Source organism: Massilia sp. ST3, from assembly GCF_018119405.1.
GTDB lineage: Bacteria > Pseudomonadota > Gammaproteobacteria > Burkholderiales > Burkholderiaceae_D > Telluria.
The window spans coordinates 1-55147 of record NZ_JAGPWC010000007.1 but is presented as its reverse complement, the minus strand read 5'-3'; the positions used below and the strand labels follow the sequence as shown (position 1 = coordinate 55147).

General features: G+C 65.4%; 52 protein-coding genes and 1 pseudogene (1 of these 53 cut by a window edge). 18 read left to right on the top strand and 35 right to left on the bottom strand.

Annotation, left to right across the window (positions count from 1 at the left end; translation table 11 throughout):
- From KBW98_RS03985 to KBW98_RS03975, 3 genes are all read left to right on the top strand, one after another.
- On the top strand, nucleotides 1–532 hold the 3' portion of the coding sequence (locus tag KBW98_RS03985) for a rhomboid family intramembrane serine protease (protein ID WP_211518838.1). Its footprint begins 524 nt before the window's first position; only the last 532 of its 1056 coding nucleotides appear in the window; its start codon lies off the left edge, out of view; its stop codon occupies nucleotides 530–532.
- Between the two features lie 463 nt (nucleotides 533–995).
- A complete protein-coding gene (gene mutS / locus KBW98_RS03980; RefSeq protein WP_211518837.1) occupies nucleotides 996–3653 on the top strand; it encodes a DNA mismatch repair protein MutS in 2658 nt (885 codons plus the stop codon).
- Nucleotides 3653–4627 (top strand): hypothetical protein, encoded by a 975-nt coding sequence (locus KBW98_RS03975; RefSeq protein ID WP_211518836.1) that lies wholly within the window; start codon nucleotides 3653–3655, stop codon nucleotides 4625–4627. Before mutS ends, KBW98_RS03975 begins: the two co-directional genes overlap by 1 nt.
- 212 nt (nucleotides 4628–4839) lie before the next feature.
- Here KBW98_RS03975 and KBW98_RS03970 read toward each other — a convergent pair whose 3' ends face one another.
- Nucleotides 4840–5382, bottom strand: a complete 543-nt coding sequence (locus tag KBW98_RS03970) for a peptidylprolyl isomerase (protein WP_211518835.1) — start codon at nucleotides 5380–5382, stop codon at nucleotides 4840–4842.
- Nucleotides 5383–5460: 78 nt separating this feature from the next.
- Between KBW98_RS03970 and KBW98_RS03965 the strand changes: the two genes are divergently transcribed.
- The 3 genes from KBW98_RS03965 to KBW98_RS24180 all read left to right on the top strand — a co-directional run bounded on the left by KBW98_RS03965 (nucleotide 5461) and on the right by KBW98_RS24180 (nucleotide 7624).
- Nucleotides 5461–6582: a cupin domain-containing protein gene (locus tag KBW98_RS03965; RefSeq protein WP_211518834.1), complete on the top strand. Its 1122-nt coding sequence runs from the start codon at nucleotides 5461–5463 to the stop codon at nucleotides 6580–6582.
- A gap of 20 nt (nucleotides 6583–6602) precedes the next feature.
- On the top strand, nucleotides 6603–7082 hold the full coding sequence (locus tag KBW98_RS03960) for a hypothetical protein (RefSeq protein WP_211518833.1): 480 nt from the start codon (nucleotides 6603–6605) through the stop codon (nucleotides 7080–7082).
- Between the two features lie 266 nt (nucleotides 7083–7348).
- Complete coding sequence (locus KBW98_RS24180; protein WP_373888898.1) at nucleotides 7349–7624, top strand: hypothetical protein; 276 nt, start codon at nucleotides 7349–7351, stop codon at nucleotides 7622–7624.
- 269 nt (nucleotides 7625–7893) lie between these two features.
- Here the strand turns inward: KBW98_RS24180 and bamC are convergent, their stop codons facing one another.
- From bamC to KBW98_RS03910, 9 genes are all read right to left on the bottom strand, one after another.
- Nucleotides 7894–9048: an outer membrane protein assembly factor BamC gene (gene bamC, locus KBW98_RS03950; protein WP_211518831.1), complete on the bottom strand. Its 1155-nt coding sequence runs from the start codon at nucleotides 9046–9048 to the stop codon at nucleotides 7894–7896.
- 42 nt (nucleotides 9049–9090) lie between these two features.
- Entirely contained in the window at nucleotides 9091–9975 is an 885-nt protein-coding gene (gene dapA / locus KBW98_RS03945) for a 4-hydroxy-tetrahydrodipicolinate synthase (protein ID WP_211518830.1), read from the bottom strand.
- Nucleotides 9976–10029: 54 nt separating this feature from the next.
- Nucleotides 10030–10620, bottom strand: a complete 591-nt coding sequence (locus KBW98_RS03940; RefSeq protein ID WP_211518829.1) for a bifunctional 2-polyprenyl-6-hydroxyphenol methylase/3-demethylubiquinol 3-O-methyltransferase UbiG — start codon at nucleotides 10618–10620, stop codon at nucleotides 10030–10032.
- Entirely contained in the window at nucleotides 10617–11819 is a 1203-nt protein-coding gene (locus KBW98_RS03935) for a tryptophan--tRNA ligase (RefSeq protein ID WP_211518828.1), read from the bottom strand. The genes KBW98_RS03940 and KBW98_RS03935 overlap by 4 nt, the downstream gene beginning before the upstream one ends.
- Nucleotide 11820: 1 nt before the next feature.
- Nucleotides 11821–12477 carry a site-2 protease family protein gene (locus tag KBW98_RS03930; protein WP_211518827.1) on the bottom strand — a complete coding sequence of 219 codons (657 nt, stop codon included), beginning with the start codon at nucleotides 12475–12477 and terminating at the stop codon, nucleotides 11821–11823.
- A gap of 52 nt (nucleotides 12478–12529) precedes the next feature.
- Complete coding sequence (locus KBW98_RS03925) at nucleotides 12530–13153, bottom strand: L-threonylcarbamoyladenylate synthase (RefSeq protein ID WP_211518826.1); 624 nt, start codon at nucleotides 13151–13153, stop codon at nucleotides 12530–12532.
- Nucleotides 13154–13173: 20 nt separating this feature from the next.
- Complete coding sequence (htpX, locus tag KBW98_RS03920; protein WP_211518825.1) at nucleotides 13174–14049, bottom strand: protease HtpX; 876 nt, start codon at nucleotides 14047–14049, stop codon at nucleotides 13174–13176.
- 87 nt (nucleotides 14050–14136) lie between these two features.
- Entirely contained in the window at nucleotides 14137–15255 is a 1119-nt protein-coding gene (locus KBW98_RS03915; RefSeq protein ID WP_211518824.1) for a PHB depolymerase family esterase, read from the bottom strand.
- A 10-nt stretch (nucleotides 15256–15265) separates the two neighbouring features.
- Nucleotides 15266–15682, bottom strand: coding sequence for a CopG family transcriptional regulator (locus tag KBW98_RS03910; RefSeq protein WP_211518823.1), 417 nt, complete (start codon nucleotides 15680–15682; stop codon nucleotides 15266–15268).
- A 144-nt stretch (nucleotides 15683–15826) separates the two neighbouring features.
- Here KBW98_RS03910 and KBW98_RS03905 point away from each other — a divergent pair, with 144 nt between their 5' ends.
- A complete protein-coding gene (locus KBW98_RS03905; RefSeq protein ID WP_211518822.1) occupies nucleotides 15827–17083 on the top strand; it encodes a sodium:proton antiporter in 1257 nt (418 codons plus the stop codon).
- Between the two features lie 70 nt (nucleotides 17084–17153).
- On the opposite strand, the gene KBW98_RS03900 is transcribed toward KBW98_RS03905, so the two are convergent.
- The 5 genes from KBW98_RS03900 to KBW98_RS03880 all read right to left on the bottom strand — a co-directional run bounded on the left by KBW98_RS03900 (nucleotide 17154) and on the right by KBW98_RS03880 (nucleotide 20858).
- Nucleotides 17154–17363: a cold-shock protein gene (locus KBW98_RS03900; RefSeq protein ID WP_211518821.1), complete on the bottom strand. Its 210-nt coding sequence runs from the start codon at nucleotides 17361–17363 to the stop codon at nucleotides 17154–17156.
- Between the two features lie 238 nt (nucleotides 17364–17601).
- A complete protein-coding gene (locus KBW98_RS03895) occupies nucleotides 17602–18435 on the bottom strand; it encodes a 3',5'-nucleoside bisphosphate phosphatase (RefSeq protein WP_211518820.1) in 834 nt (277 codons plus the stop codon).
- 67 nt (nucleotides 18436–18502) lie between these two features.
- Nucleotides 18503–19051 carry a FlgO family outer membrane protein gene (locus tag KBW98_RS03890; RefSeq protein ID WP_211518819.1) on the bottom strand — a complete coding sequence of 183 codons (549 nt, stop codon included), beginning with the start codon at nucleotides 19049–19051 and terminating at the stop codon, nucleotides 18503–18505.
- A gap of 8 nt (nucleotides 19052–19059) precedes the next feature.
- Entirely contained in the window at nucleotides 19060–19731 is a 672-nt protein-coding gene (locus tag KBW98_RS03885) for a hypothetical protein (protein ID WP_211518818.1), read from the bottom strand.
- Nucleotides 19732–19970: 239 nt separating this feature from the next.
- Nucleotides 19971–20858 (bottom strand): alpha/beta fold hydrolase, encoded by an 888-nt coding sequence (locus tag KBW98_RS03880; protein ID WP_211518817.1) that lies wholly within the window; start codon nucleotides 20856–20858, stop codon nucleotides 19971–19973.
- 147 nt (nucleotides 20859–21005) lie between these two features.
- Between KBW98_RS03880 and KBW98_RS03875 the strand changes: the two genes are divergently transcribed.
- From KBW98_RS03875 to KBW98_RS03860, 4 genes are all read left to right on the top strand, one after another.
- Nucleotides 21006–21530, top strand: a complete 525-nt coding sequence (locus KBW98_RS03875) for a gamma carbonic anhydrase family protein (protein ID WP_211518816.1) — start codon at nucleotides 21006–21008, stop codon at nucleotides 21528–21530.
- A gap of 3 nt (nucleotides 21531–21533) precedes the next feature.
- Complete coding sequence (gene hslO, locus KBW98_RS03870) at nucleotides 21534–22490, top strand: Hsp33 family molecular chaperone HslO (protein ID WP_211518815.1); 957 nt, start codon at nucleotides 21534–21536, stop codon at nucleotides 22488–22490.
- A gap of 13 nt (nucleotides 22491–22503) precedes the next feature.
- Complete coding sequence (locus tag KBW98_RS03865; RefSeq protein WP_211518814.1) at nucleotides 22504–22935, top strand: thioesterase family protein; 432 nt, start codon at nucleotides 22504–22506, stop codon at nucleotides 22933–22935.
- 292 nt (nucleotides 22936–23227) lie between these two features.
- Nucleotides 23228–23734 (top strand): Dps family protein, encoded by a 507-nt coding sequence (locus KBW98_RS03860; RefSeq protein WP_211518813.1) that lies wholly within the window; start codon nucleotides 23228–23230, stop codon nucleotides 23732–23734.
- Between the two features lie 94 nt (nucleotides 23735–23828).
- On the opposite strand, the gene KBW98_RS03855 is transcribed toward KBW98_RS03860, so the two are convergent.
- The 5 genes from KBW98_RS03855 to KBW98_RS03835 form a co-directional block, all read right to left on the bottom strand.
- Nucleotides 23829–24116, bottom strand: a complete 288-nt coding sequence (locus KBW98_RS03855; RefSeq protein ID WP_211518812.1) for a hypothetical protein — start codon at nucleotides 24114–24116, stop codon at nucleotides 23829–23831.
- Between the two features lie 17 nt (nucleotides 24117–24133).
- Nucleotides 24134–24481 (bottom strand): cell division protein FtsB, encoded by a 348-nt coding sequence (gene ftsB / locus KBW98_RS03850; RefSeq protein ID WP_211518811.1) that lies wholly within the window; start codon nucleotides 24479–24481, stop codon nucleotides 24134–24136.
- Between the two features lie 66 nt (nucleotides 24482–24547).
- Nucleotides 24548–25834 carry a phosphopyruvate hydratase gene (eno, locus tag KBW98_RS03845; protein WP_211518810.1) on the bottom strand — a complete coding sequence of 429 codons (1287 nt, stop codon included), beginning with the start codon at nucleotides 25832–25834 and terminating at the stop codon, nucleotides 24548–24550.
- Nucleotides 25835–25908: 74 nt separating this feature from the next.
- Nucleotides 25909–26763, bottom strand: a complete 855-nt coding sequence (gene kdsA, locus KBW98_RS03840) for a 3-deoxy-8-phosphooctulonate synthase (RefSeq protein ID WP_211518809.1) — start codon at nucleotides 26761–26763, stop codon at nucleotides 25909–25911.
- A complete protein-coding gene (locus KBW98_RS03835) occupies nucleotides 26760–28442 on the bottom strand; it encodes a CTP synthase (RefSeq protein ID WP_211518808.1) in 1683 nt (560 codons plus the stop codon). Before KBW98_RS03835 ends, kdsA begins: the two co-directional genes overlap by 4 nt.
- A gap of 218 nt (nucleotides 28443–28660) precedes the next feature.
- On the opposite strand from KBW98_RS03835, the pseudogene KBW98_RS24175 reads away from it, so the two are divergent.
- The 3 genes and pseudogenes from KBW98_RS24175 (at nucleotide 28661) to KBW98_RS03815 (ending at nucleotide 32742) form a co-directional block, all read left to right on the top strand.
- A pseudogene (locus KBW98_RS24175) lies at nucleotides 28661–29837 on the top strand (YjgN family protein).
- 7 nt (nucleotides 29838–29844) lie between these two features.
- Nucleotides 29845–30873, top strand: coding sequence for a M48 family metallopeptidase (locus KBW98_RS03820; RefSeq protein WP_211518806.1), 1029 nt, complete (start codon nucleotides 29845–29847; stop codon nucleotides 30871–30873).
- 159 nt (nucleotides 30874–31032) lie between these two features.
- A complete protein-coding gene (locus KBW98_RS03815) occupies nucleotides 31033–32742 on the top strand; it encodes a methyl-accepting chemotaxis protein (RefSeq protein WP_211518805.1) in 1710 nt (569 codons plus the stop codon).
- 209 nt (nucleotides 32743–32951) lie between these two features.
- Here KBW98_RS03815 and KBW98_RS03810 read toward each other — a convergent pair whose 3' ends face one another.
- The 5 genes from KBW98_RS03810 to KBW98_RS03790 form a co-directional block, all read right to left on the bottom strand.
- The gene (locus tag KBW98_RS03810) at nucleotides 32952–33827 is read right to left on the bottom strand and encodes a ParB/RepB/Spo0J family partition protein (protein WP_211518804.1); all 876 of its coding nucleotides are present in this window, start codon (nucleotides 33825–33827) and stop codon (nucleotides 32952–32954) included.
- Between the two features lie 20 nt (nucleotides 33828–33847).
- The gene (locus KBW98_RS03805) at nucleotides 33848–34618 is read right to left on the bottom strand and encodes a ParA family protein (RefSeq protein WP_211518803.1); all 771 of its coding nucleotides are present in this window, start codon (nucleotides 34616–34618) and stop codon (nucleotides 33848–33850) included.
- Between the two features lie 121 nt (nucleotides 34619–34739).
- Nucleotides 34740–35387 carry a 16S rRNA (guanine(527)-N(7))-methyltransferase RsmG gene (gene rsmG / locus KBW98_RS03800; protein ID WP_211518802.1) on the bottom strand — a complete coding sequence of 216 codons (648 nt, stop codon included), beginning with the start codon at nucleotides 35385–35387 and terminating at the stop codon, nucleotides 34740–34742.
- The gene (gene mnmG, locus KBW98_RS03795; RefSeq protein WP_211518801.1) at nucleotides 35384–37315 is read right to left on the bottom strand and encodes a tRNA uridine-5-carboxymethylaminomethyl(34) synthesis enzyme MnmG; all 1932 of its coding nucleotides are present in this window, start codon (nucleotides 37313–37315) and stop codon (nucleotides 35384–35386) included. Before mnmG ends, rsmG begins: the two co-directional genes overlap by 4 nt.
- A gap of 194 nt (nucleotides 37316–37509) precedes the next feature.
- Nucleotides 37510–38280 carry a TSUP family transporter gene (locus KBW98_RS03790; RefSeq protein ID WP_211518800.1) on the bottom strand — a complete coding sequence of 257 codons (771 nt, stop codon included), beginning with the start codon at nucleotides 38278–38280 and terminating at the stop codon, nucleotides 37510–37512.
- Between the two features lie 117 nt (nucleotides 38281–38397).
- On the opposite strand from KBW98_RS03790, the gene KBW98_RS03785 reads away from it, so the two are divergent.
- A complete protein-coding gene (locus KBW98_RS03785) occupies nucleotides 38398–39555 on the top strand; it encodes an iron-containing alcohol dehydrogenase (protein WP_211518799.1) in 1158 nt (385 codons plus the stop codon).
- On the opposite strand, the gene KBW98_RS03780 is transcribed toward KBW98_RS03785, so the two are convergent.
- The 8 genes from KBW98_RS03780 to KBW98_RS03745 form a co-directional block, all read right to left on the bottom strand.
- A complete protein-coding gene (locus KBW98_RS03780; RefSeq protein ID WP_211518798.1) occupies nucleotides 39550–40377 on the bottom strand; it encodes an alpha/beta fold hydrolase in 828 nt (275 codons plus the stop codon). The two genes, KBW98_RS03785 and KBW98_RS03780, sit on opposite strands and share 6 nt — an antisense overlap.
- 35 nt (nucleotides 40378–40412) lie before the next feature.
- Nucleotides 40413–41390: a branched-chain amino acid ABC transporter permease gene (locus KBW98_RS03775; protein WP_211518797.1), complete on the bottom strand. Its 978-nt coding sequence runs from the start codon at nucleotides 41388–41390 to the stop codon at nucleotides 40413–40415.
- 1 nt (nucleotide 41391) lies between these two features.
- Entirely contained in the window at nucleotides 41392–42276 is an 885-nt protein-coding gene (locus KBW98_RS03770; RefSeq protein WP_211518796.1) for a branched-chain amino acid ABC transporter permease, read from the bottom strand.
- 105 nt (nucleotides 42277–42381) lie between these two features.
- Entirely contained in the window at nucleotides 42382–43590 is a 1209-nt protein-coding gene (locus tag KBW98_RS03765) for an ABC transporter substrate-binding protein (RefSeq protein WP_211518795.1), read from the bottom strand.
- Between the two features lie 26 nt (nucleotides 43591–43616).
- The gene (locus KBW98_RS03760; RefSeq protein WP_211518794.1) at nucleotides 43617–44324 is read right to left on the bottom strand and encodes an ABC transporter ATP-binding protein; all 708 of its coding nucleotides are present in this window, start codon (nucleotides 44322–44324) and stop codon (nucleotides 43617–43619) included.
- Nucleotides 44321–45094: an ABC transporter ATP-binding protein gene (locus KBW98_RS03755; RefSeq protein WP_211518793.1), complete on the bottom strand. Its 774-nt coding sequence runs from the start codon at nucleotides 45092–45094 to the stop codon at nucleotides 44321–44323. The genes KBW98_RS03760 and KBW98_RS03755 overlap by 4 nt, the downstream gene beginning before the upstream one ends.
- A 182-nt stretch (nucleotides 45095–45276) precedes the next feature.
- Nucleotides 45277–46911: a GMC family oxidoreductase gene (locus tag KBW98_RS03750; protein WP_211518792.1), complete on the bottom strand. Its 1635-nt coding sequence runs from the start codon at nucleotides 46909–46911 to the stop codon at nucleotides 45277–45279.
- Between the two features lie 144 nt (nucleotides 46912–47055).
- Nucleotides 47056–47382, bottom strand: coding sequence for a hypothetical protein (locus KBW98_RS03745; RefSeq protein ID WP_211518791.1), 327 nt, complete (start codon nucleotides 47380–47382; stop codon nucleotides 47056–47058).
- Between the two features lie 779 nt (nucleotides 47383–48161).
- Between KBW98_RS03745 and aac(6') the strand changes: the two genes are divergently transcribed.
- Together aac(6') and KBW98_RS03735 are read left to right on the top strand one after the other, a co-directional pair.
- Complete coding sequence (gene aac(6'), locus KBW98_RS03740) at nucleotides 48162–48638, top strand: aminoglycoside 6'-N-acetyltransferase (RefSeq protein ID WP_211518790.1); 477 nt, start codon at nucleotides 48162–48164, stop codon at nucleotides 48636–48638.
- Nucleotides 48629–49423 carry a 5'-methylthioadenosine/adenosylhomocysteine nucleosidase gene (locus KBW98_RS03735; RefSeq protein ID WP_211518789.1) on the top strand — a complete coding sequence of 265 codons (795 nt, stop codon included), beginning with the start codon at nucleotides 48629–48631 and terminating at the stop codon, nucleotides 49421–49423. The genes aac(6') and KBW98_RS03735 overlap by 10 nt, the downstream gene beginning before the upstream one ends.
- Here KBW98_RS03735 and ald read toward each other — a convergent pair.
- Both ald and putA read right to left on the bottom strand, forming a co-directional pair.
- Entirely contained in the window at nucleotides 49393–50508 is a 1116-nt protein-coding gene (ald, locus tag KBW98_RS03730; RefSeq protein ID WP_211518788.1) for an alanine dehydrogenase, read from the bottom strand. The two genes, KBW98_RS03735 and ald, sit on opposite strands and share 31 nt — an antisense overlap.
- A gap of 203 nt (nucleotides 50509–50711) precedes the next feature.
- Entirely contained in the window at nucleotides 50712–54365 is a 3654-nt protein-coding gene (gene putA, locus KBW98_RS03725) for a trifunctional transcriptional regulator/proline dehydrogenase/L-glutamate gamma-semialdehyde dehydrogenase (RefSeq protein WP_211518787.1), read from the bottom strand.
- A gap of 213 nt (nucleotides 54366–54578) precedes the next feature.
- On the opposite strand from putA, the gene KBW98_RS03720 reads away from it, so the two are divergent.
- On the top strand, nucleotides 54579–55034 hold the full coding sequence (locus KBW98_RS03720) for an Lrp/AsnC ligand binding domain-containing protein (protein ID WP_211518786.1): 456 nt from the start codon (nucleotides 54579–54581) through the stop codon (nucleotides 55032–55034).
- The last annotated feature ends 113 nt before the right edge of the window (nucleotides 55035–55147 follow it).

Below are 55147 nucleotides of genomic sequence, written 5' to 3'. Positions count from 1 at the left end.
GGAGCCCCTTTTGTACGAGTACGGCCTGGTATTCTCCCGGGCTTCCGATGGCGAGTACTGGCGTTTTATCAGCGGGCCGATGCTGCATTCTGGATGGGCACATTGGGTGGGTAATTTTATCGCACTTTTCATTGCCGGGGCCGTCGCCAGCGCCATCGGCCGACGTACGCTGGTTTTTCATTTCTTTGCATACGTTATTGTATCCGCGCTCGCCGTGAGCGCACTTCCAGACAGCGTTAGACCGGATGCTTTCTTAGGGCTTTCTGGGGGAATTTTTGGACTATTCGGATGGATCGGCGGAGTTTCGCTCAGGACCCCCGAAGATTTTCCAGAACGATTCGCACTATTCGCCATTTCCTTCTCCATTTTGTCCGTCATATTAAGTATTCTGCTTAGTGCGAACAGTAGCAATACGGCACATCTGGTTGGACTGGGAACAGGTTTGGTAGTGGGGCTGACAAAATCAGGGCTGAATTCTCATTTTACTGCCTGGAAATTGATGGACCGGCCCGCCCCATTGAGGAAACGCTGAGCAAGCAGGCCGGCTGCCAAGTTGCATGGACGGCCTTGCATACCATCCATCGTCGATTGCCCGCGACGCTCCAGAAAAGCACTCGTGATCCCGCCCGTTCGGGCACTTCGATCATCAAGATCGAGAGTTTCTCGTCCTTTGACGATACGAGGATGGAGTGTGCAAGCCTTGCCGGCCACTTTTCTCCATTGCCAATGCCATCCGCAGAATCGGTCACGAAAAAGGCGGCCGGCGAGACCTCGCCGGCCGCACACAAACCGGAGCGATACCCCGTGGTATCGCGGGGATTTGCAACGCCGCTTCGCGCATTTCCTCGCGGCCGAGGCGGCCGCCATGAATAAATCAATGCTTCCCTAGTGTCACACGGAAACCAGCATAGGTTTTTTGCAGCATGCGGCCGAGTCGAACGCGGTAAAATGGCAAGCCTTGGCCACACCCGCCCCGCCGTACCGAATTCGACAACATGAACGCCCCCACTGAGATCAACGCAGCCGCCCTCAAGCACAGCGCGACCGAAAAACACACCCCGATGATGCAGCAATACCTGCGCATCAAGGCCGACTACCCGACCATGCTGGTGTTCTACCGCATGGGCGATTTCTACGAACTGTTCTTCGAGGACGCCGAGAAAGCGGCGCGGGTCCTGGGCATCACTCTCACCGCGCGCGGCGCCTCTGGCGGCAATCCGATCAAGATGGCCGGCGTGCCCTTCCATTCGCTGGACGGCTACCTGGCCAAGCTGGTCAAGCTGGGCGAATCCTGCGCGATCTGCGAGCAGATCGGCGACCCGGCCCTGAGCAAGGGCCCGGTCGAGCGCAAGGTGGTGCGCGTGGTCACGCCCGGCACCCTGACCGATTCCGACCTGCTGCCCGAAAAAGCCGAGCGTCCGCTGCTGGCCCTCTACCTGTTCAAGGAGCGCAAGACCGTCACCGCCGGCCTGGCCTGGCTGTCGCTGGCCAGCGGCGCGCTGCGCCTGATGGAATTCTCGGGCGAGCAGCGCACCGTCGAGCAGCGCCTGGCGCACGAGCTGGAGCGCATCGCGCCGGCCGAGATCCTGCGCGCCGACGGCGCGGAACTGTTCGACGAGCCGCCGGTGTGCCACACCCAGCGCGTGCCGGAGTGGCACTTCGACGTGGTCAAGGGCCACCAGGCCCTGCTCGAGCAGCTGGGCGTCGCCACCCTTACCGGCTTCGGCGCGGACGGCCTGGGCGCCGCCTTCGGCGCGGCCGGCGCGCTGCTGCGCTATGCGCTGTCGACCCAGGGCCGCGGCCTGCAGCACGTGCGCAGCCTGACCTGTGAGCAGGAAAACGAATACATCGGCCTGGATGCCGCCACCCGCCGCAACCTGGAGCTGACCGAGACCATCCGCGGCCAGGAGTCGCCGACCCTGTTCTCGCTGCTCGACGGCTGCCGCACCGCGATGGGATCGCGCCTGCTGCGCCACTGGCTGCACCATGCGCGCCGCGACCAGGGCGTGGCCCGTACGCGCCACCAGGCCATCGAATCGCTGGCCCAGGCCGACGCCTGCGGCGGCCTGTCCGCCACCCTGGCCCAGGTGCCGGACATCGAACGCATCACCACGCGCATCGCCCTGCTGTCGGCGCGCCCGCGCGACCTGGCCAGCCTGCGCGACGGCCTGCAGCAGCTGCCGGCCTTGCGCCAGCAGGTGGCGCGCTGCTTCATCCCCGGCGACTCCTGCCTGCTGCGCGAGATCCACGATGATCTCGCCACGCCCGAGGCCTGCCTCGACCTGGTGATGCGCGCCATCATGGAAGAACCCGCGGCGATGGTGCGTGACGGCGGCGTGTTCGCACGCGGCTTCGACGCCGAGCTGGACGAGCTGCGCGCGCTGTCCGAGAACGCCGGCCAGTTCCTGGTCGACCTCGAAACGCGCGAGCGCGCCCGCACCGGCATCGCCAACCTGCGCGTCGAGTACAACAAGGTGCACGGCTTCTACATCGAGGTCACCAACGGCCAGGCCGACAAGGTGCCCGACGACTACCGCCGCCGCCAGACCCTCAAGAACTGCGAACGCTACATCACGCCGGAACTCAAGGCCTTCGAGGACAAGGCCTTGTCGGCCCAGGACCGCGCGCTGGCGCGCGAGAAGCTGCTGTACGACCAGCTTCTGAACGACCTGGCCCCGCACATCGGCTGCCTGCAGACCATCGCGCGCGGCCTGGCCCAGATCGACACCCTCGTGGCGCTCGCCAGCCATGCGCTGCGCAACAACTGGTGCGCGCCGCAGCTGGTGAGCGAGCCTTGCCTGACCATCGTCGAAGGCCGCCACCCGGTGGTGGAGAACCAGATCGAGCGCTTCATCGCCAACGACTGCCGCCTGTCGAACGACCGCCGCCTGCTGCTGATCACCGGCCCGAACATGGGCGGTAAATCGACCTTCATGCGCCAGGTGGCCCTGATCACCCTGCTCGCCTACGTCGGCAGCTACGTGCCGGCGACCAGTGCGACCATCGGCCCGATCGACCGCATCTTCACCCGCATCGGCGCCAGCGACGACCTGGCCAACGGCCGCTCGACCTTCATGGTGGAGATGACCGAATCGGCCGCCATCCTCAACGGCGCCACCGAGCATTCGCTGGTGCTGATGGACGAAGTCGGCCGCGGCACCTCGACCTTCGACGGCCTGGCCCTGGCCTGGGCCATCGCGCGCCACCTGATCGAATCGAGCCGCAGCTTCACCCTGTTCGCGACCCACTACTTCGAGCTGACCCAGCTGCCCGAGACCCACTCGAGCGCGGTCAACGTGCACCTGTCGGCGGTGGAGCACAAGGACAGCATCGTGTTCCTGCACGCGGTGCAGGAAGGCCCGGCCTCGCAAAGCTACGGGCTGCAGGTGGCCCAGCTGGCGGGCGTGCCGCCCGCCGTGATCAAGGCCGCGCGCAAGCACCTGGCGCGCCTCGAGGCCCAGGCGCTGGACACCACGCCCCAGCTCGACCTGTTTGCGGCCCCAGGCGAGGATGTCGAAGACAGCGCGCCCGACACGCTCGCGCCGCCGGCCGACGACGGCTTGCGCGATGCGCTGGCGGCGATCGATCCGGATGCGCTGACCCCGCGCGAAGCGCTCGAACGCCTCTACGAGCTCAAGCGCCTCGCCGCCTGATGCCGATACCCCGCCTGTCGATCCTTCTCTCCTCCCTGCTCGCCGCGCTGCTGCTCGCAGCGCCGGCAGCGGCGCGCGAGAAGAAGAATGCAAAGGACGAGACGGCGCACGAATTCGCCTTCGTCGGCAACAGCGCGGCCAAACTGACCGGAGACCAAGGCGAAGACCGCCTCAAGCGCGCGCTGAAGGAGACCTCGGAAAAGTCGCTGGACTTCGTGGTCCTCACCGGCATCAAGGGCGACAAGGAAAGCTGCGGCGACCGCCTGTACCAGAAGCGGCGCGACCTGATCGAGGGCGCGCGGCGTCCGGTGATCGTCTCATTGGCCGGCAGCGACTGGACCGGCTGCCGCAACTCGCTTGGGCGCACCAATGCCATCGAACGCCTGAACCGGCTGCGCGAACTGCTCTACGGCGAGGCCACTTCGCTGGGCGAGGACAAGCTGCCCGTTTCGCGCCTGTCCACCAGCCCGCGCTTCCGCAGCTATGCGGAGAACGCGCATTGGCAGGTGGGCAAGGTGGTGTACGCCACCATCAACCTCCCCGCCGGCAACAACCACTTCCTGCCCGCGGCGGGGCGCAACAGCGAATACGAAGACCGCATGGTGGCCAACCGCTTCTGGCTGAACCGCCTGTTCGCGATCGCGCGCAACGAGAAGGCGGAAGCCCTGGTGCTGTTCGCCGAGGGCGACGCCAGGCCGCTGCTGCAAGAAGAAGCCAAGGGATTGCGCGGGCTGCTGCGCCGCGAGCCGGCGGTGCAGGACGGGTTCGCCGAGACGCGGCGCCAGATCCAGGCGCGGGCGGGCAAGTTCAAGGGCAAGGTGCTGCTGGTCGACAGCGGCGCGCTCAAGGGCAAGCAGCCGGTGATCGAATGGCGGGGGAACCTGGGGCAGCTTTCGGTTGGGGAGAAGGCTGTGGAGGTGAAGGTGTCGTCGAAGGACGGGGCGGTGTTCAGTGTGGGTGACGCGAAGCGGTAGTCGTTGAGGCTCGCGGCTGCTCAAGCAAACTTGGGTCCCCGCCTTCGCGGGGATGACGGTCTTGGGGCGGGTGGCCTGAAGCAAACGTAAGCTTGAGGCCCGCGCCCTAAAAACGTCATCCCCGCGCAGGCGGGGACCCAAGTTCGTATCTAACCGTTAGCGTGAACCGCAGCCCGTCCCCGTGAACGGAACAAGCCGCAATTCACCAAGCATCACTGCAGCGGCTGGCTACGGAAGTGATCGCCCTCTTCGCTGTCTTCCATCTCTTCATGGCCGTGGTGATGGCCATGCGGGCCATGCACGTGGCCGTGCTGCACTTCTTCCGCGGTCGCGGCGCGCACGTCGACCACCGACAGCTCGAAACGCAGCGCCATGCCGGCCAGCGGGTGGTTGCCGTCCAGGACGACCTTGTCTTCGGCGATCTCGGTCACGGTGAAGATGGTCGGCTCTTCGTCGGCGCCTTCGGCCATGCCTTCGAACTGCATGCCGACTTCGATCGGCTCCGGCAGGCGGTTGCGCTCTTCGACTTTCACCAGCGCGGGATCATAGTCGCCAAATGCGTCTTCCGGTTCCACCTGGATCGTGGACGAATAGCCCGCTTCCTTGCCGTCGAGCTCTTCTTCGATCTTCGGCAGGGTATTTTCATAGCCGCCGTGCAGGTAGACCATCGGCTGCGAACCTTCTTCGATCAGGTTGTTCTGCGCGTCCGACAGTTTGTAGTTCACCGTCACGACCGTATCCTTGGCAATCTTCATCGCACATCCTTTCGTTGTAAGGTGCGGATTATACCCCTAGCCGCGGATACCGCCCCGCTCCGATGGTTATAATGGCGCATGAAAAAATTACAGCTTCTTGGGGATATTACTCCCGCTCAGTTCTTGCGCGATTACTGGCACAAGAAACCCCTCCTCATCCGCCAGGCCATCCCTGGTTTCAAGCCTTTGCTCAAGTTCGACAAGCTGGCCGAGCTGGCTCGCCTCAACCATGTCGAGTCGCGCCTGGTCACCCAGCGCGGCGGCCAGTGGGACATGCAGCATGGCCCGCTGGCCGAGCTGCCGGACCGCGGCGAAGCCGGCTGGACCATGCTGGTCCAGGGCGCCAACCTCTACGACGAGCGCGCCGACGAACTGCTGCGCCAGTTCCGCTTCGTGCCGGATGCCCGCCTGGACGACCTGATGATCAGCTACGCCAGCGACGGCGGCGGCGTCGGTCCCCACTTCGATTCCTACGACGTGTTCCTGCTGCAGGCCCAGGGCAAGCGCCGCTGGCGCATCGGCGCCCAACAGGACCTGAGCCTGGTCGAAGGCCTGCCGCTCAAGATCCTGGCCAACTTCGAGCCGGAAGAGGAATTCGTGCTGGAGCCGGGCGACATGCTCTACCTGCCGCCGCACTACGCCCATGACGGCGTGGCCGAGGGCGAATGCATGACCTATTCGATCGGCTTCCGCTCGCCTTCCTTCCAGGAACTGGGCGAGGCCTTCCTGCAGTTCATGGCCGACTCGATCGACCTGCCCGGCCGCTATGCCGATCCGGGACTGCAGCCGGCCAAGAACCCGGCCGAGATCCCGCGCGAGATGCTGGCCAGCGTCACCGAGGAGCTCAATAAAGTGCGCTGGGACGAGGAAGACGTGACCATCTTCCTGGGCGAATACATGTCCGAGCCCAAGCACAACGTGTTCTTCACCGGCCCGGCCAAGCCGCTGGTCGTGGGCCGCTTCATGGAAGCGGCGGCCAAGCGTGGCGTGAAACTGTCGAGCAAGAGCCTGATGCTCTACCGCGGCAAGCACGTCTTCATCAACGGCGAATCCTTCGCCGTCGGCCGCGCCGACAAGGCGGTGCTGGACGCGCTGGCCAACGAACGCCGCCTGAGCGGCGCCCAGTTCGAGGGCGCCACCGACGACGTGCTGGAAGCCCTGTACACCTGGTACCAGGACGGCTGGCTCGAACTCGGCTGAGTGGCCGGCCAGGGAGCACCATGGACGAACCGCTCACCTTCCGCTTCGACACCCGCCGCGAGTGCGAGGCGCAGTTCCGCGCCTGCCTGGCGGCGTCGAGCACGCTGCTGGAGCTGTTCGATCCGGATTTCGACGTCTTTCCCTTGGGCGCGCCGGACGTGGACGCCACCCTGCGCGCCTTCCTGGCGGACGGCGGCCGGCTGCGCCTGGCGCTGCACGATCCTGCCCACATCGAGCGCCACTACCCGCGCTTCCTGCGCCTGCTGCGCGACTACGGCCACCTGTGCGAATGCCGCCAGACTCCACGCGGCCTGCGCGTGCTGACGGATTCCTTCTGCATCGGGGACGGCAGGCACGTGGTGCGGCGCTTCCACAGTGATCACCTGCGCGGCGAAGCGGTCTTCCATTCGGAGGAGGCCTGTGACGTGCCGGAGCACCGTTTCGCTGCCATTTGGGAAGAATCCCGGGTCGTACTGCAGCCGAGCATCACCGGCCTATAGACCAGAAAATTGCTTAAAAAACAGCGATTTCGCCCGCGGTTGCATCTTGTAACAATATGAAGCTTAACTCTTCATAAAATACTTTCACTGCGGCATGAGTTCGCTATTGCGATTCAGTAAATTTGGCTATAATATCAGGTCAGGAAGGTTCCGTTGCCTATATGGCAGTATTGCTATTTTTGAAGCACGAGAATTCCGCCGAGCAATAATTACCGGTAATTATTATTCGCAACAAGCAGTACTACTTTTAGAAATTAAGGAAAATCATGAAAAAATCCCTGCTGATCGTTTCCCTGATGGCTGTTGCTCTGGCTGCTTGCAGCAAGAAAGAAGAAGCACCGGCAACCCCGGCAACCACCGAAGCTCCGGTCGCCGCTCCGGCTGACACCGCTGCTGCTCCGGCCGCTCCGGCTGCTGACGCTGCTGTCGCTCCGGCTGCTGACGCTGCCGCTGCTGCTTCGCAAGCTGCTTCGGCTGCTGCTGACTCGGCTGCTGCCGCTTCGGCTGCTGCTTCGACCGCTGCTGAAGCTGCCAAGCAGTAATCAGAATTTTTCTGATTCGAAGAACCGGCCTGCGGGCCGGTTTTTTTTCGCCTGTACGTTTTGCGTGGTGCGACATGGGCTGGTTGAACGCGTGGACGGACAAGCCGTCCACCCTACAGCAAGCGCCGCGATGACGCTTCCGTAGGGTGGACGGGGTGATTCGGGCCAGTGGCCCGAATCACGAACGTCCACGCGTTCAACCAGCAGCAATGCAGACGAAAAAAAACCGGCCCACTGGGCCGGTTCTTCATTTGCAGACGAAACCGCGATTACTTCAGCTCGTCATTCAGCAGCTTCAGGATCTTGGCCGCCGTCGGCGACGTATCCGGCTTGCCGTCATTGCTCTGCACCGTCACTTCGCTCACGTTCGCGCCCTGCGCGGCCTTGACCAGCACGCGGTAGCGCTGCGCTTCCTTGGCCTTCTCGTCGTCGCCGAAGGTGAACAGGCGCTTGAAGAAGCCTTCCTTGTTGGTCGCTTCCGGATCGACGTAGCGCACGAAGTAGATGCCCTGCACGCGGTCGCGGTCCTCGACGGTGAAGCCGACGCGGTCCAGCGCCAGGCCGACACGGCGCCATGCGCGGTCGAAGCCCTCGTCCACTTCCACCTTGTCGCCCACCAGCTTGGCGTGCTGCGGCTGCAGCGGCGCGTTGGCGACGGTGGTCTCGGCGCTCTTGACGTCCTTGGTGCCGGTCAGGTGCGCGACCATGCGGCCCAGGAACTGCGATTCCAGGCCCGGATCGTTCGGACGCACGGTCCAGACCGTGGTTTCCTTCTGGGCGCCGGTCAGGACTTCCTCGGCGCCGCGGTGGCTCACGTAGATCTCGGTGGAGCCGTCCGGCAGGCGCTCCAGGCGGGTGCGGAACTTGTCGCGCTCGCCGGTCGAATAGGCGCGGTCGAACACCTTGCCGATGGCGTTGCGCAGGAAGTCCTGCGGGATCTTCGAACGGTTCTCGACCCAGTTGGTTTCCATGGTGCCGGTCGCGGCCGACTCGGACTCGATGGCGAAGCCGTTGTCTTCCCAGAACTGGCGCAGTTGCGGCCAGAGCTGTTCCGGGGTCTGCTTGACCACCAGCCAGCGCTGGTCGCCGGCGCGCTCGATGCGCACCGCATCGCTCGAGACCGGGCCGACGGCTTCGGTCGCGCCGGCCACCGGGGCCGCGGTTTGCTGGCCGCGCGACTGCTGGAAGCCGGAGGCGGTGGCGACGCCCTTGGCGTCCGGGACGGCGTAGCGGTTGTCACGCTGCAGCTGGGTCAGGTCGGGCGGTACTTCCAGCGCCGCGGCCTTCTTGGCGCCCCGGTAATCCACCTTGTCCGATTCGAACACGGTGGTGCAGGCTGCCAGGCTGAGTGCGAGCGCGGTGAGCGTCAGCGCGCGGCCGGCGGCGGGAGCGGAAACCAGGGTCGTTTTCTTGCGAATAGTCATGTCGTTCGATGTCAGATACTAGGAACCCGAATCCTTGCGGATTCAGGACTGTGGATGGACGCCTGCGGCCACCAGGGCGGCGCGCACGGTCTCGTGGTATTGCGCGGACAGCGGCGCGAGCGGCAGGCGCAGGCCGGCCGGCATCTTGCCCATCTCGGCCAGCGCCCACTTCACCGGCACCGGATTCGGTTCGATGAACAGCTTGCCGTGCAGGTCCAGCACGCGGTTGTTGATCTCGATGGCGCGCGCGATGTCGCCGACCATGGCAGCCTTGCACAGCTCGTGCATGGCGCGCGGGGCGACGTTGGCGGTGACCGAGATGTTGCCGGCGCCGCCGCAGAACAGCAGGGCCATGGCGCTCGCATCGTCGCCCGAATAGACGCCGAAGGATTTGTCCACCATGCGCAGCAGTTCGATGCCGCGGCCGATGTTGCCGGTGGCGTCCTTGACGCCGACGATGTTGTCCACCTGCGCCAGGCGCGCGATGGTGTCGTTGGCCATGTCGGCCACGGTGCGGCCCGGCACGTTGTACAGGATGATCGGGAGATCGACGGCTTCCGCGATGGTGCGGAAGTGGCGGTACATGCCCTCTTGCGTCGGGCGGTTGTAGTACGGGACCACCTGGAGCGAGGCGTCGGCGCCCACGTCCTTGGCGTGGCGCGTCAGCGCGATCGCTTCCGCGGTCGAATTGCCGCCGGTGCCGGCGATGACCGGGATACGGCCGGCGACGTGGTCGACCGCCAGTTTCACCAGTTCGCAGTGCTCTTCCGGAGAAACGGTCGCCGATTCGCCCGTCGTGCCGACGATGACGATGGCGTCGGTGCCTTCCGCGATGTGCCAGTCGAGCAGTTTGCGCAGGGAGTCGCGGTCAAGACTGCCGTCTTCGAACATCGGGGTGACGATTGCTACGATGCTGCCCTTAATCATAATCTTTGGACCGTGCCGGTAAATAAAAGCCTGATTGTAGCGGATCGCCCGCCGTCATGGTTCATTCCTGACCACAATATGGTCGAGCCTCGCTTCGGATTTCCCGAATGCCGGGCCGGCCGCACACAGGCGCTGCACCTGGGCCGGATGCGGCGCCTCGACGTGGCCGTCTTCGTAGGCCAGCACCTGCAGGCCGCCACCCGCCGCCAGCGCCAGCAGTTCGCCAGGCCCCAAGAGGAAATCCGGGTTCGAAGGCTTGCCGTAGACCTGGTTCCCCTGGGCGAAGGTTTCGTAGATCAGGACGCCGTCCGGACGCAGGCTCGCGGCCAGCTGCGGGAACAAGGGGCGGTACAGGTAATTGGTGACGACAATGGCGGCGAAGCGCCCCGCCGCGAAGGGCCAGGGCGAACCGTCCTCGAGGTCGTACTCCATCGTCGTGACGCCGGGGCCGGCCGCCGCGGCCAGCGCCTCGGGCTTGCGGTCCAGCGCCAGCACCGGGTGGCCGAGCACCGCCAGCAGGCGCGTGTGGCGTCCCGTGCCGCAGGCCAGGTCCAGCACTTCGCCTGCGGGAAGGATGGGCGCGAAGCGCGCCACCCATGGCGAGGCCGGCAGGTTCATCATGTTGATTGGCGAATTGACTGTCATGTGTAGGCGAGCCCCATCGCTTCGCGCACGTCGCGCATCGTTTCCTGGGCCAGGCGGCGCGCCTTGTCGCAGCCGTCGGCCACGATCGCGCGCACCAGGGTCGGGTCGTCCAGGTAGGGCTGGGCGCGTTCGTGCATCGGTTCCTGTTCCGCCAGCACGCCGTCGATGACCGGCTGCTTGCACTCGATGCAGCCGATGCCGGCGCTGGTGCAGCCCTTGACCACCCAGTCGCGGGTGGCGCCGTCCGAATACACCTCGTGCAGCTGCCACACCGGGCAGCGCTTCGGATCGCCCGGATCCGTGCGGCGCACCCGCGCCGGGTCGGTGGGCATGGTGCGGATTTTCTTGACCACGCTGTCGCGCTCCTCGCGCAGCGCGATCGCGTTGCCGTAGCTCTTGGACATCTTGCGCCCGTCCAGGCCCGGCAGGCGCGAGGACTGGGTCAGCAGTGCTTGCGGCTCGGCCAGGATGATGCGGCGGCTGCCTTCGAGGTAGCCGAACAGGCGCTCGCGGTCGATGTTCGACAGGCTGCCCGCATCGTCCAGCATGGCGCGCGCCTGCTCGAGGGCGTCCACCTCCCCTTCCTGGTGATAGGCGGTGCGCAGTTCCAGGTACAGCTTGGCGCGCTTGCTGCCCAGCTTCTTGACGGCCGCGATGGCCTTCTCTTCGAAGCCCTTTTCCTTGCCGTAGATGTGATTGAAGCGGCGCGCCACCTCGCGCATCATCTCGACGTGCGGCAGCTGGTCCTCGCCCACCGGCACCATGCTGGCGCGGTAGATCAGGACGTCGGCCGCCTGCAGCAGCGGGTAGCCCAGGAAACCGTAGGTGGCCAGATCCTTGTGCGCGAGATTGTCGATCTGGTCCTTGTAGCTGGGGACCCGTTCGAGCCAGCCGAGCGGCGTGGCCATCGACAGCAGCAGGTGCAGTTCGGCGTGCTCCGGCACTTTCGACTGGATGAAGATGGTCGCCTGCGAGGGGTCGATGCCGGCGGCCAGCCAGTCGACCACCATGTCCCAGGTGCTGCGCTCGACGATGCCGGGATCGTCGTAGTGCGTGGTCAGCGCGTGCCAGTCGGCGACGAAGAACAGGCAGGGATGCTCGGCCTGCACCCGGATCCAGTTCTTCAGCGCCCCGTGGTAGTGCCCCAGGTGCAGCGCGCCGGTCGGGCGCATGCCGGAGACGACGCGGTCGGGATACATGTCAGCTCAGGAGCAGGTACAGCGGCGAGGCGATCAGCTTGAGCAGGATCTCGCCCAGCGCCATCACCGGGATCACCCAGAACGCCAGCAGCTTGAAGAAGATCAGCGCCAGCACGATGAAGAAGCCATACGGCTCGATCGCCGCGAATTTATAGGCCAGGCGGTGCGGCAGCAGGCTGGTGACCACGCGCCCGCCGTCCAGAGGCGGAATCGGGAACAGGTTGAAGGCGAACATCAGCAGGTTGGTGAACACGCCGGCCTGGGCCACCTTGTGCGGGAAGGCCTCGTCGACCTGGAAGGCCACCAGCAGCGCCGCCAGCACCAGCCACAGGAAGGCCATCAGGAAGTTCGCCGCGGGACCGGCCAGCGCCACCCAGGCCATCTGCTTCTTGGGATTGCGCAGGCGGCCGAAGTCGACCGGAACCGGCTTGGCGTAGCCGAACACGAAACCGCTGGTCAGATAAAGCGCGATGGGAATGACGATGGTGCCGAGCACGTCGATGTGCACCAGGGGATTGAGGCTCATGCGCCCCTGTGCATAGGCGGTGTTGTCGCCGAAGTACTTGGCGGCGTAGGCGTGGGCAGCTTCGTGCAGGGTAATCGCAAAAAGAACGGGCAGTGCATAGACTGCGATGTTACGTATTAGTTCAGCATCCATGGGGGGATTCTAACAGAGCGGCCGCCGGGCGGCCGGTGGGAGGAAGACGGCTTCAGAGGCCGAAGACGGACGGGTCGCCCCTGCCCTCGCGCACCAGCTCGGGCGAGGGGCCGGTGAGATCGACCACGGTGGTCGGCTCCAGCGTACCGGCGCCGCCGTCGATCACCAGCTCGATCTGCTTGCCGAGGCGCTCCTGGACCTCTTCCGGATCGGACAGCATGTGGTCGTCGCCCGGCAGCTGCAGGGTGGTGCCGATCAGCGGCTCGCCCAGTTCCTCGAGCAGCGCCAGGGTGATGCGGTTCTCCGGCACGCGCAGGCCGATGGTCTTGCGCGAGGGATGGGACAGGCGGCGCGGCAGTTCGCGCGTGGCTTCCAGGATCACCGTATAGGGTCCGGGCATGGTGGCCTTCAGCAGCCGGTACTGCGAATTGTCGACGCGCGCATACAGCGCGATCTCGGACAGGTCGCGCGCCAGCAGCGTCAGGTGGTGCTTGTCGTCGACGCCGCGGATGCGGCGCAGCTTTTCCACGGCCGCCTTGTCGTCCAGGCGGCAGACCAGCGCATAGGCCGAATCGGTGGGAATGGCAATGATGCCGCCTGCGCCGACGATTTGCGCGGCCTGCTTGATCAGGCGCGCTTGCGGGTTCTCGGGATGGATCTGGAAATATTGGCTCATCAGGGCTCAAGTGTAGCGGATCAGCGCAGCGACTGGAGCGCGGCGATGCGCTGCTCCATCGGCGGGTGGGTCGAGAACAGGGCGCCCCAGCCGCCGCCGCTGCCGGAAATGCCGGAGGCGGCCATCGACTGCGGCAGCGCGCCGGGGGCCAGGCCGCCGAGGCGGGCCAGCGCATGCTGCATCGGCACCGGGCTGCCCAGCAGCTTGGCCGAGCCGGCGTCGGCGCGGAATTCGCGCTTGCGCGAGAACCAGGCGACGATGATCGAAGCCAGGATGCCGAAGGCGATCTCGCACACGAACACGGTCACCATGTAGCCGATGCCCGGGCGGTCGCCTTCGCTGCGCAGCAGGACCTTGTCGACGAAGTAGCCGACCACGCGCGCCAGGAACACGACGAAAGTATTCACCACGCCCTGGATCAGGGTCAGCGTGACCATGTCGCCGTTGGCGATGTGGGCCACCTCGTGCCCCAGCACCGCTTCGACCTCGTCGCGGTTCATCCCCTGCAGCAGGCCGGTGGACACGGCCACCAGGGCGGAATTCTTGAAGGCGCCGGTGGCGAAGGCGTTCGGCTCGCCCTCGTAGACGGCGACTTCCGGCATGCCGATGCCGGCGCGCTCGGACAGGCGGCGCACGGTGTCGACCAGCCACATCTCGGTCGAGTTGGCCGGCTGGTCGATGACGCGCGCGCCGGTCGACCACTTGGCCATGGGTTTGCTCAGCAGGAGCGAAATGAAGGAGCCGGTGAAGCCCACCACCAGCGAAAACACGGCCAGCGCGCCGACGTCGATGCCCTGCCCGGTCACGGCCCGGCCCACGCCGAGCAGGTTCAGCACGAGCGACACCACCAGCACCACGGCGAGGTTGGTGGCAAGGAACAGGACGATGCGTTTCATGGGTCGGTCTCCTGGCGGCGTGGATGACAGGCTGCCAAGATTGGGCTGCAATACGGAAAAATCAAGGGCCTGGCGGCAGCGCTGAGCTCATCCGTGGTGCGACAGGAAGAAACGCAGCATTTCGGCGGACGCGGACGGTCCCGCGGCATCGGTATGCGAACCGGCCGGATTGCCGCCGGACCAGGCGTGGCCGGCGCCGTGCAGCTGCCAGTGTTCCACCACGGAGCGGCCCGCGCTGTCGCGCCAGGTGTGGCGGGTGCAGCGGCGTCCCGCATGATCGTGTGCCTCGGTGTGCTGTTGCAGCTCGGCGCCCTGCGCCCTCAGGAACTGGGCCAGCACGGCCTCGCCGTTGCCGGGATTGACCAGATGGTCGGCGTCGCCGTGGAACACGATGGCCGGCACGCCCTGTCGCAGCTTGCGGCCCTTGCCCGGTTCGCGCATCGCCTTCAGCCCCGACATCATGTCCTTCGCGCTCCCGGCCGGCAAGCCGGAGTGGATGCCGACCGCCGCGTACAGCTCGGGATAATCGGCGCCGAGGATGGCCGCCATCGCGCCGCCGGCCGAGAGCCCGGCTGCATATACGCGCGCAGGATCGCCCCCATGCTCGCCAATCACCTGGCGGGTCATGCCGGCCAGGATGGCGGGTTCGCCACGCTCCCGGCCCTGGTGGGCCGGCTCGAACCAGTTCCAGCAACCGTTGTGGTTCGCGCCCTTGTCCTGCTCCGGGTAGAGCACCAGGCAGCCATGCTCCTCGGCCAGCGCATTCATGGCGGTGCCGGTGGCGAAGTCGTCGGGGTTCTGCGTGCAGCCGTGCAGCATCACGACCAGGGGACGCGGCCCCTGCGCCGGCCGAGCCGGGATGTAGAGCTTGTAGCGGCGGGCGCCCGCGGCGCAGCTGAAGCTGCCGCCCACGAAGCGTCCCGGCGCCTGCGCGTCCGCGTTTGCGCGATGGCGGGAGGGGTGCGGCGCATGCACCGCGCCGCGGCCATGGCGGCGGCTGGTGCCCGCACGCCAGCCGGGCGCCTGGTTCAGGTCGACGAAGGGCGCCGCCGGCGCCATTGGCGCCTGAGGCAGGCCTCCCTGCGGCAGCAGGCCGGATTCGGCCAGCGCCTTCTGGATCAATGCCGTGGCTGCCGACGCGTCCTGCGTCTGCGCGAGCCGGGCCGACTCCACCATCTGGGAGATAAAGCGGTCTAGTGGTTTCATGCCTGTCCTTCTAAGTATGGATGCGGTCCGCCAGGGCTTCCCTGGCGGCGGGGGGCGCCACGAAGGCGCCAAGTACCTGGACCGAGGCGATGGCAGCGCGGGCCAGTTCGGCGTCGACGTCGTCCTCGATCACGGCCAGTCCCAGCACCTGGATGTCCAGTTGCTGGCCACTGGCCACGACCTGCTCGAGCTCGCGGCGCGAATAGCGGTGCATGCCCATCACGTAGCGCTTGCGCACCACGGTTTGCCGGATGGTTTCCGCATGCACCTGCAGCAGGTTGCGGATTGCGGTGCGCACGAAATCGGTGCGGTTGGAATAAAACCCTTCGTCGACCAGCAAGTCGAGCTGGGCCAGGTCGACGAGACCGACGTTGACGGTCACCTTGTCACTGTCGGGCAATTTTTGTTGCGATGTTACGAGCTTCATGTTTGACTCCCTCCCAATCCATACTCCAGATGGAGTATATGCGGAGTATTTCAAGCGAAATTTTTGAGATTTCGCCTGTGCGTCCTTCGAAAGGGATGACGCGTACCATGGAGATCCGTATCGCCGAGCCCCGGCAGGAGTCCCATGGAGATCGCCCACTGGTTTGTCCTGGTCGGCAGCCTGATGCTGGCGCGCGGCCTGTGGGGCTCCACCATCGCCCACTTGCCCTTCACCTCCGCCAGCATCTACCTGGTGATCGGCATCGTGCTCGGACCGGCGGTACTGGGCGTCTTTGCCTTCGATCCCTTGCGCGAGGCGTCCTTGCTCGAGAGCCTGACCGAAATCGCGATCCTGATTTCGCTGTTCTCGGCCGGGGTCAAGCTGCCCGTGCCCTTCAGCTTGCGGCGCTGGACCGTGTCGCTGCGCCTGGCGGTGCTGGCGATGGGCATGTCCGTGGCCTTGTGCGCGGTGTTCGCCACCGCCGTCCTCGGGATGTCGCTGGGGGCCGGCATCCTGCTCGGCGCCATCCTGGCGCCGACCGATCCGGTGCTCGCCACCGACGTGCAGCTGCGCCATGCGGGCGACAAGGATCCCTTGCGCTTCGCCCTGACCTGCGAAGCCGGCATGAACGACGGCACCGCCTTCCCTTTCGTGATCCTGGGCCTGCTCCTGATCGGCGCGGATGCGCCCGACCTGGCGCGCTGGCTGTGGCGCGACGCCCTGCTGGCCAGCCTGAGCGGGGTCGGCATCGGCCTGCTGTGCGGGGCCGGGATGGCAGGCTGCAGCTATCTGATCCGGCGCCACCACCCCAGCCATCAGCTGCTCGACGACCTGCTTGGGCTGGGACTCATCGCCCTGGCCTATGGCATCGCCCTGCTGGCCGGCGGCTGGGGCTTCCTGGCCGTGTTCTTCGCCGGCGTGGCCCTGCGCCAGACCGAATGGCGGCTGACCGAAGCGCCGCCGGATGGGCATGGCCTGGTGCACGGCGACGCCGGCGCCAGCGGCCAGGCCACGGTCAGCCAGGGCAGCCTGGTGTTCAAGGAGCACCTCGAGCGCCTGTCCGAGCTGGGGCTGGTGCTGCTGCTGGGCGGCGCGATGACGCCGGCCCTGTTCTCGCTCCAGGCCTGGCTGACGGCGGCCTTCCTGATCTTCGTCGCGCGTCCGCTCAGCGTCGTGCTGAGTCTTGCGGGCTCGAGGAGCGGCGCGCGCGAGACCGCCATCGTCGCCTGGTTCGGCGTGCGTGGGATCGGATCGATCTACTACCTGATGTACGCCATCAACCACGGTGTGCCCTCGGCGCTGGCGCGCGAGCTCGTCACGATCACGCTGGCCGTGATCATCCTGTCGATCGTCGTGCACGGCACCAGCGTCAAGGCCATGCTCGACCGGTACTGGGACTGAAAACGAAAAAGCCCGCCGAGGCGGGCTTGTTGTCGCCCGGACGCTGGAAGCATCCGGCGGCGCCTGGATCTTAGATCGGGCGGATATTGCTGGCCTTCTCGCCCTTCGGGCTGGCGGCGCGTTCGAAGGACACGCGCTGGTTTTCGGACAGGCTCTTGAAGCCTTGGGCCTGGATGTCCTGGAAGTGGGCGAACAGGTCGCCACCGCCGGCGTCAGGCGTGATGAAGCCGAAGCCCTTGGAATCGTTGAACCATTTGACGGTGCCGGTTTGAGTAGTCATGTTGAATATACCTTGAGTGAATTGGGCAAAATGCCGGAATGCACGTCCAAGCAAGCGGGTACGAAGAAGAGAATCAAACAGGACTGCCCAAGGGCAAGACGGGAAAGAGACCAACGAAGACGACTTGATGTAGTGCCCGATTGAAGATACAGGACACCCGGCGTTTTACCTAATGATTTCGAATGTATTTTCGCCGCGGTGCAAAAGTGTGCGGAACTTGCCGGATACACATATGTGCTCAGGTCCAGTCGTGCCAGACCGGTGTCAGCCCGGCGGGCAGCGGCGGCAGCTCGGCGAACTCCACCCGCGATTCACCCGGCGCATGGAAGTCGGTGCCGCGCGAGGCCAGGAAGCCGTAGCGCCGCGCCAGCTCGGCATAGGTGGCGTACTGGTCGGGCGTGTGGCTGCCGGTCACAACCTCGATGGCGTTGCCGCCCAGCTGGCGGAATTCGTCGAACAGCACGCCTTGCGCGGTGTCGCTGAACTTGTAGCGCCCCGGGTGGGCGATCACGGGAATGCCGCCGGCGCCACGGATCCAGCGCACCGCGTCTTCCAGCGAGGCCCAGCGGTGCGGCACATAGCCCGGCTTGCCTTCGGTGAGGTAGCGGCGGAACACTTCCGGGGTCGAGCCGCATACGCCGATCTCGACCAGGTAGCGCGCAAAGTGGGTACGCGAGATCAGGTCGGGGTTGCCGACGTAGTTGAGCGCGCCTTCGTAGGCGCCGGCAATGCCGGCCTGTTCGAGCTGGGCGGAGATTTCACGGGCGCGCGCCTCGCGGCCGTTGCGGGTGGCGCTCAAGCCGTCGACCAGGGCGCGGTTGTCCTCGTCGATCTGCAAGCCGACGATGTGCACGGTCTCGTTGGCCCAGGTGACGGAGATCTCGACGCCCGCCACGAACCGCATGCCCAGGTCTTGCGCGGCCTTGCGCGCCGCCTTGATGCCGCCCACTTCGTCGTGGTCGGTCAGGGCCCAGACGTCGACGCCGCTCTTGCGCGCGTAGGCCGCCACGGCGGCGGGAGCGAGCACGCCGTCGGAGACGTTGGAATGGCAGTGGAGATCGACTTTCAACATGGGCCGGCAAACGGAGGATGCGTTCTAAAGCAAAGCATTGTACGCGCTTTGCCGGCGTCCGTCGGCGTCAGTAGGACTGCAGCATGGAACGCACCGTGCCCTCTTTCGCCAGCACGTAATCGTGGCCGGCGAGGACCAGGTTGGTGGTGGGCTGGATCACCTTCATGTTGATGAAGATGGCGTCGCGCGTCTCGGCATACGAGCCGACCACGACCGCCTGGGCGTTGTGGGTGCTGGCCACTTCGCCGATCTCGCGCGTGAGCATCAGTTCGCCCTGGTTGCGCTTGAGATAGACGCTGTTGCGCAGCTTCATCTCGAGCATCTTCATGCCGCCCTGGGCCAGTCGGGTCGAGACCTGCTCGGACACCAGGCGCCCCAGCATCGAGGTCTGCTCGAGGGCGTCGATGTTGACGACGGTGGCCATGATCAGGGGCTTGTCGTCCGCCAGCTTGCCCTTGAGCTGGGCCGCCAGCGCGTCGGCCGCGCGGTAGTTGGCGGCTACGAAGGCATTGGCGGAGACGGAGGTGTAGTTGGTGTCTTCCTCGGTGCTGGCGCAGCCGCCCAGCAGCAGCGGCAGGGCCAACAAGGCGGCGCAAATCGGTTTCGGCAGGCGCATGATGGTTCTCAACGGTCGCGGACGGCGAAGGTCTTGGTCGGCTGGAAAGCGGCGTCGTAGAGCGCGCGGTCCGCGTCGACCGTGTAATAGACCGAGGTGGTACGGGCATAGTAGCGCTGGTCGTCGGCCACCGACAGGGTCACGATGATCTCGGTCCTGGGCGTGGCGCCGGTCGCGAACTGCGAGCGGAACCAGCTGTAGGCGTCCTCGGTTGCGATGGCGGCGCTGGCCAGCCATTCGATCGTGTGGTCGATGCCGGTCAGCACCCAGGCGCCCGCCACCAGGGCGGTGCGCTCGCCGGCGAACTTGTATTGCGGGCGCTTGGCGGAGAAGGCCACCACCTGTGTGTCGAGCTCGACCTTGAGCGCGCCCGGATCGGGGTTCTTGACGACGGTATAACCCTCGTTGACCAGGGCGGTGACCAGGTGGGTGGCGACGGCCTGGTTGAAGGTCGAACCCTGCTGGGGCGCCACATAGAAGGCGCGGCGCGCATTGACCTTGAAGGTCGGGCCCATTTCCTTGGCCATGTGGCGCGCGATCACACCCCAGTGCGCGGCCGCCTGGAGCTTGGCCTGCTGGGTGCTGGGGAAATTGGTGGCCACGGGGGCCGGGCTGTAAGGGACGGCGCACGCTGTCGTCAAGAGTGCACCGGCGAGCGCGAGGCCGGCTCGAATACCCATGGTCTATCCTGTTCAGTCTGAATGATTGCGCGGCCGGGATGCGCGCGGTGGGGTGGACTGTAGCACAGGCGTTGCCGGTGGGCAATTTAGGGGTGGGGTGGATGCAACGGAGTTCGTGGTGTGCGAGCAAACTTGGGTCCCGGCCTTCGCCGGGACGACGTTGTTTGAGTGCACCTATAACCCGAAGACCGTCGTTCCGGCGAAGGCCGGGACCCAAGTTTGTGTGATGAGTAATAGCCTTAGCTTTCACCACCCACCAAAAACTCCTCGACCATCCCCGCCAGCATCTCCGGCTGATCATGATGCAGCATATGCCCCGCCTCCGGCATCATGCGCGCCCTCACCTCGCGCAAATGCCCCATGCGCCGGTCGATCTCCGCCCTCGCCTGTTCCTTGGGCCCCATCCAGCGCCACATGTCGGTTTCCTCCGCCTCGACCCACAGCACCGGCGCCGTGATCGCACTCCAGCAGGCCATGATCTCCTCGACGTGGTACAGCAGCGGCCCGTGCATCTTGTGCGCCGGATCGGCCAGGATGCGCCACTGGCCATCCTCGCCCTGCGCCGACCAGTGCCCTGCCAGGAAGGCGGCGCGCTCCTCCGACAGGCGCGGATTGGTCTTGCGCAGACGGCCCGCCACGTCAAGCAGGCTGGCGTAGCCGCGCATGGCGGGCGGGCTGCGCACTTCGTCCAGCCACTTCGCCACGCGCCCCGGATACTGGCCCGGCCGCGTGGCCGGCAGGCCGAAGCCTTCCAGGTTGACCAGCTTGCCCACCCGCTGCGGGCGCACGCCGGCGTAGATGCCCGCGATGTTGGCGCCCATGCTGTGGCCGAGCAGGTTGACCGCTTCGCCAGGCGCGTAATGGTCGAGGATGGCCTCCAGGTCGGCCACGTAGTCGGGGAACCAGTAGGTGTCCGAATGCGTCGCCTCGGTCAGGCCGAAGCCGCGCCAGTCCGGCGCGATCACGTGCCAGTCGCCCTGCAGGCAATCGACCACGAACTGGAAAGAAGCGGACACGTCCATCCAGCCGTGCAGCATGAAGAGCTTGGGCGCGCCTTCGCGGCCCCAGTGGCGGACATGGGTGCGCAGGCCGCGCACGCTGAGGAATTCGGATCGGGACGGTGTCATGCTGCCTCAAGAAATAGTACGGTCGTTCGCATGATTATATCGGGGAACCGTTGATTTCGCTCGCCCCGCCCCCATCTGCCGCCAGTCGGACGATGCGATAGCGCAGGAGTTAAAATAGCGGTATTTCAACCCTCCGCGAGCACATCCATGGCGATTTACCAGCTGGGCGAGCATGCGCCCGAGATCGATGCGTCGGCTTTCGTGGCCGATTCAGCAACCCTGGTCGGCAAGGTGACCCTCGAGGCGAACGCCTCGGTCTGGTTCGGCGCCACGATCCGCGGCGACAACGAGCGTATCACCATCGGCGAGAACAGCAATGTCCAGGAGGGCACGGTGATGCACACCGACATGGGTTACCCGCTCACGATCGGCAAGAACGTGACCATCGGCCACCAGGCGATGCTGCATGGCTGCACGGTGGGCGACGGCTCGCTGATCGGCATCCAGGCCGTGGTGCTGAACGGCGCGAAGATCGGCAAGGGTTGCCTGGTCGGCGCCGGCGCCCTGGTCACCGAAGGCAAGGAATTCCCGGACCACTCGCTGATCCTCGGTTCGCCCGCCAAGGTGGTGCGCACCCTCACGGAAGAAGACGTAACGCGCCTGCAGGGCAGCGCCGCCAGCTATGTGGCGCGCGGCCAGCTGTTCAAGGCGCAGCTCAAGAAAATCGGATAAAGAATGACGACTCAAGACACCAGGGACACCCTGCAAAAATTCATCTTCGACAACGCCGCCGTGCGCGGCGAGCTGGTCGAGATTTCGGACACCTGGCGCGAGATCCAGGCGCGCCACGCCTATCCCAAGGCGGTGCGCGCGGTGCTGGGCGAGATGGTCGCCGCCGCTTCCCTGCTGTCGGCCAACCTGAAGTTCAACGGCGCCATCGTGATGCAGGTGCATGGCGACGGCCCGGTGCGCCTGCTGGTCGTCGAATGCGACGCCCAGCTGCGCATGCGCGCCACCGCCAAGCTGGCCCCGGACGCCGAGGTGCCGGACGACGCCAGCCTGCAAGACCTGTTCAACGTGCACGGCAAGGGCCGCTTCGTGATCACGCTCGATCCGGCCGACAAGGTGCCGGGCCAGCAGCCCTACCAGGGCGTGGTGCCGCTCGACGGCGGCGACATGGCGACCGTGATCGAGAACTACATGCTGCGCTCGGAGCAGATGGACACGCGCCTGTGGCTGGCGGCCGACGACAAGATCGCGCGCGGCCTGCTGCTGCAAAAGCTGCCGCGCCACAGCGGCGTGGAAGGCCAGACCAAGCAGGCCACCGAAGCGGAAGACCTGGAAACCTGGAACCGCGCCGTCATGCTGGGCCGCACCCTGAAGCGCGAGGAGATGCTCACCACCGGCATCCAGACCCTGCTGCAGCGCCTGTTCTGGGAGGAGACCATCCGCGTGTTCGACCCCGCGCACCCGGAGTTCCACTGCAGCTGCAACCGCGACAAGGTCGGCAACATGCTCAAGATGCTGGGCAAGGAAGAAGTCGATTCCGCGCTCGCCGAGCTGGGCGAGCTGGGCATCAACTGCGACTTCTGCGGCAAGCACTACTCCTTCGACAAGGTGGACTGCGCCCAGCTGTTCAGCACCGAAAGCCCGGTCCAGACCCTGATGCCGCCGAGCGGCAGCACCCACTGACAGGGCCTTGCCGATGCGTGACACACCCCGTAGCGCCTTCGCCCACGTCCTCGCCATGCCGACGCGCTGGATGGACAACGACAGCTACGGGCACGTCAACAACGTCAACTACTACAGCTTCTTCGACACGGCGGTGAACCGCTACCTGATCGAACAGGGCGTGCTCGACATCCACAAGGATACGGTGGTGGGGCTGGTGGTGGAGACGGGCTGCTCCTACTTCAGCTCGATCTCCTTCCCGGACACGGTGCACGCCGGGATCCGGGTGGCGAAGCTGGGCAATTCGAGCGTGCGCTACGAGATTGCGCTGTATCGCAACGATAGCGATGTGCCGGCGGCCGCCGGGCATTTCGTGCACGTGTATGTGGACCGGGAGAGCAATCGGCCAGTGGCGATTCCGACGCCTGCAAGAGTAGTGCTCGAAGGTCTGATCGTCCCACAGTAATCCGCATACCGCCTCCGCATTTCTGCCCCGCCCCCCCCCCCAAGACCGTCATACGCGCCACTGGCGCCTATGACTTCCGGCGAAGGCCGGAATCCAAGTTTGCTAGCGTGCCGGCTACGTTCGAGAACAACGGGACGCAACGAACTTGGGTTCCGGCCTTCGCCGGAACGACGTGCTGGGGCTGCGGGCCAAAGCACACACTCCTCGGCCCGCTATTGAACCGGGACACCTCCGGCAAAACCTCCGCCCCAGTGCTAAGCTGTTAGTTCTTCGACATCAAGGAGGAAGCACGATGGACATCGATATCGGCATCAGCACCGACGACCGCGCGAAGATCGTGGAGTCGCTCTCGAAAGTGCTGGCGGACAGCTACATGCTCTACCTGAAGACGCACAACTTCCATTGGAACGTGACCGGGCCCATGTTCCAGACCCTGCACGTGATGTTCCAGGAACAGTACACCGAGCTGTGGAACGCGCTGGACGACATCGCCGAGCGCATCCGCGCCCTGGGCCACTATGCACCGGGCACCTACAAGCGCTATGCGGAACTGTCGAGCATCACGGAAGAACCGAGCGTGCCGGACCCACGCGAGATGATCCGCCAGCTGGTGGAAGGCCAGGAAATCCTGATCCGCAGCCTGCGCGCCGGGGTCAAGATCGCGGACGAGATCGACGATTTCCCGACGGCGGACATGCTCACCACCCGCATGGAGGTGCATGAGAAGAATGCGTGGATGCTGCGCGCCTTCCTGGAGCATGGGAAGGGGCATATGCAGGGGGATGCGTCGTCGCCATAACCGCGTGAGCAGGAAACGGTGCGGCATTCATGAGCCGCTTGGACGCGTGGACGGGTTCCCCGTCCACGCGTTCAACCAGCTTTAGAACAGCCGTTCAGTCAGCGCCAGTCCGGCCACCCGACATATGAAGATCAACCACCTTCATGATCTCCAGCGTGAGATCGAGATCGAACTCGCCCGACGCCAGCGCCTCCTGCAACTGCTCGCGCGGCATGCCGACCGCGGCGGCCAGGCCCGGCAGGGCCGGCGCCTTCGACACCGCCAGCAGCGCGGAAGCGATCAGCTGGCCGTCGCCGTCTTCGAAGGCGTCCGCCAGGCAGTCGGCGATCGCGTCGAGCGAATCGAGGGCGGCGGGATCGATGGGAGTGTTTGGTGAAGTCATGAGCGGTTCCGAAGCCTTCAGTGCTTCGGCTTGTCCTTGTCCTTCGGCTGGGGCGGAGGCGGCGGCTCGGTCATCGAGACCGCGGGCTGCTCGTCCTTGCGCAGCACCTGCACGAAGATTTCGTTCTGCTTGATCATGCCCAGCTCGTAGCGCGCCCGCTCCTCGACCGCGCCGGTTCCCTCTTTCAGGTCGCGCACTTCGGATTCGAGCTTGCCGTTGCGGGCCTTGAGCTGTTCGGTCTTGAGGCGCACGGCCTCGACCTGTCCGCGCATGTCGGCCACGGACAGCCAGCCGCCCTTTCCGATCCAGAGTGGATACTGGATCATCAAGAGCAGGGCGGCAAGGGCGATGGTGATCAGGCGCATAACGGGTCAACTACGCAGGTCAACTGCGGCAGGGGGCCGGCCGGAAGGGCCGGCCGGCCCGTGGGATTACTTCAGGTTGTAGAAGGCGTCGCGTCCCGGGTAGCTGGCGACGTCGCCCAGGTCTTCCTCGATGCGCAGCAGCTGGTTGTACTTGGCCATGCGGTCCGAACGCGACATCGAGCCGGTCTTGATCTGCAGGGCGTTCAGGCCAACCGCGATGTCCGCGATGGTCGAGTCTTCGGTTTCGCCCGAGCGGTGCGAGATCACGGCGGTGTAGCCGGCGCGCTTGGCCATCTCGATGGCGGCGAAGGTCTCGGTCAGGGTGCCGATCTGGTTGATCTTGATGAGGATCGAATTGGCGATGCCCTTCTGGATGCCTTCTTTCAGGATCTTGGTGTTGGTGACGAACAGGTCGTCGCCCACCAGCTGCACTTTCTTGCCCAGGGCGGCGGTGAGGGTCGCCCAGCCTTCCCAGTCGCCTTCGTGCATGGCGTCCTCGATCGAGATGATCGGGTACTTGTCGCACCAGGTGGCGAGCATGTTGGTGAAGTCGGCGCTTGAAAGCGACAGGCCGCCCTCACCTTCCAGCACGTACTTGCCGTCCTTGTAGAATTCGCTCGCGGCGCAGTCCAGGCCCAGGGCGATGTCCTGGCCCGGCACGTAGCCGGCCTGCTCGATCGCCTGCATGATCAGCTTGATCGCTTCTTCATGGTTGGCGACCGACGGAGCGAAGCCGCCTTCGTCGCCGACGGCGGTGTTCAGGCCCTTCGCGTGCAGGATCTTCTTCAGGGTGTGGAACACCTCGGCGCCGTAGCGCATGGCTTCCTTGAACGACGGGGCGCCCACCGGGATGATCATGAATTCCTGGATGTCCAGGTTGTTGTCGGCGTGTGCGCCGCCGTTGATGACGTTCATCATCGGCACCGGCATCTGCATCGCGCCCGAACCGCCGAAGTAGCGGTACAGCGGCAGGCCGGCTTCCTCGGCCGCGGCCTTGGCCACGGCCATCGACACGGCCAGCATGGCGTTGGCGCCCAGGCGGCTCTTGTTCTCGGTGCCGTCGAGATCGATCAGGGTGCGGTCCAGGAAGGCTTGCTCATTGGCGTCCAGGCCCATGATCGCTTCGGAGATCTCGGTGTTGATATTTTCGCAGGCTTGCAGCACGCCCTTGCCGAAGTAGCGCTTCGGATCGCCGTCGCGCAGTTCGATCGCTTCGCGCGAGCCGGTCGAGGCGCCCGACGGGACGGCGGCGCGGCCCATCACGCCCGATTCGAGCAGGACGTCGCATTCCACGGTCGGGTTGCCGCGCGAGTCGATGATTTCACGGCCGATAATATCAACAATAGCACTCATGTAAACACTCTCCGATAAGGGGTAAAAAACGTGAAGAGGCGCGCCCAGCCGCAGGGCGCGCCTCATAGATGCTGTTACTTGAAGTCGGCTTCCAGGAAACCGGTCTTCTTGACGATGCGGTCGATCTCGACGAGGGTGGTCAAGAGTTCCTTCATGCGGCCAAGCGGCACGGCGTTCGGGCCGTCCGACAGCGCATTGGCCGGATCAGGGTGGGTCTCCATGAACAGGCCGGCGATCCCCGACGCCACGGCGGCGCGCGACAGGACCGGGATGTGCTCGCGCTGGCCGCCGGACGAGGTGCCCTGGCCGCCCGGCAGCTGCACCGAGTGGGTCGCGTCGAACACCACCGGGCAGTTCGATTCGCGCATGATGGCCAGCGAACGCATGTCCGAGACCAGGTTGTTGTAGCCGAACGAGACGCCGCGCTCGCAGGCCATGAAGTTGTCTTCGTTCAGGCCCGCTTCGCGTGCCGCGGCGCGCGCCTTGTCGATCACGTTCTTCATGTCGCCGGGAGCCAGGAACTGGCCCTTCTTGATGTTGACCGGCTTGCCCGAACGCGCGCAGGCGTTGATGAAGTCGGTCTGGCGGCACAGGAAGGCCGGGGTCTGCAGCACGTCGACGACACTCGCCACCACCGGGATTTCTTCCTCGGTGTGGATGTCGGTCAGGACCGGCACGCCGATCTGCTTGCGCACCTCGGCCAGGATCTCCAGGCCCTTCTCCATGCCCGGACCGCGGAAGGACTTGCCCGACGAGCGGTTGGCCTTGTCGAAGGACGATTTATAGATGAAGGGAATGCCCAGCGCGCTGGTGATTTCCTTCAGCGTGCCTGCGGTGTCCAGCGCCATCTGGCGCGATTCGATCACGCAGGTGCCTGCGATCAGGAAGATCGGCTGGTCGAGGCCGACGTCGAAACCGGCGAGTTTCATGCTGCATCTCCTTGCAGTGCCGGCGCTTGTGCGTTCGCCGCCACGTTGGTGTTGGCCGACTGGTGCGCCAGGGCGGCCTTGATGAACGACGTGAACAGCGGATGGCCGTTACGCGGGGTCGACTTGAACTCCGGGTGGAACTGCACGCCCACGTACCATGGGTGCACGTCGCGCGACAGTTCCATGATCTCGAGCAGGTCTTCGTTCGGAGTGCGCGCCGCGACCACCAGGCCGGCCGCTTCGATGCGCGGCAGGTAGAAGTTGTTGCCTTCGTAGCGGTGGCGGTGGCGCTCGGTCACGACGTTGCCGTAGATCTCGGCCGACAGCGTGCCCGGATTCACCGCGCAGGTCTGCGCGCCCAGGCGCATGGTGCCGCCCAGGTCGGAATTGCTGTCGCGTTTCTCGACCTTGCCGTCATGGTTCTGCCACTCGGTGATCAGGGCCACGACCGGCTGGTCGGTGTCCGGATCGAACTCGGTGGAGTTCGCGTTCGGCAGGCCGGCCACGTGGCGGGCGTACTCGATCAGCGCGACCTGCATGCCCAGGCAGATGCCCAGGTAAGGGATCTTGTTTTCGCGGGCATAGCGGGCGGCCTGGATCTTGCCTTCCACGCCACGCTTGCCGAAGCCGCCCGGCACCAGGATGGCGTCGTACTTGGCCAGGTGCGCGCAGCCCTTGTTCTCGATCTCTTCCGAGTCGAGGTATTCGATGTTGACGCGGCTCTCGGTGTGGATGCCGGCGTGGCGCAGGGCCTCGGTCAGGGACTTGTACGATTCGATCAGGTCGACGTACTTGCCCACCATGCCGATGGTGACTTCGCGCTTCGGGTTCTCCAGGGTGTGGATCAGCTTGGTCCACATCGACAGGTCGGCCTTCGGCGCTTCCAGGCCGAGGGCTTCCAGGATGATGTCGTCCAGGCCCTGGTCGTGCAGCACCTGCGGCACCTTGTAGATGGTGTCCACGTCCCACACGCTGATCACGGCCTGCTCTTCCACGTTGGCGAACAGCGAGATCTTGGCGCGCTCGTCGTCCGGGATGCGGCGGTCGGCGCGGCACAGCAGCGCGTTCGGCGAAATGCCGATCTCGCGCAGCTTCTGCACGCTGTGCTGGGTCGGCTTGGTCTTGAGTTCGCCGGCCGAGGAGATGTAGGGAACCAGGGTCAGGTGCACGAAGGCCGCGCCCTTGCGGCCCTGGCGCAGCGACAGCTGGCGCGCCGCTTCCAGGAAGGGCAGCGACTCGATGTCGCCCACGGTGCCGCCGATCTCGACCAGCGCCACGTCCACGCCTTCGGCGCCGCGGCGGATGTAGTCCTGGATCTCGTTGGTGATGTGCGGGATCACCTGCACGGTCTTGCCCAGGTATTCGCCGCGGCGTTCCTTGCGGATCACCGATTCGTAGATCTGGCCGGTGGTGAAGTTGTTCACCTTCTTCATGCGGGTGCTGATGAAGCGCTCGTAGTGGCCCAGGTCCAGGTCGGTCTCGGCGCCGTCGTCGGTGACGAACACTTCGCCGTGCTGGGTCGGGCTCATGGTGCCCGGATCCACGTTGATGTACGGGTCGAGCTTGAGCATGGTGACTTTGAGGCCGCGGCTCTCGAGGATCGCGGCGAGGGAGGCGGCCGCGATCCCTTTGCCCAGGGAAGACACGACGCCGCCAGTGACGAATACGAATTTGGTCATTGTGCAGATAGGTGCCGGACGGCACGCGCGGGAAATTGAAATTATACCTTAAACGCGCAAAGTCTTCTGTCCAACAAGTCAACTTCCTGGGTGAAGCGGGACGCTTGTCGGAAAAAAGGCAAGCCGATACACGTTCCATAACCCAACATGCATTAACTATTTGCTATCGACCGGATAGCGCTTATGATGCCCGCACTCTTCGTTATTCCTGGCTTGCCATGATCCTCGCACCAGATGCCGTTTCCTCCGCCGCGCAGGAGTTTCCCGCGCCCCCTCCCCTTGCCCGCGCCGAGCCCGCGCCCGGGGTGCAGGCCGCCGTGCAGGTCCACGTTCCCGTCTTTACGGGCAGCGGCCAGGAGTATTTCCGCATCTGGGTCGTCAACCTGCTCCTGAGCCTGGTCACACTGGGCATCTATTCGGCTTGGGCCAAGGTGCGCCGCCTGCAGTACTTCGACCGCAACACCCGGCTGGCCGGCGCCTGCTTCGACTTCCGCGGCGATCCCAAAGCGGTCCTGCGCGGCCGCCTCCTGGCCCTGGTGCTGCTCGCCGGCTACCACTACGCTTTCGGCTTCTCGGTCGCCTTCGGCGTGGTCGTGGTCGGCGCGATCCTGGCAGCCCTGCCCTACCTGATGCGCGGCGCGCTGCGCTTCCGGCTTGCCAACACAGTACCGCGGCTTGTGGCTGGGCTTTTCCGGCTCCGTGTCCGAGGCCTACCGGTGCTACACGGCGCCGGTGGCGACCTTCCTGCTGCCCGGCCTGCTGCTGGCCGTGTTTCCCGAACAGCCGGCGTGGGGCGGGCTGGCGTCCCTGCTCTACATCGGCTGGCCGCTGATGCATGGGCAGATGAAGGCTTACCAGCATAGCCACCTGCTGTTCGGGAACCGGGCCGCCGCCTACGAGCTGAGCCCGTGGCGCTTCTACCGCCCCTACCTGGTGGCCGGCGGTCTCGGTCTCGTTCTCATGGTCGCCGTCGGCATTTTCGCCGCGGGCGTGGTCGCCGCCATGGGCCAACGCGACGGGGTCATGGTAACGCTGCTGCCGATGGCCATCGCAGCCTTGACGGGCTACCTCGCGTATCTGCTGGCCGGCCCTTTCATGCAGGCGCGCCTCGCCAACCTGGCCTGGTCGCACACCCTGTTTTCCGGCGTGCGCATCGAATCGAACATTCCGGTGCGCGGTTTCGTCTCCCTGCAATCGAAGAACCTCCTGCTGACCGTGTTTACGCTCGGCCTCTACCGCCCCTTCGCCGTGGTCGCGGCCTACCGCTACCGGCTCGAACATATCCGTGTCGAAGTCGACGGCGATGTCGAGGCCTCTGCGCGCGCCGCCCAGGGCCGCAACAGCGCCGCCGGCGACGGCGCGGCCGATGGACTCGGCATCGATTTGTCCTGGTAACCGACACATGACTACAGCGTATTTTTTCGACGGCGTCAGCGCGCGCCTGCACACGGTCGATCTCACCGCCGGCAGCGCCGGCCTGCGCCTGCGCGGCGCGGTCGAGCGCGACTATCCGCTCGCCGGCACCACCCTGGCCGAACCCTTCGCCGGCGCCCCGGCCGTGCTCTACTTCTCCGACGGCGCACGCTGCGAAGTGCCTTCGCCCGCCGCGGGCGCCGCGCTGGCCGGCCTGCTCGGCTACCGCAAGCCGCTGGCCGTGCGCTGGCAGGAACGCATCGGCGCGGCGCTTGCCTGCCTGGTGCTGCTGGTGCTGCTGCTGGCGGCGACCGTCCATTGGGGCATCCCGGCCGCCACCGAACGCATCGCCGCCGCCTTGCCCGAGGAAGTCGACCGGACCCTCGGCGCCTCCGCGCTGGCCGCCCTCGAACACCAGGACCTGCTGCTGCCTTCGCGCTTCAGCGAGCAGCGCGTGGCGCAACTGGAAGCGCTGCTGGAATCGGTGGCCCCGGGCGACAAGCGCCTGCGCCTGCTGGTGCGCGACGCGCCGCAGATCGGCCCCAATGCCATGGCCCTGCCCGACGGCAGCATCGTGCTGACCGACCAGATGGTGCGCATGGTGATCGGCGACGGCGACTTGACCGAGGAAGCCTCGGCGGCCCTGGCCGGCATCCTGGCCCATGAAGCAGGCCACGTGCGCCTGCGCCATTCGGCGCGTTCGCTGACCCGCGCCTCGCTGATGGCGGCGCTGTCGGCCACCCTGTTCGGCGACTTCAGCGCCGTGGCCGCCGGTGCGCCCGCGCTGCTGATGGACCTGAAATTCTCGCGCGCCATGGAACTGGAAGCGGACGACCATGGCCTGAAGCTGATGCTGGAACATGGCATCCCGGTCGGGCCGCTCGCCACCCTGTTCGAAACGCTGGGCGAGGACGAACCGGAAGAAAGCTGGATCGATGTGACGTCCGGGTATATCTCGACCCATCCCGCCAGCCACGAGCGCGCAGAGCGCCTGCGCAAAGCCGCCGGGATTGAGTAGACAAACTGGCAAGGGTGTGCCTGAAACGCTACACAAAGTCACAAATTTAAAGCGTTAACATTGCCGTTCGGCAATAATCTATGCTTTCCGACTTTCCGTGCCCGACTTCTATCGCTCCTGCCGTCTGACGGCGGAAGCGCCAGCGCCCACTCTTCCATCATGAGCACCTTCAATAAACTGAATATCGGCACGCGGCTCGCCGCAGGCTTCGCACTGACCCTCATCTTCACCGGCCTGATCGCCGCCGTCGGCGTCTGGCGCCTCAACCAGGTGGCCGACGAAACCCGCGAGATCCTTGCCCAGCCGCTGGCCAAGGAACGCATGATCGCCGAGTGGTATACCCAGATCTTCGCCGCCGTACGCCGCACCGCCGCCATCGTCAAGAGCAGCGATCCGTCGCTGGGGGCCTACTTCAAGGAAGATGCGGCCGCCACCGGCAAGCTGTCGGCCGACCTGGTCAAGCAGATCGAGCCGCTGATCGGCGGCGAGGATGAAACCGCCCTGTTCAAGGCGGTCATGGAACACCGCAAGGCCTACAGCGCGGCGCGCGACAACGCCGTCAAGGCCAAGGCCGAAGGCAACGTCGAACTTGCCGACCAGATCCTCGAGCAGCAGTTCACCCCGGCCTCGAAGGCCTACCAGGAAAAGGTGCGCGAACTGCTCGACCTGCAGCACAAGCGCATCGGCGCCAGCGCCGCCGAGATCGACGCCGCCGCCAGCCGCGGCAAGCTCCTGATCGCCTCGCTGGCCGCGGCCGCGCTGGCGCTGGGCGCCGTGTTCTCGTGGCTGCTGACGCGCTCGATCACCGTGCCGCTGCGCGAAGCCGTGCGTGCCGCCGAAACCGTGGCGGCCGGCGACCTGACCCACCGCATCGACACCACCAGCGGCGCCGAGACCGGCGCCCTGCTGCGCGCGCTGGGCAACATGAACGACAGCCTGGCGCGCATCGTGAGCGAAGTCCGCACCGGCACCCAGGCCATCAGCGGCGCGTCGAGCGAAATCGCCGCCGGCAGCTTCGACCTGTCGAGCCGCACCGAGCAGCAGGCCGCCTCGCTCGAGGAGACCGCCGCTTCGATGGAAGAACTGACCGGCACCGTACGCCAGAACGCGGACAACGCGCGCCAGGCCAACCAGCTGGCGATCGCCGCCTCCAATGTGGCCAGCGAAGCCGGCGCCTCGGTCGAGCAGGTGATCGCGACCATGGGTTCGATCAACGAATCCTCGCGCAAGATCGTCGACATCATCGGCGTCATCGACGGCATCGCCTTCCAGACCAACATCCTGGCGCTGAACGCGGCCGTGGAAGCGGCGCGCGCCGGCGAGCAAGGCCGCGGCTTCGCCGTGGTGGCCTCGGAAGTGCGCAGCCTGGCCCAGCGCTCGGCCTCGGCGGCTAAGGAGATCAAGCAGCTGATCGGCGACTCGGTCGAGAAGGTCGACGCCGGCGCCAAGCTGGTCGACCATACCGGCGTCACGATGCAGGAAGTGGTGAGCTCGATCCGCCGCGTGACCGACATCATGGGCGAGATCAGCTCGGCCAGCCAGGAGCAGATCCAGGGCATCGACCAGGTCAACCAGGCGATGTCGCAGATGGACGAGGCGACCCAGCAGAATGCCGCCCTGGTCGAGGAAGCGACCGCCGCCACCAGCTCGCTGCAGCAGGAAGCGGCGCGCCTGGCGCAGGTGGTCGACGTGTTCAAGGTCGGCCACGATGCGGCGCAGCCGGTGACACGCGCCGCCGCCGCCAAGCTGGCGGCGCCGCGCGCAGCGGCGCCGGTCAAGCGTCCGGCTCCCGTGTCCGCACCGGCCAAGGCCTCGCGTCCGGCCGCGAAGGCCGCCGCGACCGTCGGGGACGAGTGGGAACAGTTCTGATTGCGCTGCCAGCCATGCCTGGCTGCATTCACCCGCGGCCTAAGAGCCGTGGGGGGGGGGGGGGGGGGGGGGGCGGGGGGGGGGGGGGGGGGGGGCCGCCCCCCCCCCCCCCCCCCCCCCCCCCCGCTACAGCCACCGCCAGCGCATCCGGTAGGGTGGACGGGTCTCCCGTCCACGCGTTCAAGCAGCTGATGTGTTGTCGAAATGCATCAAGCACGCAGCCGCGCCAGCACGCCATCCAGGATATCCAGGTCGGCGAAGTCGATGATCAGCTGCCCCTTCCCTTTCGCGCCCATCTTGAACATGACCGGCGTCGCCAGCTTGTCCGAGAGCTCTTCTTCCAGGCGCACGATGTCGCCCGGCTTTTCCTTGGCGCGCGGCGCCGCGGCCGGGGCATTTTGTTCCTCGATGGCGCGCGCCACCAGCTTTTCGGTCTCGCGCACCGACAGGCGCTTGGCGATCACGTGGTTCGCCAGGGCGATCTGGTTCGCGCTGTCCACCGCCAGCAGGGCGCGGGCGTGGCCCATGTCGATATCGCCCGCCATCAGCATGGTCTGCACCGGCTGGGCCAGGTTGATCAGGCGCAGCAGGTTCGAGACCGCGCTGCGCGAACGGCCGACCGCGGCCGCCGCCTGTTCGTGGGTGAAATTGAAATCCGAGATCAGGCGCTGGATGCCCTGGGCTTCCTCGAGCGGGTTCAGGTCTTCGCGCTGGATGTTTTCGATCAGGGCCATCGCCGCGGCGGCCTGGTCGTCGACGTCGCGCACCAGGACCGGGATCTCTTCCAGGCCGGCCATCTGCGCCGCGCGGAAGCGGCGTTCGCCGGCGATGATCTCGTAGCCCGCGGCCGAGCCAGCCGGCAGCGGTCGCACCAGCACCGGCTGCATGATGCCCTGGGTCTTGATCGAGGACGCCAGCTCGCTGAGCGAGCCTTCGTCCATGCGGGTGCGCGGCTGGTACTTGCCGGCCTGGATCTGGCCGACCGGCAGTGCCGACGGATTGTTTGCCGCCGGCGCCGGCTCGCTGTCGCCGCCGAGCAGCGCGTCGAGACCGCGGCCGAGTCCTTTCAGTTTTTTGGTTGCCATGTTGTTCTAGCTCTAAGTGATTACATTGTCTTGATGCGCTCGACCATCTCGGCGCCGAAGGCGATGTACGCCTGCGCGCCCTTCGAGGACGGATCGAACACCACGCCCGGCATGCCGTAGGACGGCGCTTCGGCCAGGCGCACGTTGCGCGGGATGATGGTCTTGAAGACCTTGTCGCCGAAGTGCTGCTCGAGCTGGCTCGAGACCTGCTGCGACAGGGTCATGCGCGGATCGAACATCACGCGCAGCAGCCCGATGATGCGCAGGTCGGTGTTCAGGTTGGCGTGCACCTTCTTGATCGTGTTGACCAGGTCGGACAGGCCTTCGAGCGCGTAGTACTCGCACTGCATCGGGATGATCACGCCGTGCGCGCCGCACAGGCCGTTCAGCGTAAGCAGCGAGAGAGCGGGCGGGCAGTCGATCAGGATGAAGTCGTAGTCGGCGTCGACCTTGGCCAGCGCTTCCTTCAGGCGGCGCTCGCGGTTATCCAGCGCCACCATCTCCACTTCGGCGCCGGCCAGCTCACGGTTGGCGGGCAGCACGTCGAAGCGCCCGGATTCCGAGCGCAGGCGCGCCGCGGACACGTCCGCCTCGCCCAGCAGCACCTGGTAGATCGATGCCTCGAGCTCGGCCTTGTTGATGCCCGCCCCCATCGTGGCGTTGCCCTGGGGGTCGAGGTCGACCAGCAGCACGCGCTGGTTCAGCTTGGCCAGGCCTGCCGCCAGGTTGACGGAGGTTGTGGTCTTGCCGACGCCCCCTTTTTGATTCGCAACGCAAAATATCTTCGCCATCTATTCTTTCCGTGAACGCGACAACAAGACGCTATACCGTTCATATCATACAAACCATTGCAACGATTTATAAGGAATAAACGGTATAAACTATTTATACTCTTTATACTCGGTATACTGTTTAAACGCTTCTCTCGATGAACACGAGGTGGCGTTCCGCTCCCAGCCTCGGCACCTGCAGGGGCTGCAAATTCGTCACTTTCCACTGTGCCGGCAGCCGCTCCCGCTCCTCGCTCGGGGCCACCCCTTTCAAGGCGATGAATTTGCCGCCCTCCGCCAACAGGTGTCCCGACCACTCCACGAAATCCGACAGGTCGGCGAAAGCGCGCGAGGTGATGACGTCGAATTTGTCGCTTACCTCCAGTTCCTGCACCTTCTTCGTGTACACGGTGACCTTGGCCAGGCCCAGCTCCGCCTTCACCTGGGTGAGGAAGGCGGTTTTCTTGTGCACGGTGTCGATCATCGACACCTTCATGTCCGGGCGGGTGATCGCCAGCACGATGCCCGGCAAACCGCCCCCTGCCCCCACGTCCAGCACATTGCGCGCGCCCGCGAAGGCGGGCACCGCGGCCAGCGAATCGAGCAGGTGGTGGGTCACCATCTGCATCGGGTCGCGCAGCGAAGTCAGGTTGTAGACCGAATTCCACTTGGCCATCAGCTGGACATAGTCCATCAGCTGCGTCTGCTGTTCCGCCGGAATATCCAGCTTCATCTCGCCGATACCCTCGACAAGGACTTTTTCCAGTGCGCTGCGGTCGAATCCCCTCATTGCGCCTGCTCCGCCGGTGCGTTGGTAAAGCCCTTGGCGCCGCGCTTTTTCAGGTGCACCAGCAGCAGAGAAATCGCCGCCGGGGTCACGCCCGAGATGCGCGAAGCCTGGCCCAGGGTTTCGGGCCGCTGCTTGTCCAGCTTCTGGCGTACCTCGATCGACAGGGCTGCGATCTCCAGGTAGTTCAGGTTCTCGGGCAGCTTGAGGTTTTCGTAGTGCTCGTGACGCTCGACTTCGCGCGCCTGGCGGTCGATGTAGCCGGCGTACTTGATCTGGATTTCCACCTGTTCCTTCACGGCCGGATCGTCCACGCCTGGGCCGGCCAATGCCTGCCCCTCGCTGCCGGTCATGGACATCAGGGTGTCGTACTCGACGCCGGGACGGCGCAGCAGGTCGGCGAGGTTGTACTCGCGCTCGATCGCCTGCCCCACTACGCGCTCGGATTCGGCGGCGGCCAGGATGCGCGGGTTGACCCAGGTGGAACGCAGGCGTTCCAGCTCGCGGGCCACGGATTCGCGCTTGGTCTCGAAAGCCGCCCATTGCGCGTCGCCGACCACGCCCAGCTGGCGGCCGATTTCGGTCAGGCGCATGTCGGCGTTGTCTTCGCGCAGCGAGAGGCGGTATTCCGCGCGGCTGGTGAACATGCGATAAGGCTCGGCCACGCCCTGGGTGGTGAGGTCGTCGACCAGCACGCCCAGATAGGCTTCCGAGCGGCCCGGGGTCCAGGCATCCTTGCCCTGGGTTTGCAGGGCGGCGTTGAGGCCGGCCAGCAGGCCCTGGGCCGCGGCTTCCTCGTAGCCGGTGGTGCCGTTGATCTGGCCCGCGAAGAACAGGCCCTTGATCGCCTTGGTTTCGAGCGAGGCCTTGAGGCCGCGCGGATCGAAGTAATCGTATTCGATGGCGTAGCCGGGACGCAGGATGAAGGCGTTTTCCAGGCCGCGCATGGAGCGCACCAGGTCCAGCTGCACGTCGAACGGCAGGCTGGTCGAGATCCCGTTCGGGTAGAACTCGTTGGTGGTCAAGCCTTCAGGCTCCAGGAAGATCTGGTGCGATTCTTTCGATGCGAAGCGGTGGATCTTGTCTTCGATCGAGGGGCAATAGCGCGGGCCCACGCCTTCGATCACGCCGGTGTACATCGGGCTGCGGTCCAGGCCGGAGCGGATGATGTCGTGCGTCTTTTCATTAGTGTGCGTGACCCAGCACGGCACCTGGCGCGGGTGCATGGCGGCATTGCCCATGTATGAGAACACCGGCACCGGGTCGAGGTCGCCCGGCTGCTCGGACAGGGCCGAGAAATCGATGCTGCGGCCGTCGATGCGCGGCGGCGTGCCGGTCTTCAGGCGGCCCTGGGGCAGCTTGAGTTCCTTCAGGCGCGCGGACAGCGAAGACGCGGGCGGGTCGCCGGCGCGGCCGCCGGAATAGTTCTGCAGACCGACGTGGATCTTGCCATCGAGGAAGGTGCCAGCGGTCAAGACCACGGCACGAGCGCGGAACTGCAGGCCGATCTGGGTGACGGCGCCGACCACGCGGTCGCCCTCCACCACCAGGTCGTCTACCGCTTGCTGGAACAGCCACAGGTTGGGCTGGTTTTCCAGGCGCGAACGGATCGCCGCCTTGTACAGCACGCGGTCAGCCTGGGCGCGGGTGGCGCGCACGGCCGGTCCCTTGGACGAGTTCAGGATGCGGAACTGGATACCGGCTTCATCGGTCGCGATGGCCATGGCGCCGCCAAGGGCGTCGACTTCCTTGACCAGGTGGCCCTTGCCGATGCCGCCGATGGATGGGTTGCAAGACATCGCCCCGAGGGTTTCGATGTTGTGCGTGAGCAGCAGGGTCTTTTGACCCGTGCGCGCTGACGCGAGTGCGGCTTCGGTTCCGGCATGGCCGCCGCCGACGACGATGACGTCGAATTCAGTAGGAAATAGCATGATGGGAGTAAAGCGAGGAGACTAATGCGCGATTATAGATTCTTTTTTCTTGTGGGACTCTCAACCGGTCCGGAAAACGACGAATTTTGTTCCACGTGAAACACTACTCGACAATATTGTCAGTTGGTTCCACGTGAAACAATCAATAAAAAAGCCGGGACAAACCCGGCCTCATTGTTTCACGTGGAACAGCCTTACCAGCCGATCTTGATAAATGCGTCGTAGGCCGTCTTCAGGATCAGTCCTGTCACCACGCACAGGAAGAGCTTGCGGACAAAACCACTGCCGTGCTTCAGCGCCAGCTTGGTGCCGATCAGGGAGCCGACGATCTGGCAGCCCGCCATCATCAGGCCGATCTGCCACAGCAAATGGCCGCTATACCCGAACCACAACAGGGCCGAGAGATTGCAGGCCACATTGACGATCTTCGCCGCGGCCGACGCGCTGAGGAAGTCGAAGCCAAAGAAACGGACGAACAGGAAGATCAGGAAGCTGCCGGTGCCGGGGCCAAAGAAACCATCATAAAAACCGATGGCAGCGCCGATGCCGATCGCCCAATAGCGTTCGGCCATGCCACTGTGGACCGGCGCGTGGACGGAACCGAGATCCTTCTTCCTGAAGGTGTAGACGGCGACCGCCACCAGGACGATCGGCAGCAGTGTACGTACAAAGTCGGCCGGTACGTGCGTGACGGTCCAGGCGCCGGCAAAGGACAGCACGAAGGCGGCAAGGGCGGCGGGCGCCGCGGTGCTCCATGCGACCCGCACGCGGCGTGCGTAGTTCACCGCCGCTGTGCTGGTACCGAAGATGCTGGCCAGTTTGTTGGTGCCGATCAGGGTGGCCGGCGCTTCCTTCGGCAGGATGGAAAAGATGGCGGGAATCTGGATCAGGCCACCGCCGCCGACCACGGCGTCGACCAGCCCGGCGGCGAACGCGGCGGCGCCGAGCCATACGAAGTCAATCATGGGGAACTTTCGGATTGGTGCTGAGCCAGCATTTTAAGCCAAGCGCACTTCCCCAGTGCAAGTCCAACCCGCGGCGAGGATGAGGTAAGCTCTAGGCACAACACCACGGAGACCAGCATGACCGCTTTCGCCTTCAGCACCGTCGCCAGCATCCTGTCCGAACCGGGCGCCAGCGCCAGGCTGGGAACCCTGATCGCCGAACGCTTTCCACGATCGAGGCGCCCTCTCCTCGTCACCGACGCCGGCTTCCTGCGCACAGGCCTGATGGAGCCCGCCCGCGCGGACCTGCAGCGCCAGGGCATGCTGCCCGCCGTGTTCGCCGAGGTCGTCGCCGACCCACCAGAAGCCGTCGTGCTGCAGGCCGTGGAGGCCGCACGCCGGCACGGGGCCGACCTGGTAATCGGCTTCGGCGGCGGCAGTTCGATGGATGTCGCCAAGCTGGTCGCGGTGCTTGCGGAGAGCAGCCAGGCCCTTGCGGATATCTACGGCATCGGCAAGGTCAGCGGAAACAGACTGTCCCTGGTCCAGGTTCCAACCACGGCCGGCACCGGTTCGGAAGTGACCAACATCGCCATCGTCACCACCGGCGCCACCACCAAGACCGGTATCGTGGCGCCCCAGCTCTACGCCGACCTCGCCGTGCTCGACGCCAGCCTGACCCTCGGCCTGCCGCCGAAAGTCACGGCCGCCACGGGCATCGACGCCATGGTGCATGCGATCGAGGCCTATACCAGCCGGCACAAGAAGAACCCGCTGTCCGACGCACTGGCCCGGGAGGCCTTGGGGTTGCTGTCACGCAATCTGCTGCCCGCCTGCGAACGCGGCCACGACTTGCAGGCGCGGCAGGCCATGCTGCTGGGCGCGTGCCTGGCCGGACAGGCGTTTTCGAATGCGCCGGTGGCGGCAGTCCACGCGCTGGCCTATCCGATTGGCGGCATCTTCCACGTGCCGCACGGGCTGTCGAACTCGCTCGTCCTTCCTCACGTCCTCGCATTCAACCTGCCCCAAGCTGAATCGAGCTACGCGGAACTGGCGGACATCGCCGTTCCCCATGCAAGCGGCAGTCATGAAGCGCGGGCGCACGCCCTCATTGTTGCGGCGCAACAAACAGCGGAGAGGACGGGGATCGAGACCAGCCTGCGCCAGGTTGGCATCGCCGAATCCGACCTCGACCGGCTGGCGGACGATGCGATGCTGCAAACCAGGCTATTGGGAAACAACCCGCGCGAAATGACGCGCGAGCATGCGCGGGCGATCTATGCGGCCGCGCTATGAGCGCGCGCCGGACAGGAACTCGATCAGGAGCGCATTGACCTTGTCCGTGGCGGACAGCTGCATCCAGTGCCCCACGTTGTCCAGGCGCTCATAGCGGAATCCGGCGCGGCAGTATTCGGCGGAATCGAGCATCTGCTTTTCGCCGAGCGCCGGGTCGCGGTCGCTCCAGACGCCCATCACCGGCACTTCGACCGGGCTCCAGCGGCGCGCCGAGCCCAGCTTGAGGTTGGCGCGGTAGTAGTTGAGCGCCGCAGTCAGGCGCCCTTCCGGCTCGAGCGCCGCCAGCCATAGCTGCTGCTGTTCCTTGTTGCGCGTCAGCTGGCGCAGGAAGAACCAGTCGTTGGCCTTGATCGCCTGCTCGGCGACGACCGGCATCAGGAAGCCCTGGATGTACCAGAAGCGCATCTGCTGCTCCACGCCCGCGTTGGCGATCGCCGCCGGATGGCCGGTCGACAGGGCGACGAAACGCTCGACGCGGTGCGGCGCATCCATGCAGACCTGCCAGCCGACCAGACCGCCCCAGTCGTGGCCCACGAGCGTGGCCTTCTCGATCCCGAGCACGTCCATCAGGCCGAGCACGTCGGCGCGCAGGAATTCGATGGCGTAGGCGCCGGTACTGGACGGCGCTTCGGTCTTGCCGTAGCCGCGCAGGTCGGGCGCGATGACCCGGAAGCCGGCCGCGGCCAGGGCCGGGATCTGCTTGCGCCAGATGATGTGGGTATCAGGGAAACCGTGGAGCAGCAGCACGGGCGGTCCTTCCCCCATGCTCACGTAATGCATGTCCAGACCGTTGACCGTGGCGTGATGCGATTCGAAACCCATGCTTTTCCCGAAGCAGCGCGTGGAGACCAGGCTGCTCAGGCGTTCGCTTTGGGCTTCTTGGCGAGCAGAGCAGCAATTTCTCCCACAATACCACGGCGGAACGAGAGGACACAGACAATAAAGATCAGGCCGGTGACCATCCCGACCGACTCGCCCAGCGCGCCGAACCAGGCGATCCCGAGCGACTCCGACAGCCAGGCGCCGAGGTCGCCCAGCTTGTTTTCCAGGGCGATGATGAGGAAGGCGCCGAGCACCGGCCCGGCAAGCGTTCCCATGCCCCCTACGAGCGTCATCAGGACCACCAGGCCCGACATGGTCCAGTGCACGTCGGTAAGCGTCTCGAAGCCCAATACGACCGTCTTGGTGGCGCCTGCGAGCCCTGCCAGGGCCGCGGACAGGACGAAGGCCAGCAGCTTGTAGCGGTCGACCTCGTAGCCCAGGGAAACGGCGCGCGCCTCGTTCTCCTTGATCGCCTTGAGCACCTGGCCGAAGGGCGAGTGCACGGTGCGCAGGATCAGCGCGAAGCCGGCCGCGAACAGCGCCAGCACCACGTAGTACATGACCAGGTCATTCGACAGGTCCAGCGCCCCGAACAGGCGCCCGCGCGGCACGCCCTGCAGGCCGTCCTCGCCATGGGTGAAGGGCGAGCGCAGGGCCGCAAAATACACCATCTGGGCCAGCGCCAGGGTGATCATCGAGAAGTAGATGCCCTGCCGGCGGATCGCCAGCGCCCCGATCACCAGGCCGAGCAGGCTGCTGGCCAGCACGCCGAGCACGATGCCGAGTTCGGTCGGCAGGCCGACCACGGTCAGCATGTGCCCGGTCACGTAGCCTGCGCTGCCGAAAAAAGCGGCATGGCCGAAAGACAGCAGGCCGGTGAAGCCGATCAGCAGGTTGAAGGCGCAGGCGAACAGGGCGAAGCACAGCAGCTTCATCAGGAACACGGGATAGGCGAAGTAAGGCGCCGCCAGCGCCGCCGCGAGGAAGACCAGGTAGACGATTTTCTTGTTCATCTCATTTTTCCTTGCCGAACAGCCCGGCCGGGCGCAGCAGCAGCACGATGACCATCACGACGAACACCACCACTTCCGAGCCTTCCGGATAGAACACCCGGGTCAGCCCCTCGATCACGCCCAGCCCCAGGCCGGTGAGGATGGAGCCGAGGATCGAGCCCATGCCGCCGATCACGACCACGGCGAACACGACGATGATCAGGTTCGAGCCCATCAGCGGCGTCACGTTGATCACAGGCGCCGCCAGCACGCCCGCCAGGCCCGCCAGCGCCACCCCGAAGCCATAGGTTAGGGTGACCATCAGCGGCACGTTGACGCCGAAGGCCTCGACCAGCTTGGGGTTCTCGGTGCCGGCGCGCAGGTAGGCGCCCAGGCGGGTCTTTTCGATCACGAACCAGGTGCCCAGGCAGACCACCACCGAGGCGACGACCACCCAGGCGCGGTAGTTGGGCAGGATCATGAAGCCGAGGTCGGTAGCGCCGGCCAGCTGTTCCGGCACGTCCAGGGTCTGGCCGGAGACGCCGAAGAAGGAGCGGAACACGCCTTCCAGCAGCAGGGTGATGCCGAAGGTCAGCAGCAGGCCGTAGAGGTGGTCGAGCTTGTACAGCCAGCGCAGCATGCTGCGCTCGACCAGGATGCCGAAGGCGCCCACCAGCAGCGGGGCCAGCAGGAGCATCATCCAGTAGTTCAGGCCGAAGCTGGACACGCCGATGTAGGCGGCGAAGGCGCCCACCATGTACAGGGCGCCGTGCGAGAAGTTGATGACGTTGAGCAGGCCGAAGATGACGGCCAGGCCCAGCGAGAGCATGGCGTAGAAGGAGCCGTTGACCAGGCCCAGCAGGAGCTGGCTCATCAGGGCTTGGAGGGGGATGCCGAAGATTTCCATGGAGTTGCTTCTATGAGCGCTGCGGGTGTGCTGGGAAACTTGGGCCCCCGCCTGCGCGGGGGTGACGTTTTTACGCTAACGCTGCAATGAGCGTTAGCGAAACGCTTACTTCCACAAAGAGCACTTGGTTTCGGCCTTCTTGGTGTAGGCCTGGTCGCCCGGGATGGTGGCGACGACCTTGTAGTAGTCCCAGGGGTACTTCGATTCCGCCGGTTTCTTGACCTGCATCAGGTACATGTCGTGGACCATGCGGCCGTCCGGGCGGATGCTGCCGTTCTTGGCGAACATGTCGTTGACCGGGGTCTTCTTCATGTGGGCGATCACCTTGTCGGCGTCGTCGGTGCCGGTGGCCTTGACCGCGTTCAGGAACTGGGTCGCGGCCGAATAGTCGCCCGCCTGCAGCATCGAGGGCTGCTTCTTCATCTTGGCGAAGTAGCGCTTCGACCAGGCGCGGGTGTCGGCATTCATGTCCCAGTACCAGCCGTCGGTCAGGTACATGCCCTGGGTGGTGTTCAGGCCCAGGGTGTGGATATCGTTGATGAACACCAGCAGGCCGGCCAGCTTCATCTTCTTCGACAGGCCGAACTCGTTGGCCGCCTTGACCGCGTTGATCATGTCGCCGCCTGCGTTGGCCAGGCCCAGCACCTGCGCCTTGGACGACTGCGCCTGCAGCAGGAAGGACGAGAAGTCCGAAGCCGACAGCGGGTGCTTGACGCTGCCCACCACGGTGCCGCCGTTGGCCTTGACCACGTCGGCGGTGTCCTTCTCGAGCGACTGGCCGAAGGCATAGTCGGCGGTCATGAAGTACCAGGACTTGCCGCCCTGCTTGAGCATGGTGGCGCCGGTGCCGCGCGCCAGCGCCACGGTGTCGTAGGCGTAGTGCACGGTATAGGGCGTGCACTGCTCGTTGGTCAGCTGGGCCGTGCCCGAGCCGATCGCGATGAAGACCTTTTTCTTTTCCGCCGCGACCTTGGCCATGGCCAGGCTGGCGCCCGAGTTGGTGCCGCCGATCAGGAGATCGACGCCCTGCTGGTCGAACCATTCGCGCGCCTTGGAGGCCGCGATGTCGGGCTTGTTCTGGTGGTCGGCGGTGATCAAGTGGATCTTCTTGCCGTTGATGGCCCCGCCGGCGTCGGCGATCGCCATCTGGATCGCTTCGATGCCGCCCTTGCCGTCGACGTCCGAATACACGCCGGACAGGTCGGTGATGAAGCCGATCTTGATCACGTCGCCCGAGATCTGGGCCTGGGCGGGCAGGGAAACGCCGGCACTGGCGGCGAGGGTGAGGGCCAGGGGGATGGCACGCAGTTTCATACTTGTCTCCGTTCTGTTCTGAGAAATCACACACCCAGGAGCTCGGTCAGCACCGGCATCCTGGCTTCGAGTTCGGCCGAGGCGATCGTCTCGACGACCTGGCCATGCTCCACCACGTAAAAACGGTCCGCCAGCTTGGCCGCGAAGCGGAAATTCTGTTCCACCATGACGATGGTGTAGCCCTTGGACTTGAGGGTCGTGATCATGCGCGCCAGGGCCTGCACGATCACCGGCGCCAGCCCTTCCGAGATCTCGTCCAGCAGCAGCAGGCGCGCGCCGGTGCGCAGGATGCGCGCCACCGCCAGCATCTGCTGCTCGCCGCCGGACAGGCGGGTGCCCTGGCTGTGGCGGCGCTCGTAGAGGTTGGGGAACATGGCGTAGATCTCGTCCACGCTCATGCCTCCCGCGCTGCCGCTCAGGCGCGGCGGCAGCATCAGGTTTTCCTCGGTCGACAGGGACGAGAAGATGCCCCGCTCTTCCGGGCAATAGCCGATCCCGAGGTGGGCGATGCGGTGGGTCGGCAGGCCGATCGCCTCCACCCCATTAACCCGGATCGCGCCGCTGCGCCGTCCCGTCAGGCCCATGATGGCGCGCAAGGTGGTGGTGCGGCCGGCGCCGTTGCGGCCCAGCAGGGTGACAACTTCGCCCGGGTTCACGCTCAGGCTGATGCCGTGCAGGATGTGCGATTCGCCGTACCAGGCGTGCAGGTCGCGGATCTCGAGTGCGGGGCTCATCCGTGCGCTCCCTGCAGCTCGGCGTCGGTGGTGCCCATGTAGGCCTCCATGACCTGCGGATTGCGCGCCACCTCGGCGTAGCTGCCCTCTGCCAGCAGCGCCCCGCGCTGGAGCACCGAGATGCGGTCGCAGATGCCCGACACGACGTTCATGTTGTGCTCGACCATCAGGATGGTGCGCCCTGCCGAGACCTTCTTGATCAGTTCGGTGACCCTGTGGACATCTTCATGGCCCATGCCCTGGGTCGGCTCGTCCAGCAGCATCAGTTCCGGTTCCATGGCCAGGGTCGTGGCGATCTCGAGCGCCCGCTTGCGGCCGTAAGGCAGGTCGGCCGTCAGCACGTCCGCGTAGCCCTCCAGGCCGACCTCGGCCAGCAGTTCCATGGCGCGCCCGTTCAGGCTCTCCAGCGAGCGTTCGCTGCGCCAGAAGTGGAAGCTGGTGCCGAGCCGGCGCTGCAGGCCGATACGCACGTTCTCGAGCACGCTCAGGTGGGGAAAGACGGCCGAGATCTGGAAGGAGCGGATCACGCCCATGCGGGCGATCTGGGCGGGACGGGCGCCCGTGATGTCCTTGCCGTTGAACAGGATATGGCCGGAACTCGGCACCAGGAATTTGGTGAGAAGATTGAAACAGGTGGTCTTGCCGGCGCCATTGGGGCCGATCAGCGCGTGGATATGGCCGCGCTGGACCTTGAGGTTGACGTTGCTAACTGCCGTGAATCCCTTGAATTCCTTGGTCAGATCCCTTGTCTCCAGGATGACGTCCGCCATTGGCTCTCCCAGGTACTACTGTGAAGGCAACATTGCTCAACAAATAATACCCACAAGGCCAGGCGCTCACAATACGCCAGCGCTAGCGTGTGCATGTTTCATGCCCCAAGGGCACGCAAGCCGGGTGTGCAGTTTTGCACAGGCAATCCCCGGGCTATGCACGCATTTATGCACAGACTTATTCACGTCTCCTGCGCAAGATTGCCCAGTATGTCGGCGGCCGCCTTTTCGGCGATCATGATGGTGGGCGAATTCGTGTTGCCCGAGGTGATGAAGGGCATGATCGAGGCGTCCACCACGCGCAGCCCGCGCACACCGCGTACCCGGAGCCGGCTGTCGACCACGGCCAGCGGATCGCCGGCGCTGCCCATGCGGCAGGTGCCGACCGGGTGGAAGATCGTGGTGCCGATCATGCCGGCGGCCCGGGCCAGCTCTTCTTCGGTCTGGTAGGCCGGACCGGGCAGGTATTCCTGCGGCTGGTAGCGCGCCAGGCCGGGCGCGGCCACGATGCGGCGCGTCAGCTTGAGGGCGGCCGCGGCGGTCTGGCGGTCGGCCTCGGTACTGAGGTAGTTCGGCGTGATCTTCGGCGCCGCGTAGCTGTCGCCGGATGCGATGCGCACATGCCCGCGCGAGGTCGGCTTCAGGTTGCACACGCTCGCCGTGAAGGCGGGAAAACGGTGCAGCGGGTCGCCGAACTTGTCCAGCGACAGCGGCTGGACGTGGAATTGCAGGTCCGGCGCCTGCATTCCGGGCCGCGAGCAGGCGAATGCGCCCAGCTGCGACGGCGCCATCGACATCGGACCGCTGCGCATCAAGGCGTATTCGAGGCCGATCCATGCTTTGCCGAACCAGTTGCCGGCCCGCGTATTCAATGTCGGCGCGCCCTTGATCTTGAAGATCATGCGCAACTGCAGGTGGTCCTGCAGGTTCTCGCCCACGCCCGGCGCATCGACCAGGGGCGCGACACCGTGTTCGTGCAAGAGCGCCGCCGGCCCGATGCCCGACAGCTGCAGGATCTGGGGCGAGCCGATCGCGCCCGCCGCCAGCAGCACTTCGCGCCGGGCCGAAGCGGTGAAGGCGCGGCCGCCGCCGGTGAACTGCACGCCACTGCAAAGCTTGTCCTGCTCCGTGTCCCCGAACAGCAGGCGCTCGACGTGGCAGCCGGTCATCACGGTCAGGTTCTCGCGCTGGGCCGCCGGCGTGAGGAAGGCACGCGCCGTATTGAGGCGGATGCCGCGGCGCTGGTTGACCTCGAAATAGGCGGAACCTTCGCCGCCGCCCGCGTTCAGGTCGCCGATCTTGGGAATCCCCTCTTGTTCGGCAGCATCGCGGAAGGCGTCCAGGATCTTCCACGACAGACGCTGGCGCTCGACCCGCCATTCGCCGCCGGCGCCGTGGACCTCGCTGGCGCCGCCATGGTGGTCTTCGCTGCGCTTGAACAGCGGCAGCACCTGCTCCCAGCGCCAGGATGGATCGTCCGTCACCTCGGCCCAGCGGTCGTAGTCGGTCTTCTGGCCGCGCATGTAGATCATGCCGTTGATCGACGAGCTGCCGCCCAGCACCTTGCCGCGCGGGTAGATCAGCGAGCGGCCGCCCAGGCCGGCATCCGGCTCGGTCCGGAACAGCCAGTCGGTGCGCGGATTGCCGATGCAGTGCAGGTAGCCGACCGGGATGTGGATCCACAGGTAGTCGTCGCGGCCGCCGGCCTCGATGAGCAGAACCTTGAGCTCCTTGTTCGCCGTGAGCCGGTTGGCCAGCACGCAGCCGGAGGTACCCGCCCCGACGATGATGTAGTCGTAGTCGCCAGCCGACTCCATGCGCCTACGCCGTCCGAATGCGCATGCCGCCGGGCTCCGGCATGCAAAAAACGGGCGACAACGATAGCGCAGCGAAGTCCAAACTTGCCTCCGACCGTGGTTCGATGGATGGAGCTTACCAGATCGACACCGGAAGTCTAGAGCTCATCTGTGGATAACAGGCTTGATATCCACAGGTATCGTTTGTGTAAAACTCGGCTTTTCTACACAGGCAAAAATCTTGTCCAGATTTGCCACCAAGAACTTTGTGCAGCAGTGCACCGGCTTATCCGGCGCGTAAACCGCTGATTCTTTGCGCGTTAACCGGTTTGTCCACAGGAAGGGGCCGCCGTTAACCACTACTACCAACGTGGTATACAGATCTGGTTGTAAACCCGAGTAGCTTCCGAAAAATTTTTTTTTATGCTCGGCTGTTGCAACTTTGCACATCCCTGCATCTTCATTTGCCAGTTTCGCGAACCTCTCAGCCAACTCCCTCGATGCAAGTAAAAATCGCCCGAGCCTGCACGCTCTGTGGAAAACAGCATGCATATCCACAGGATCGAATGTGCAAAAACGGCGGTTTACCAAGACCGCCCGATTTCTATCCACGTTTCCTACAACGCAAAGACAAGTCTTGTCCCGCAGGTTAACGCGGCCGTAAACGGTTGATCTTGTGGAAAAAACCGGGTTTATCCACAAACGATGGGCCGTTTACTATCACTACCAACTTTGTATACATACTTTTAGATACAACAACAAAAGCATTCCGCTTTCGTGTCCCTGGTCCAAAAACCGCAACGGCATCTCGAACAAAAAACGTCTGCCAAAAAAAGAAGCATGCGCTGTCGGTCTTTGGCTGAAGCGCAGACAGCCGCCAATCCGTTTTGCTGCTGGTCGTCCGAACTCGATCGCGCTTCCCCAGGTCTGCAGCCCATAACACGCGGCTGCGTGATCAGCGCTGTGGAAAAGCTGCTGCATATCCACAGGATCAGATGTGCAGAACAAGCGCTTCGAAGACATGGCCGTTTTTTGTCCACGTTTCGTGCAAGCCAGGCGCAAGTCTTGTCCAGCAGGTAAACGGACGCGTAAACGATTGATACTGTGGAGTAAACCGATCTTATCCACAGAGACTTGGCCGTTTACTATCACTACCAACTTTGTATACACATTCTTTAGGTAAACAACAGAAGCAAAAGCCGCGCAAACAGCCGCCAGGACGATGTGCTTCTGCTAATCTCCGAGGCTAAGTCACCACGCCGAGTCTCCACATGACCACCATCAAGCGCTGTACAAGCCCGGAACAAGCCGGCTGGCTCGCGCTGCGCATGGCCTTATGGCCTGCGGATAGCAGCGAACACCTGCCTGAAATGCGGGACTGCTGTGCACAACCTGCGCGTTATGCACAGTTCCTTGCCTATTCCGACACCGGCGAAGCCCAGGGACTGGTCGAAATCGCGCTCAGGAGCGATTACGTGAACGGCACCGACAGCTCGCCGGTTGGTTTCCTGGAAGGCTTGTACGTCGCTCCAGGCTTCCGCAAGCAGGGTATCGCCCGTCTATTGGTCGAAAAAGCCCAGCAATGGGCGCGCGAACAGGGTTGCAGCGAGCTGGCGTCCGACGCGCTGCTGGACAATACGGCCAGCCATGCCATGCACCTGGCGCTGGGATTCGCCGAAACCGAACGCGTGGTGTACTTCCGCAAACCGCTCCAGACCACCGATAAAGACGAAAAAACATGCGATTAGGGATCATCAGCGCACTGCACGAAGAACAGGCAGGGCTCGTAGAAGCCATGAGAGGGCCCTCCAGGCTCATCCATGGCATGCGCGACTACGTTGCCGGACAACTGTGGGAAATCGACGCTGTGTGCGTTTTATCGCGAATTGGAAAGGTTGCGGCCGCCATGACCGCGACAACGCTTGTGGAGAAGTTCGGAGTTACCCACATCCTCTTCACCGGCGTGGCCGGCGCGGGGGACAAGACGGTGCAGGTGGGCGACATCGTGGTGGCGGAATCGCTGGTCCAGCACGACATGGATGCGAGTCCCCTGTTTCCCCGCTTCGAAGTGCCCTTGACCGGGCAAACCCACTTCCAGCCCGATGCGCCGCTGTCGATGCGCCTGGTGGGGGCGGCCCAGGATTTCCTCGAGCTGGACTTCCTCGACGCGGTCGGCGAAGGAGAACGGCGCGCCTTCGGGCTCGCGCGGCCGCGCGTGCACCGCGGCCTGGTGGCCAGCGGCGACCAGTTCGTGAACGACCGGCTGCGCCTGGAAGCGATGAACGGCGCCCTGCCCGGGCTGGTGGCGGTGGAGATGGAAGGCGCAGCCGTGGCCCAGGTATGCCATGAGCTGGGTGTGCCCTGCGCCGTGATCCGGGCGATTTCCGACAACGCCAATGAAAACGCGGCGCCCGATTTCATGCGTTTCGTGAAATCGATCGCCGCGCAGTATGCCTTCCACATCACCCGGCGCCTGTGCCGGGATTTGAAAGAGGCGCCGCTTCAGCCCAGGAGCGATTCGGCCGGCACGTAGTCGTAGCCCAGGTCGCGCGCCACGGCCTCGTAGGTGACCTTGCCTTGGCAGACGTTCAGGCCATGGCGCAGGTGGACGTCGTCCGCCAGCGCCTTGCGCCAGCCTTTGCTGGCCAGCGCCACGGCGTGGCCGATGGTGGCGTTGTTCAGGGCGAAGGTGGAGGTGCGCGCCACCGCGCCCGGCATGTTCGCCACGCAGTAGTGGATCACGCCGTCCACCACGAAGGTCGGATCGGCATGGGTGGTGGCGTGCGAGGTCTCGAAGCAGCCGCCCTGGTCGATCGCCACGTCCACGATCACCGCGCCCTTCTTCATGTGCGCCACCATGTCGCGGGTGACCAGCTTCGGCGCCGCGGCTCCCGGCACCAGCACGCCGCCGATCACCAGGTCGGCCGACAGCACCGCTTCTTCCAGCGCGTGGGCGTTCGAGTACAGGGTCGAGATGCGGTTGCCGTAGACCAGGTCGAGCTGGCGCAGGCGGTCGACGTTCTTGTCCAGCACCGTCACGCGCGCGCCGAGGCCGACCGCCATCTGCAGCGCATTGGTGCCGACCACGCCGGCGCCGATGATGACCACGTGGCCGGCTTCCACGCCCGGCACGCCGCCCAGCAGCAGGCCCATGCCGCCTTTCGACTTTTCCAGGTGGCTGGCGCCGGCCTGGATGGACATGCGCCCCGCCACTTCACTCATCGGCGCGAGCAGCGGCAGGCCGCCGCCGGAACCGGTGATGGTTTCGTAGGCAATGCAGATGGCGCCCGACTTGACCAGCGCGGCGGTCTGTTCGGGATCGGGAGCCAGGTGGAGGTAGGTGTAGAGCAGCTGGTCCTTGCGCAGCATGGCGCATTCGGCCGCCTGCGGCTCCTTGACCTTCACGATCATTTCCGCGCGCTCGAAGATTTCCTTCGCCGTCTCGACGATGGCGGCGCCGGCCGCCACGTACTGTTCGTCGAGCAGGCCGATCTCCGCGCCCGCGTTCTTCTGCACGAGCACCTGGTGCCCGCGCGCGGTGAGTTCGCGCACGGACGGGGGCGTGAGGCCTACCCGGTATTCGTGGTTCTTGATTTCCTTTGGAACGCCAACCAGCATGTCTACCTCCAATTGTAAGGAGCTATTCGTAGGGTCGGCGGGTCTCCCGCCGACACGATGATCGTTACCGGCGGATCTGCCACCAGGGCCGATCCTGCGACACGTGTCACCGCGTCGGCGGCATAGCCGCCAACCCTACAGCTCTCGTTGTAATACCTCTTTTGCTACCTCGCTTCTTTATTGCGTTGATACATCGTCGATTCTTACAGCCCCAGCGTCATCAGGCTTGCGTTGCCGCCAGCCGCCGTCGTGTTGACGCACACGGCCCGCTCGGCCACCAGGCGCCACAGGTCGATCGCCTCGCCGGCGCTGGTATCCACGATACCCACGATCGCGCCGGGACGCGCGGCCAGCTGCGCGCGCAGCGAGCCGGCCAGCCCGCTCTCCAGCATCGCGACCTGGAATTCTTCCGCGCCCAGTTCCGCCTGGCCGACGAAGCGCACGCGCTCCTTCACCAGCACTGGCAGGTTGGCGGGAATCTCCTGCGCACCGGCCAGCACCAGCGCGCGGTTGCCCGTGGCCAGCGCCGCGGCCAGCTGGTTGAGCAGGCCGGCCGCGGTAGCAGGGGCGCACAGCACCGTGCCGCGCGGGGTGAAGGACAGCTGGTTGCGCTCGCCCGTCGGACCCGGCAGGTCGATGGTCACGCCGGTCAGCGCGGAACGGCCATAGCCTTCGGCCAGCGCCGCGATGTCCTGGTGGCCGCTGCCGCGCAGCCAGCCGAGCAGCGCTTCCAGGCCGGCTTCGGGAGCGCGCTGGTGCTGCATCAAGGGCGCGGCGGCGCGCTGCAGCCGCTTCAGGTAGAGCGGGCCGCCGGCTTTCGGGCCGGTGCCGGACTTGCCTTCGCCGCCGAAAGGCTGCACGCCCACGACCGCGCCGACGATATTCCGGTTCACGTAGATGTTGCCCACGTGTGCACGCTCGACGATGAAGTCGATGGTCTCGTCGATCCGCGAGTGCACGCCCAGGGTCAGGCCGTAGCCGGTGGCGTTGATCGCGTCGATCACCTGCGGCAGCTCGGCGCGGCGGTAGCGCACGACGTGCAGCACCGGGCCGAAGACTTCCTGCTTCAGTTCCGCCAGCGAGGCGATTTCGAGCACGGTCGGCGGCACGAAGGTGCCGCCCGCGTTCACGTCGGCCGGCAGCGCCAGCGCGAAGTGGCTGCGCGCGGTGGCCTTCATGCGCTCGATGTGGGCCAGCAGGTTGCGCTGGGCCTCGGCATCGATCACCGGGCCGATGTCGGTCGCCAGGCGGTCCGGGCTGCCGACAACCAGTTCCTGCATCGCGCCCTTGAGCATCTTGACGGTCTTGTCGGCGATGTCGTCCTGCAGGAACAGCACGCGCAGGGCCGAGCAGCGCTGGCCGGCGCTGTCGAAGGCCGAGCTCAGGACGTCCTGCACCACCTGCTCCGGCAGCGCCGAGGAGTCGACGATCAGGGCGTTCTGGCCGCCGGTCTCGGCCACCAGCGGAATGTCGATGCCTTCTTTTTCGGCACGCGCGGCCAGGGTGCGGTTGATCAGCTGCGCCACTTCGGTGGAGCCGGTGAAGATCACGCCGCGGATGCGGGTATCCGCGGTCAGCGCCGCGCCGACCACTTCGCCGCGGCCTGGCAGCAGCTGCAGGGCCGCGCGCGGGGCGCCCGCTTCGAGGAACAGCTCGACCGCGCGGTGCGCGATCAGCGGGGTCTGTTCGGCCGGCTTGGCCAGCACCACGTTGCCGGCCACCAGGGCGGCGGCCACCTGGCCGGTGAAGATCGCCAGGGGGAAGTTCCACGGGCTGATGCAAGTCACGGGACCGAGGGCGCCGGCAGCTTGCGAGGCGCGCGCCTGCACCGCGTAGTAGCGCAGGAAGTCGACCGCTTCGCGCAGCTCGGCGATCGCGTTCGGCAGCGACTTGCCGGCTTCGCGCACTGCCAGGGCCATCAGCTCGACGCCGTGTTGCTCGAACAGGTCGGCGGTGCGTTCCAGGATCGCGGCGCGCGATGCGGCCGAGGTGGCGGCCCAGTCGCCGGCGAAGGCGGCGGCGGCGGCCAGCGCGGTCTCTACCTCGGCGCGCGAGGCTTCGCGCACGGTGCCGACGATGTCGGCCGATTGGGCCGGGTTGACCACCTTGGCGGTCTCACTGCCTTCGCTGCCGTCGATACTGCCCGCGACCAGCGGCGCGGCCGCGTGCTGGCGCTGCAGGGCCAGGCCTTCGGTCACTTGGCGCAGGATGTCTTCGTTGACCAGGTCGTAGCCGGCGGAATTCTTGCGCTCGGCGCCGAACAGGTCCAGCGGCAGGGCGATCGCCGGGTGCGGACGGGCGCCGTGCAGGCGCGCCTGCTCGAAGGGATCGGCCAGCAGCGAGTCGATCGGCACGCTTTCGTCCACGATCTGGTTCACGAAGGACGAGTTGGCGCCGTTTTCCAGCAGGCGGCGCACCAGGTAGGCGAGCAGGGTTTCGTGCGAGCCGACCGGCGCATAGATGCGGCAGGCCTTGTCCAGCTTGTCCTTGCCGACCACCTGGTCGTACAGGGTCTCGCCCATGCCGTGCAGGCACTGGAATTCGTAGTTGCTGACGCCTTCGGCCTTGGCCCAGGTGTAGATCACCGACAGCGAGTGCGCGTTGTGGGTGGCGAACTGCGGGTAGATCAGGTCGGCGGCGCCAAGCAGCTTGCGTGCGCAGGTGAGGTAGGACACGTCGGTGTACACCTTGCGCGTGTAGACCGGATAGCCCGGCATGCCGTCCACCTGGGCGCGCTTGATCTCGGCGTCCCAATAGGCGCCCTTCACCAGGCGCACCATGAACTTGCGGCCGCTGCGCTTGGCCAGGTCGACCACGAAGTCGATCACGAAGGGGCAGCGCTTCTGGTAGGCCTGGACCACCAGGCCGATGCCTTCGAAGCCGGCCAGGTCAGGGTCGAAGGCAAGTGCTTCCAGCATGTCGAGCGAGATCTCGAGGCGGTCGGCTTCCTCGGCGTCGATGTTGATGCCGATGTTGTACTGCTTGGCCAGCAGGACCAGGCTGCGCACGCGCGGCAGCAGTTCGCCCATCACGCGGGCGTACTGCGCACGGCTGTAGCGCGGGTGCAGGGCCGACAGCTTGATCGAGATGCCCGGGCCGTCCTTGATGCCGCGGCCGTTCGAGGCCTTGCCGATCGCGTGGATCGCGGTTTCGTAGGAAGCGTAGTAGTTCTTCGCATCGCTTTCCGTCAGTGCGGCCTCGCCCAGCATGTCGTAGGAGTAGCGGTAGCCGCGCGTTTCGTTGTCCCGGCTGTTCTTCAGCGCTTCGTCGATGGTCTGGCCGGTGACGAACTGGTTGCCCAGCATGCGCATCGCCAGGTCCACGCCCTTGCGGATCAGCGGTTCGCCGCCCTTGGCGATGAGGCGGGTAATGGCCGAGCCCAGGCCTTTTTCGCTATTCGTGTTCACCAGCTTGCCGGTGATGAGCAGGCCCCAGGTCGCGGCGTTGACGAACAGCGAGGGCGATTCGCCCAGGTGCTTGCGCCAGTCGCCCTTGCTGATCTTGTCGGCGATCAGGCGGTCGGCGGTTTCGCTGTCTGGGATGCGCAGCAGCGCTTCGGCCAGGCACATCAGCGCCACGCCTTCCTCGGACGACAGCGAGAACTCGTGCATCAGCGCGTCCACGCCCGAGGCGCGGGTGCGCTTTTCGCGCACGCTCGAGACCAGGCGGTGCGCCAGCATGTAGGCGTCGCCGTTGGCGCTGGCGCCCTGGGCCAGCAGCCAGTTCACGGCTTCGGTTTCATCGCGGCGGTAGGCGCTGGTGATGGCGGCGCGCAGCGGCGACTGGTCGCGCTTGACTTCGGCCTGGAGCGCATCGAACGGAACAAAGGTGGAGGCCGGGGAAGCGGCAATCTGCATGGTGACTCTTCAATCGAAAAAGGACATCGGGACCACCGCGCAGCAAAAGCGCCGCACCGCAAGGAGGGCGGCCGGCGCATGTCATGACACGGTGAAATGATTCGATTGTAGAAGGAATTCTTCTGGATTAATTCTGTTTTTACGACAGACTAGCAATAGATAGTTTTTGGTGCGACAATCTGACCGAATAATATTTATAACGGAGAGAGACCGATGCTGGACAAGATCAGTAAGAAAATTCTGGCCGAACTGCAGAATGACGGGCGAATCAGCAACGTCGAGCTGGCCGCGCGGGTGAATTTGTCGCCCGCCGCCTGCCTGGAACGGGTGCGCAAGCTGCACGAGTCCGGTTATATCCAGGGCTATACGGCCCAGCTCAATCCCCAGCTGCTGGATGTGTCGCTGCTGGTCTTCATCGAGGTGGTACTGGATCGTACCACTCCTGAGGTCTTCGATGCATTCAAACAGAGCGTGCAGATGATTCCGGAAGTGCTGGAATGCCATATGGTGGCCGGCGGCTTCGACTACCTGGTCAAGGCGCGGGTCAAGGACATGGCGGCTTACCGCGAGTTCCTGGGCAAGACCCTGCTGCAGAAGGGCGTGCGCGAGACGCATACCTATGCGGTGATGGAAGAGGTCAAGAATACGACCAAGCTGCCGATTCGTTGAGCAGCTAACACCGATATGTCGTAGGGTTTGGGGGGGCGCCCCCCCCCCCGCCCCCCCGCCCCGGGGCGGGGGGCCCCGCCCGGGGGGAAACACCCCCGCCCCCCCCCCCGCCC

What these genes read in the sequence shown, in the direction of transcription:
- mutS (WP_211518837.1), top strand. Translation starts at nt 996, where the DNA reads ATGAACGCCCCCACTGAGATCAACGCAGCCGCCCTCAAGCACAGCGCG.
- KBW98_RS03975 (WP_211518836.1), top strand. Translation starts at nt 3,653, where the DNA reads ATGCCGATACCCCGCCTGTCGATCCTTCTCTCCTCCCTGCTCGCCGCG.
- KBW98_RS03970 (WP_211518835.1), bottom strand. Translation starts at nt 5,382, where the DNA reads ATGAAGATTGCCAAGGATACGGTCGTGACGGTGAACTACAAACTGTCG.
- KBW98_RS03965 (WP_211518834.1), top strand. Translation starts at nt 5,461, where the DNA reads ATGAAAAAATTACAGCTTCTTGGGGATATTACTCCCGCTCAGTTCTTG.
- KBW98_RS03960 (WP_211518833.1), top strand. Translation starts at nt 6,603, where the DNA reads ATGGACGAACCGCTCACCTTCCGCTTCGACACCCGCCGCGAGTGCGAG.
- KBW98_RS24180 (WP_373888898.1), top strand. Translation starts at nt 7,349, where the DNA reads ATGAAAAAATCCCTGCTGATCGTTTCCCTGATGGCTGTTGCTCTGGCT.
- bamC (WP_211518831.1), bottom strand. Translation starts at nt 9,048, where the DNA reads ATGACTATTCGCAAGAAAACGACCCTGGTTTCCGCTCCCGCCGCCGGC.
- dapA (WP_211518830.1), bottom strand. Translation starts at nt 9,975, where the DNA reads ATGATTAAGGGCAGCATCGTAGCAATCGTCACCCCGATGTTCGAAGAC.
- KBW98_RS03940 (WP_211518829.1), bottom strand. Translation starts at nt 10,620, where the DNA reads ATGACAGTCAATTCGCCAATCAACATGATGAACCTGCCGGCCTCGCCA.
- KBW98_RS03935 (WP_211518828.1), bottom strand. Translation starts at nt 11,819, where the DNA reads ATGTATCCCGACCGCGTCGTCTCCGGCATGCGCCCGACCGGCGCGCTG.
- KBW98_RS03930 (WP_211518827.1), bottom strand. Translation starts at nt 12,477, where the DNA reads ATGGATGCTGAACTAATACGTAACATCGCAGTCTATGCACTGCCCGTT.
- KBW98_RS03925 (WP_211518826.1), bottom strand. Translation starts at nt 13,153, where the DNA reads ATGAGCCAATATTTCCAGATCCATCCCGAGAACCCGCAAGCGCGCCTG.
- htpX (WP_211518825.1), bottom strand. Translation starts at nt 14,049, where the DNA reads ATGAAACGCATCGTCCTGTTCCTTGCCACCAACCTCGCCGTGGTGCTG.
- KBW98_RS03915 (WP_211518824.1), bottom strand. Translation starts at nt 15,255, where the DNA reads ATGAAACCACTAGACCGCTTTATCTCCCAGATGGTGGAGTCGGCCCGG.
- KBW98_RS03910 (WP_211518823.1), bottom strand. Translation starts at nt 15,682, where the DNA reads ATGAAGCTCGTAACATCGCAACAAAAATTGCCCGACAGTGACAAGGTG.
- KBW98_RS03905 (WP_211518822.1), top strand. Translation starts at nt 15,827, where the DNA reads ATGGAGATCGCCCACTGGTTTGTCCTGGTCGGCAGCCTGATGCTGGCG.
- KBW98_RS03900 (WP_211518821.1), bottom strand. Translation starts at nt 17,363, where the DNA reads ATGACTACTCAAACCGGCACCGTCAAATGGTTCAACGATTCCAAGGGC.
- KBW98_RS03895 (WP_211518820.1), bottom strand. Translation starts at nt 18,435, where the DNA reads ATGTTGAAAGTCGATCTCCACTGCCATTCCAACGTCTCCGACGGCGTG.
- KBW98_RS03890 (WP_211518819.1), bottom strand. Translation starts at nt 19,051, where the DNA reads ATGCGCCTGCCGAAACCGATTTGCGCCGCCTTGTTGGCCCTGCCGCTG.
- KBW98_RS03885 (WP_211518818.1), bottom strand. Translation starts at nt 19,731, where the DNA reads ATGGGTATTCGAGCCGGCCTCGCGCTCGCCGGTGCACTCTTGACGACA.
- KBW98_RS03880 (WP_211518817.1), bottom strand. Translation starts at nt 20,858, where the DNA reads ATGACACCGTCCCGATCCGAATTCCTCAGCGTGCGCGGCCTGCGCACC.
- KBW98_RS03875 (WP_211518816.1), top strand. Translation starts at nt 21,006, where the DNA reads ATGGCGATTTACCAGCTGGGCGAGCATGCGCCCGAGATCGATGCGTCG.
- hslO (WP_211518815.1), top strand. Translation starts at nt 21,534, where the DNA reads ATGACGACTCAAGACACCAGGGACACCCTGCAAAAATTCATCTTCGAC.
- KBW98_RS03865 (WP_211518814.1), top strand. Translation starts at nt 22,504, where the DNA reads ATGCGTGACACACCCCGTAGCGCCTTCGCCCACGTCCTCGCCATGCCG.
- KBW98_RS03860 (WP_211518813.1), top strand. Translation starts at nt 23,228, where the DNA reads ATGGACATCGATATCGGCATCAGCACCGACGACCGCGCGAAGATCGTG.
- KBW98_RS03855 (WP_211518812.1), bottom strand. Translation starts at nt 24,116, where the DNA reads ATGACTTCACCAAACACTCCCATCGATCCCGCCGCCCTCGATTCGCTC.
- ftsB (WP_211518811.1), bottom strand. Translation starts at nt 24,481, where the DNA reads ATGCGCCTGATCACCATCGCCCTTGCCGCCCTGCTCTTGATGATCCAG.
- eno (WP_211518810.1), bottom strand. Translation starts at nt 25,834, where the DNA reads ATGAGTGCTATTGTTGATATTATCGGCCGTGAAATCATCGACTCGCGC.
- kdsA (WP_211518809.1), bottom strand. Translation starts at nt 26,763, where the DNA reads ATGAAACTCGCCGGTTTCGACGTCGGCCTCGACCAGCCGATCTTCCTG.
- KBW98_RS03835 (WP_211518808.1), bottom strand. Translation starts at nt 28,442, where the DNA reads ATGACCAAATTCGTATTCGTCACTGGCGGCGTCGTGTCTTCCCTGGGC.
- KBW98_RS03820 (WP_211518806.1), top strand. Translation starts at nt 29,845, where the DNA reads ATGACTACAGCGTATTTTTTCGACGGCGTCAGCGCGCGCCTGCACACG.
- KBW98_RS03815 (WP_211518805.1), top strand. Translation starts at nt 31,033, where the DNA reads ATGAGCACCTTCAATAAACTGAATATCGGCACGCGGCTCGCCGCAGGC.
- KBW98_RS03810 (WP_211518804.1), bottom strand. Translation starts at nt 33,827, where the DNA reads ATGGCAACCAAAAAACTGAAAGGACTCGGCCGCGGTCTCGACGCGCTG.
- KBW98_RS03805 (WP_211518803.1), bottom strand. Translation starts at nt 34,618, where the DNA reads ATGGCGAAGATATTTTGCGTTGCGAATCAAAAAGGGGGCGTCGGCAAG.
- rsmG (WP_211518802.1), bottom strand. Translation starts at nt 35,387, where the DNA reads ATGAGGGGATTCGACCGCAGCGCACTGGAAAAAGTCCTTGTCGAGGGT.
- mnmG (WP_211518801.1), bottom strand. Translation starts at nt 37,315, where the DNA reads ATGCTATTTCCTACTGAATTCGACGTCATCGTCGTCGGCGGCGGCCAT.
- KBW98_RS03790 (WP_211518800.1), bottom strand. Translation starts at nt 38,280, where the DNA reads ATGATTGACTTCGTATGGCTCGGCGCCGCCGCGTTCGCCGCCGGGCTG.
- KBW98_RS03785 (WP_211518799.1), top strand. Translation starts at nt 38,398, where the DNA reads ATGACCGCTTTCGCCTTCAGCACCGTCGCCAGCATCCTGTCCGAACCG.
- KBW98_RS03780 (WP_211518798.1), bottom strand. Translation starts at nt 40,377, where the DNA reads ATGGGTTTCGAATCGCATCACGCCACGGTCAACGGTCTGGACATGCAT.
- KBW98_RS03775 (WP_211518797.1), bottom strand. Translation starts at nt 41,390, where the DNA reads ATGAACAAGAAAATCGTCTACCTGGTCTTCCTCGCGGCGGCGCTGGCG.
- KBW98_RS03770 (WP_211518796.1), bottom strand. Translation starts at nt 42,276, where the DNA reads ATGGAAATCTTCGGCATCCCCCTCCAAGCCCTGATGAGCCAGCTCCTG.
- KBW98_RS03765 (WP_211518795.1), bottom strand. Translation starts at nt 43,590, where the DNA reads ATGAAACTGCGTGCCATCCCCCTGGCCCTCACCCTCGCCGCCAGTGCC.
- KBW98_RS03760 (WP_211518794.1), bottom strand. Translation starts at nt 44,324, where the DNA reads ATGAGCCCCGCACTCGAGATCCGCGACCTGCACGCCTGGTACGGCGAA.
- KBW98_RS03755 (WP_211518793.1), bottom strand. Translation starts at nt 45,094, where the DNA reads ATGGCGGACGTCATCCTGGAGACAAGGGATCTGACCAAGGAATTCAAG.
- KBW98_RS03750 (WP_211518792.1), bottom strand. Translation starts at nt 46,911, where the DNA reads ATGGAGTCGGCTGGCGACTACGACTACATCATCGTCGGGGCGGGTACC.
- KBW98_RS03735 (WP_211518789.1), top strand. Translation starts at nt 48,629, where the DNA reads ATGCGATTAGGGATCATCAGCGCACTGCACGAAGAACAGGCAGGGCTC.
- ald (WP_211518788.1), bottom strand. Translation starts at nt 50,508, where the DNA reads ATGCTGGTTGGCGTTCCAAAGGAAATCAAGAACCACGAATACCGGGTA.
- putA (WP_211518787.1), bottom strand. Translation starts at nt 54,365, where the DNA reads ATGCAGATTGCCGCTTCCCCGGCCTCCACCTTTGTTCCGTTCGATGCG.
- KBW98_RS03720 (WP_211518786.1), top strand. Translation starts at nt 54,579, where the DNA reads ATGCTGGACAAGATCAGTAAGAAAATTCTGGCCGAACTGCAGAATGAC.